The organism is Herpetosiphon sp. NSE202 (assembly GCF_042688385.1).
Taxonomy (GTDB): domain Bacteria; phylum Chloroflexota; class Chloroflexia; order Chloroflexales; family Herpetosiphonaceae; genus Herpetosiphon.
This window is the reverse complement of record NZ_JBHUPY010000005.1, coordinates 402473-460143: the sequence shown is the minus strand read 5'-3', so window position 1 is coordinate 460143 and position 57671 is coordinate 402473. Positions and strand designations below refer to the sequence as shown.

The following is a 57671-nucleotide window of genomic DNA, read 5'->3' as shown; positions in this document are numbered from 1 at the left end:
ATCTACATCATATTTCATCCTCTCGGCTATAGGAATATCGTTAAATCTATCAAATGTAATAAAATTATTATTATTATCAACACTATATCTCTTCATATCATCTGCAGAAACCAATATTGGCCTTTCATTATTTGATACAACGTCATCAATGATAAGAGTTTTATAGATACCATCAGATATACTTATCGTACTAATCGAGCCTAACTTTAGTGAAAATGTTTTTATATTTTTATATAGATCCAAAAGACCAGAACTTTGGCATAAGGTAAAAACAAAATAAGGCTCATTATACCATTCAGATTGTTTAATATTTTTTGAGTCTTTCCAAGTAAGCGTACTTAATAAATTTATAGGTCTACTAAATCCATAAACATTTATTAATGTATTACCAAAATTATTCTGTTTTTCTATTATACTAATTACGGGAATAATGTCAGGAGCAGCAGAAAAGACGTTTTTCCTTAGGATAGAAATATTGATTATATTAACGTTATCCAATAAGAATTTTCTAAAATACTGTTCTGATTTATTAACAGTCCATCCTTCTGGCGTAATTAAACCCATTTTACCTTTATATATACAAATATCCAATGAGAGAAACATAAATAGAGTATACACATTAATCTCGCCTTCGAGAATAGGTTTCTTTGTGTATTCAGAAATAGATGATATACCATATAAAATGCGTAAATAATTTTTAATACTAGTGTCAATTTTTGCACCCCACGGCGGATTACCAACCACTGCATCGAAGCCGCCGTTGGGATTGAGCTGAATATCTTGGCCGCCGGGCGTGCTGGACGCAAAGAAGATTTCGGGAAACTCCAACTCCCAATGGAAAAAGTGCTTGTTGCTGGCTGCTTCTAGCGCAGTGCGGCTAATTTGGCTGGCAGGAATCAAGCTATCATCAAGCGTTGCGCTGGCATCGTGGAGCCATGGCTTGATGCTAGGCATGCGCAAAAAGATATTGACCCAATCACTTTTGCTCTTTTTGGCGGGCTGATTGCCAAACCAGCGCGAGGTATACACATCGAGCATGCGCTTGAAGGGCGCGAGATGTTGGTCTGCATCGCGAAAGGCCACGGCGCTTTGCTGCGCTTGCTCAACGGTGTTATCGCTCAAAAAGCTCACTTGGCGCATCAAATCGGTGGCAAGGCTGAGGCCCGCAAATTCGTTGCCCGCCAACATATGGCTTTGGCTGCCGCCAACGTCGAGATATTCTTGCACCTCTTCAACCCGCGCCCCAATCAAGCTGTTGCCATGCTTCAAGTGGTGGTCGAGGAAGCTCAATGGCGCGCCGAGGGTAAAGGCATCGAGCCACAAACTGACCTTGGCCAACTCCACCGCCATCGAATTCAGGTCAACGCCGTAGATACAGCGTTTGAGCACCGCCCGTTTGAGCAAGGCCACCCGCGTCAAGCGTTCGCGGTCAATCGTCACCCCTTGGCGCTCCATATCGGCCACAATCTCGTTGCGGGTGCGGTCGATCATCGCCCAAACTGGGTTATCGCTCCACGCATTCAAAAAGTGAATCAAGCGATTGCTAATAAAATCGACGACTTCGACCAAAAAGTGGCCGCTGCCCATGGCTGGGTCGAGCACCCGCACATTCAAACAATCGTCGAGCAATTGCAGCATCAGGTTGTTCGGATCAGTCCAAAAAACATCGGCAGTTCCTGGGCGGTTGCTGGTTTTGGCGCGGGCAGCGACCAATTTAGCATAATCGCGATATTGTTTTTGGGCCTCGTGCAAGCGGGGAGCCAAGGCCTTGAATTTTTCATCAAGCACCGCGCCAACCGTCTGCTGCACAATATATTTCACAATATAATCGGGGGTGTAATAGCTGCCCGTGGCTTTGCGCTCTTTTTTATCATTGACCAAATAGGCCATGCCCTGCTCAAGCACGGCCAGCGGTTTGGCAACTTTGGCCGCTGGTTGATAGACCTCTTTGCCTTTTTCCTTCGTCACGGCCAAGCGTTCGCTGGCAATGTGCAACTTGAATTCCAACAAGCCTTCGTAGATGCTGCCAAGCTGGCGCACGCCCAACGATTTGAAATCAATCAGCACGAGGGCTTGGCTACGATCATCCAAATCGCGCGCCAAGCGATCCAAGCCCAAGGCCAAATAGCGGTCGGGCACTGCATAGGTTTGCAAAAACTGGCCGCTCAGGCTGCTTGGGCTGAACAAGCCGCCGTTGTAGGTTGGCATATTCAAATCTGGCGAGCCACGGTCAATCACCGCGCACAAAGCCAAAATCCGTTGATACAGCGCAGTTGAAGTATCGCTATAGCGTGCTTGCAGCTTGGTTTGGCGCTGGTCGAGCAAGGTTCCGCCAGCCTCTGCAAGCTCCTGTTTGATGGTATACAAGCTCTGTTCACGATAGCCGTTTTGCTCATTCAGCGGCAGCAAATCGAGGCTTTCCGCATACAACACAAACATCAACCGATACAACAAGGTCAAGGTGCCTTCAAAGACCGTGTTGAGTTGGCTTTCGCTCAGCGTGTTTTGGCCTTGGCGGCGCATATCGGCAATAAAGCCTTGGGCAAATTGCGGAAAAATCTCGGTAAAAACCCGATCTTTCAAGCGTTCGCCCAAGCCTTTGGCATATTCCGCCGATTGTTTGAGCATGCGATCCAAAAAGCCGCTGAAAGCCGCAGCGCGGAAAAACAACCACCAATATTTGAGTGCATCCAAGGCATCCTGCGCCCCAAACGCCTCTTCCAAATCTACCTCGTAGTAGTTGGTAGCCTTGTTGCTGGCGGTCGTTGAATATAAGCGCCAATATTTGCCATTGCTCACAATCACCCATGGCACCGTGCCAGCCTCAAGTGTTGAAACCACTTCGGCTCCAGGAATGATCGCTGGCGTAGCGGAATCGCGCTGGGTATCTTGATCATCTAAATTGCGGTTCCAAACATAGCCAAAAAATGCCGCAACTGGCGTAGAACTTTTGGGCAAATGCAGATCGTAGCGATAAGCTGGTGCATCGGCGACAGGCTGCGCCACAAAGCCCAATTCGCTCAAAATTGGTGTATAAAACTGCTTTTGAATGTTCGCAAGTGGCTGATTGGTTAATTGTTTGCGGGCGGTTTTGAGCAGGGGATTAATTTTGCGGCCAATTGGCAGCACATCATCGGCCCATTCGCGATTTAATTTGGGGTCGGTCAAACGCTGTTTCAAATAATAATCCGAGAACAAAGCCCGATTATTAAAATATTCCTCGCTCCATTCAGCCAGCACAAACGCCGAGCGCAGTTTATCCCACTGATAGAGCGCATCTGGCTCGCTCATAGTAAAGCGTTTAAGCACCCGCAGCTCAGCATCAGTCACACTCGTGCGCTTGATTGTTAGAGGCACAGGCCGCACAATCTGGCGAATCGGCGTGCCGCGTTGGGCAGTTTGGGCCAATTCGCGCAGCAACAACACAAACTCAAATGTCTCATAATCTTTGGTCAAAATAAACAAGGCCAATTCAGGCCGATCGCGAAACGCGCGGGCGATTGCATTGCGCAAGGCCGCAGTTAAGGAACGAACTTCGAGCAAATAGATTTTTATTTCTTGATCGTGCGGGTCGGTTGCCAACAGCTCCACATGGCGAATCTCATGGCGCAAATCGGGGCTACTCAAGCCGATTTGCGCATAATCGTCAATTGGCGTGCGCAGATCGATCGAATACTGCAAGCGGGCCAAAAAGCCAGCCAAGGCATCGGCATGTTGCAACTGGCGGATATCACCGCGCGTTAACTGAACGTCATTGGAGTCAAAAGCTTGGTTCATCGCACAATCTCCCGCAAACCAGAACATGGCATCATGTGTTAGCGCAGTGTAGCATAATTTCCGCTGCGATGATTGATCCACGAAGAACACGAAGGGCCACGAAGGACGAAACTGCGAAGACCTCGAAGAGCGCGAAGACCATTTCTTTAGCCACGAATGCCACGAATTGCACGAATGATGTTCCGATAGCCTATAGATGTACTGGTTCACTGCGTTAACCTTCGATTGTCCCCTCACCCCCTAACCCCCTCTCCCGCCTGCGAGGCGAGGGGGAACCGCTGAATCAGTGCTCCCCTCGCCCGCGTTCAGTGGGAGAGGGGCTGGGGGTGAGGGCATGAATCTCGTTGCCAACCCAATGAACCAGTACACATAGCCCATCGCCTAATCCTCTATGTTCTATGCTCTATATTCATTCTTTCGTTCTCTGCGCCTCTGCGTTAAACCTAACTCCTGAATCCTTCGTGCTCTTCGTGGATTAATCATCTATTTATTAATATTTTTTACAAATTAGCTAAAATCGGCTAGTATACAGCAAATACTTAATTAAACGAAAGGAGCGAAAACGTCGATCTGCTGGCCTCGCCGTGTTGTGCTCAACATCGTTGCTCAGGTAGAGGTACGACCGCCTCGTTGGAAGCGTACTGGATAACTGTGGGTTGCAACTCGTTGTTGAGGAGGCTTATGTGAAGCGTCTATGGCTACGAACATTGGTTGTCGGCTGTATCCTTGGTTTGGCAAGGCCGACGATTACTGCTGGGCAGACTCGTTTGAAGGAAAAAACTCCTGAAAATTTGGCGGCAGCAGCAGCGCCCGCCGTTGAAGGCCAATATCTGATTAAGTTCAACAATTCTCTCTCCAAAGCAGACCGCAAAACCACCCTCAAAAACCTCGGAGCTGATCAACTTCAACACCTCGATAGCCTTGATCTTGAGTTAATCGAATTTGCTGCGCTCAAAAACAATGCTTCGCCTGAACAAAGCGAGCGTGTTTTAGCCGAGCTGAAAAATAATCCAGCGGTTGAGTATGTCGAGCCAAACTATATCTATGCGCCACTGTACACGCCCAACGATCCAGGCGTTGCCCAACAATGGGCTTGGGGCGTTATCAAAGCTTACGATGGCTGGAATATTACCCAAGGCAATTCCAGCGTAATTATCGCAATCGTTGATACAGGCATTCAAATCAATCACCCTGATCTTGATGCCAAAATTGTGGCTGGCTACGATTTTGTCGATAACGACACCAATGCAACCGATGGCAATGGCCATGGCACGCACTTGGCTGGCACAGCCGCCGCCGAAACCAACAATAGCACTGGTGGCGCTGGCTTATGTCCAAATTGTCGCTTGATGCCAATTCGGGTATTCAATAATAATGGCAGTGGCACGCTTGCAGCCGTAGCCCAAGGCATCACCTATGCAGCCAACAATGGAGCCAAAGTTATCAACCTAGGGCTGGGTGGCAGCGCCTCAACCACCTTGAAAAATGCTGTTGATTATGCTTGGAACAAAGGCGCATTCCTCAGCTGCGCGGTTGGTGGCAGCAACAGTGGTACGCCAACCTATCCCGCTGGCTATGCCAACTGCTTCCCCGTGGCTGCCAGTGGCAAGACCGATATTAAAACTCCATCATCGGGCTATGGCACATGGGTCAAAGTTGCTGCGCCTGGAGTCAGCATCTATTCAACCTGGCTCAACGGCGGCTATAACACGATTAGCGGCACATCAACTGCAACCGCCCATGTTTCTGGCTTAGCAGGCCTGTTGGCCTCGCAAAACCGCACCAACGCCCAAATTCGCGATCGCATTTGCGCCACCGCCGACCCCATCGCAGGTACTGGCACTTATTGGTCGTGTGGGCGGATTAACGTCTATGCAGCAGTTCAATAATTGATCCCCTCACCCCCCAACCCCCTCTCCCACTGAACGCGGGCGAGGGGGAGCCGTCGTTTTGACGAAGAATCGGGGCAAAACAAAGCCCCTCGCCCACGTGGTGGGCGAGGGGAGCCGATCGTTTTCACCAAGGAATTGGGGGAGAACCACGCGGTAAAAGCCCCTCGTTCGCTACGTGGGAGAGGGGTTGGGGTGAGGGCATGCTCTGCTATTCCACCCTATTCCCGATAGCCCAGAGCCTTTATATATACTGGTTATTGTATTAACAACGGTTTGCCCCCTCACCTCCTCGCCTACGGGCGGGCGAGGGGGAACCACGAGAACAGCGCTCCCCTCGCCCGCGTGCAGTGGGAGAGGGGCTGGGGGTGAGGGCATGCTCTGCTTTCCCGATAGCCCAGAGCCTTTATGCTCTATGTTCTATGCTCTCTGCTCTTCATCCCTCATAATTCATCCTTTGGTTGCGCTTCATCCCTCATCGGTGCGCTTCGCCAAATCCAGCAAGCGTTGCAAGGCGGGCAAGGCTGCTGCCACAATGCTCAATTCAACCTCGCTCAAACCAGCGACATGGGCGGTCAGCTGTTTGTGGGCTTGGGTTTGGGCTTGGCGCACCGCCGCTAAGCCAGCATCAGTTAATTGCAAAAGTTGTTGCCGCCGATCTTGCGGATGCGGAATCCGCTCGATCCAACAGCGCTCAACTAAGGCTGGCAGCAGCTCGCTAATGGCCTGCGGGCTGACGTGCTGTTGGCGCGCCAAGCCACTCAACGACTGTGGGCCATGCTGAAGTTCGTTCAACATGCGTAATTGGGCGGCGCTCGTTGCGCCATCGAGTTGTCGTCGCACCTCAAGATCGACCAAGCGATGCAGTTGGGGCGCGAGAACAAATAAATCTTCGACCAGTCGATCAATATGATGCCGCTGCATAAGCCCCCTTTATTCTTCAAGTTACTTGATGATATTTATAAACTCAGGCTTGATTTATCGCACTAAATCTCAATTATTAAAAAATATTTTCAAGCTGATTGAACTTGACAACGATCATAAAGCTTCTTATTATACTCATAGATACTCATTCATCAAGCAGCACCCGTCTAGCAGGCAGCTTCGCACTGTGAAGCTAGCTCGTGTGCTTTATGGAGGTGTTAATGCCTAAATCTTCGTTGTCGCCACCGTTAGTATTGCTCGATCGGGTGCTACGCTGGTGTTTTATGATGAGCGCTGGCTTAACCATCCTGTTGCTTTTTGCTGAGCTTGCCCCGCGCTGGAGCCATGTTGGCATTGCAATTCAGCTTCTCAGCCTTGGTTTATTAATTGCCATCAAGCCACTCAAACGCCCAGGCCATCTTTTTCTCTATCCATTGCTGCTCGCGCTGGCAATTAGCATGTGCGAGCCAACCCTACCGCCCTACCAACTGCCGACGATCATTAGCCAAGCAGCGCCGTTCGCGGTTGTTACGCTGATTCTCGGTGATCTGATTCAGCGGCGGGTTGTGCCAATCTGGCGGCCAAAACGCTTGGTTGTGGCCAATGGCAACGTCGATCTGATCGAGGCTGCCTGTTTTTTCCAACTTGATCCAGTGCAACTCCGCCAAGAACTCGAACAACAAGGCTGCCCGCTACGCAATGCGAGCGATGGCGGCACACTCGTCAAATTAGCCCCAATTCTAACAGTTTTAGCAACTACAACACACTCAGGAGGTGCCGATGCCCCATGATATATCGTTGATCACCAATATCTCGGTTGCTTTGGTTGCAGCCTTCGCTGGCGGCTTGCTTGCCCGCCGGCTTGGCCTGCCAACAATCGTTGGCTACCTTTTGGCGGGTATGCTCATTGGGCCGTTCACGCCCGGCTTCAAAGGCGATGTTGGTGATATTAGCCAGCTTGCAGAAATTGGGGTTATCTTCCTCATGTTTGGGGTTGGTCTCCACTTTTCGCTCAAAGATTTATGGGCTGTGCGCAAAGTCGCAATTCCAGGTGCAGCCCTGCAAATGCTGTTGGCCACAGGCTTGGGCTTTGGGCTAACACGTTTGTGGGGCTGGTCAACAGCCGCTGGCTTGGTTATGGGCTTAGCGCTTTCAATCGCCAGTACGGTGGTGTTGCTGCGCGGCTTGATGGATGCAGGCGAGCTGAACACGCCCGCTGGCCAAACTGCCGTCGGCTGGTTGGTGCTCGAAGATTTAGCCACCGTGTTGATTTTGGTCTTGCTGCCCGCCTTCTTTGGCAGCAGTGGCGGTAATCCTTGGGCCGCTGGTGGGATGGCCTTGCTCAAAACCACGATCTTTGTCGTGTTGATTCTATTTGTCGGCGGGCGCTTCTTGCCTTGGTTGCTCACCTGGATTTCGCATTCGCGCTCACGCGAGTTGTTTATTTTGGCCTCGGTGGCAGTCGCGCTTGGGACAGCCTTTGCAGCCACCGCAGCCTTTGAAGTTTCGTTGGCGCTTGGAGCCTTCTTGGCTGGCGTGGTTTTGGGTGAATCCGACCTGAGCCACCAAATCGGCGATGAAGTGCTGCCCTTCCGCGAAATCTTTGCCGTAATCTTCTTTGTTTCGGTGGGGATGTTGGTCAATCCGCTGTATGTGTGGAACAATATTGGCCAAGTTATCGCCCTCACTGTCTTAATTGTTTTCGGCAAGGCCATCTTTACCCTCTTTTTGGGCATGATTTTGCCTTCGTCTGGCCGCACAATGATTGTGGTCGCCGCAGGGCTAAGCCAAATTGGTGAATTTTCGTTTATTGTCGGCCAAGCTGGGGTTGGCTTAGGTGTTTTGAGCCAAGATCAATATTCGCTGCTTTTGGCCGGAGCGATCTTCTCAATTATGCTCAATCCGGTGATGTTCTGGTCGATTCCGCATGTTGAAACATGGCTCAAGCGCTATCCACGGCTGTGGGCACGCTTCGAACGCCACGCCACAACCGAGCCAGAAGAAAAGAAATTACCAGAAACCGATCATGTGGTCGTGGTTGGCTATGGGCGAGTCGGCGAACACATTGGCACCGTGTTGCAGCGCTTGAAGATTCCTTTTGTGGTTGTCGAAGCAGACAATCATCGCGCCGACGATTTTATGACCAAAAATATTCCAACCCTGATTGGCGATGCTGCCAACTCGGAAGTGCTGACCCACGCCAAGCTCGATAAAGCCAAGGCCTTGGTTGTGACCTTGCCAAATGAAGCAGCGAGTGAATTAGTCGTTGCCGCTGCCCGCGATCTTGCGCCAAACTTGCCGATTGTGGCCCGCGCTGCAACCAATTCTGGGGTGGAACGTCTAGCCGAATTAGGTGCTCACGACGTGATTCACCCAGAACTAGAGGGTGGCTTAGAAATTATTCGCCATACGCTGTTGCGCTTGGGCTATGCAGCAACTCAAGTTCAGGGCTATACCGATGCAGTGCGCCGCGATCAATATCACACCAACATTGCGCCCACTGAACATCTGGTGCTTGAACAATTGATTCAGAGTGTACGTGGCTTTGAGATTGCATGGCGCAGTATTAACGCCAATAGCAGCTTGGTTGGCCAAAGTTTGGCAATGCTCAACTTTCGCGCTCAAACCGGAGCCTCGGTCATTGCCGTACTGCGCGATCAGCAATTGATTAGCAATCCAGAATCGCAATTGACCCTCGAACCAGGCGATACGTTGGGCGTGATTGGCGACGAAAGCCAAATTCAGGCCGTCGATGGCTTGATTAGCAACAGTCAAGCAGCAAATCCGCCGCCCACCAACCGCCTCGCTCCAAGCGGAGCCTAAATCAATGCCCCTCGACTGAACTCGGTCGAGGGGTATTTTTTGCCTCCATGCCCACAAACCAATCGTTAGACCGATGTTGGCAGCCAGCCACCGACCTACACTAGCCACTGTTTTTGTCGAAGGAGGTCTGGATGCAAGCCCCAACCACGCAATTGCCATGGCAACAAACCGACTGGTTTAGCACAATCAGCAGCTGGATTGAGCAACAGCTCAGCGCGCATGGCCGCCAACGTATCGCGCCAATCGAAGTCATCCACCAACGCCCATGGTCGGCCTTTGCTCAAATTAGCACCGACCAAGGCTTAGTCTATTTCAAAGCTCCGGCTCCAGCCTTTAGCTATGAGGCTGGCTTAACTCAAGCCCTAGCCACGTGGCAACCAGCCTGTAACGTGCCTGTTTTAGCCATCGAGCCAAGCCAAGGCTGGATTCTTTCTGCCGATGCTGGCACAACTTTACGTCAACTTGGTCAAAATACCAGCCAACTTGCTCACTGGGATGCACTGTTACCGCAATATAGCGAATTGCAAATTCAGCTTGCTGTGCGCGTACCAGCACTGCTCGATTTAGGCCTGCCTGATCGGCGTTTGGCCCATTTTCCCAAGCTCTTTGCTGAATTGCTGAATGATCATGCCAACTTGTTGATCGATCAAGAATTTGGCTTGAGCACTGCCGAACATCAACAATTGCACGCTTTGCAGGCCACTGTTCAAGAGCAATGTCAAGCCTTGGCTGGATTTGGCTTGCAGGAAACCCTGACTCACGAGGAAATTCACGAAAATAATGTGCTGTATGCAGCGCGCGGCTATACCTTTACCGATTGGAGCGATTGCAGCGTGAGCCATCCGTTCTTTTCGATGTTGGTGACGCTGCGCGCCGCCGCCCATTGGCTCAAACTCGACGAGCAAGGCCCCGAGTTGCAACGTCTGCGCGATGCCTATTTGGAGCCATGGACTCAATTTGCTCCGCGCCAGCAACTTGACCAAGCCTTGGATCTTGCCTATCGGCTTGGCATGATTAATCGAGCGCTTTCGTGGCGACAAGCGCTGAATGGCCTTGATCCAGCTCAAACCAAAGACTATCAAGATAACGTTTCAGGCTGGTTGCAAGATTATTTAGTGGCGCAAAACGCTTAATTCTTGGTTGCTGAAAGGCTTGTATGCGGCTCATTTTAATTCGCCATGCTGCATCGCAGCATAGCCAGCAAGGCATTATTGCAGAAATTCATGGGTGTACTGGTTTAACAGCAATGGGGGTTCAACAAGCTCAAACGCTTGCGAAACGACTCCAACAAACCCACGAGCTAGATCATTGCGCAGCCCTCTTAACCAGCCCTGTGCTGCGTGCCTGCCAAACAGCCGAGCTACTCAAACCGGTGCTTGGTGTGGCTGATCTGATCGAAGATAGTAATTTATGCGAACTGCTGGTCGGCGCAGCCGATGGAATGTCTAACAAAGCATATCGCGAACAGTATGGTGAGTTTGCTGGGCCGCTAGCGCCAAATCAAGCATTTGCTGCTGGTGGCGAAAGCTGGGCGGAATTTATGCAGCGAGTGCAGACAACGCTTGATCAGTTGGCTAAAACTTACGCCAATCAGACTATTGTAGCCGTTTCGCATGCAGGTTTCATCGTTGGATCGATGCTCAAATTGTTCGATATTCCACGTCCAGGCACTGGCACATGGATCGACCCAAGCAATACAGGGTTGACTGAATGGCAGTGTGTCCAAAACACATGGCGCTTGATTCGCTATAACGATGAATTTCATCTCAAGCATCAACACCTATTCTGAGGCTTATCCGATCCAGCTAGCGATTTATAAGAGAGATTATGGATAAACAAACGATTATCGCGCAAATTAGCCCTGAGATATATGCGCTCGAAGCTGAAGATGCGCGTTGGTATGGCTCGCAAACCAACAATCCGAATGGGCTGTTCTATAGTTCCGATACGTTGCATCAAATTGATAACTTAATTTGGGATACGACCAATGAGCTAACTGATAGCGAAAAGCTCTTGCTCATGTTTGCGATCTACGAAGATTTGTCAGGCTATGCGTTGCTTATGCTGAATTGGAGCCGTTATCAACATTTTGATCCGCCAACCCAAGCCCTTTTTTGGGCAGAGGTTCGGCACATTTTGGCCCAAGGCGATCCTGCTTGGGCTGGCCCGCTCGAATATCACCTAGCGCTTGATTGGTTTGAACTTTGTAGCAATTGTGATTCAATTTGGCATCGCTTAACGCATGAAGCCAATACTGCGCTTTTGACAAGCGTGATGCGAAGTTCAGCTACTGCTGCGTGGCATTTAAAAGCATCGCTGTACTATTGATTGCCGATGTGGGTTGGCATGAAGCTATTTATGCGAGTTTGCACGCTAGCTACTATACACTTTACGGCCAAATTGATAAACATGAAGCGCTAGGCTATCTTCAGCAATTGGTTGTAGCTGATCCAGATCAGGCGCTTGCCACGTTGATCAATACCTTCCAAGTAGGCGAGCGCTATACCAATGGCTTTGGGGTTGAAGCGATGCAGCGGGCTGCAAAGAAACCAAACTGAGCATTCGACAGCTTCAATCTTGACCTTTAACTCGATAGGTATATGTAATTTGATATTCAGCGCCGAGCTCTGCTTGCAACCGTTGGGCCAACGCCAAGCCTTGCTCAGCAAATTGCTGCTCTGCGGCGCGAGTCGCAAAGCCCGAACTCGCCGGATCATCATCAACATAAATCGCATCAAATGTATCCGACCAAGCCATCAAATCGGCAATGAGGTCTGGGCTGAGTGGCAATTCGCTAGGATCAATATCGCCAAACTGAATGCCATCATTCCACCAGACCGGATAACACCAATAATCAGCAGCTAAACGGAGCTTTTGCATGCTTAACCTCAGAATATGCGCGAGAAGTTTGAGCGCACGATTAATCTTGAACTAGCGGAGGAGCAATTTGCCATTCGACCGTCTGATACTGTATCAGCGTTTGGATAAATTCTTCAGTCTGTTTCGCAGGATCAAAAAAATTCAGCAGAAGTTCAAGCGTTGCAGAAGTATGATTATGGCTCCAGTTGCATTCCAAAATATCGCCATAACAATCAGCATTATCAGCAATAGCTTGGTTAATTCGTGCTATTTCTGAGGGAATTAATCCAACACCAGCCAAGATTAATCGCGTTTGGCGAAAATCATCAGCTGGAGAATCAGAATCATAATTCACTGCCAAAGCAAGGTTATATTCTAAATGAAAAATTAATTGCTGCTGTTCAGAATTATAGTCAATTGCTTCTAGCGTTCCGTCGTGCAATCTATAACTCGTTGGATCATAGTGCATATTAATTGCCTCGAAATTAAGCATAAATCTATCAAAACATACACTAAAGCTACTTAATTCAGCAAATTGAGCGGTTTTTTATTGGCAAACGTCGGCGATGCAATTGTTGTGCTTGTTGAATATAATATAGCTCTAAACCGAATGTCCCATGAAAAAAGATCAACAACTGCTTGATTGCGCGCAGCTCTCGATTAACCAATATAAAGCTGCTTGAACTCAACATGCAGGCATCGCAATAAGTGTGCTTCTAATAAAATTATTCGCTGATTAATCAATAAATCATAATGGTTTACTGGATTCAATAGGCGCTTGAAAATCGCAATTTCTGCTAAAATGGACGCTAGATCTGCTTTTTCAACAGCTAAGCCTGTTTGAAATACGCGCATCCATGCTAAATTGGCTTGGTTAATAATTTGCAGCCAACTCTGATTAAATACAGCTTTAGTGGCGATTGGCAAAAAGCTCGTTTTATCATTTAAATCGGTAAGCAGCAACCCAATCGACATCGACTTCCTCGTAAACATTGAACGATTAATAAAAAACAGCAGCAAGTCATGTTAACTTGCTGCTGTTTGGCCTATTTAGAAGCTTGTTTGTTCAACCTGACCATCAGCAAAGCTCATGGTCAGGTGCAGTGGTTGTTGAGGGCTGGTCACAAGCTCGATTGTGTTCCAAGCAGGCGTAGAGCGTTCACGCAGCTCGCGCAGGATGAAAAAGAGTTGATAATCGACCTCAAAGCCTTGCTCGTGACGCAGTTGGTTGGCCGAGCTAAATCGCCCATAGAGCAAGCCATGGTCGGCTGCGGGAATTTCGGCAACCACGCGGGCGCTAACCCACGGCTGAGGAATTCGCTGCTCAATTGTGCTACGCAAGGCTGCCAACAATTGCTCGCTAGTGGCATCGCTCAAATCATAGACAGCATCATTATGGTAATGAAACGCCTGATAGAACGGCAAGCCATCAACCTGATAGCGCGCAGCAAGGATGATTGGCCGCTGATCAGCGTTTGGTAGGTTAATCACTTGCAGATCGAGCGTTACTTCATGGCCAGCTTGGCGTTGTGCATCAAGCGATTGCTCGAATTGCTGCCAGGCTTGTTGATTGATTTCGGTAGGTTTAAACACGTTTTGCGGTTGCATAGACTGCTTGCTTCCTTGCTAATACCAACGTGACCAAACTGCGCGCGAAATCTGTTTTGTGCGGCGGAGTGGGCGCATTGCCACGGGCAAACGGCGACGTTGCAATTGCTGTTCTTGTTGAATGTAATAATCCTCTAAGCCCAATGGACCATGGAACAGATCTTCAATTGCTTGGTTACGCGGATCGGGATGCGGGCCTGCACTCCAACTATAGCCATGTTCTTGGCCATCAAGCCGCACTAAAACCAAATCGTTGACGCTGGCATTGGTTAATTCTTGGGTGCTTGTTTCAAGTGCAAGCACTGAATGTTGAATCATCGTTTGGCGAATTTCGGCAAAGGTTGCTGCATCAATTGGCTCATCATAGAGCACATAATGCTGCAATGGCTGTTGCCAATCGCGATTTTGCCAAACATCAATACAGACGAAGCGCCAATATTCTTGGTTGGGATATTCGGCAAAGAGCACAACTGCGGTTTTTTCTTCAAAGGTGGGTTCGCTATCAGCAAATGGATCAAACCACCAATGACGCAGATAAAAACAATTAACTGCTAAGCGCAATCGTTCTTGATATAAAATAGGAGCTTGCTCTAACATACATACCTCTTTCTACTCAGGATCAGCCCATTTATCACGCCAAGCCTGAGCTTGATCTTTGAACGACTGTTTTTGCTCTGGGGTGAGATTAAACCACTTATTCTCAGCTAGCCGATCAAAGGTGCCAGCATGGAGCAATTCATTGCCTTTTGTACCAGCAAATGGTGGATCATTGAATCCGGGAGTGCGTTGATCAAGGGCATGCTGAACTTCTTCATAGAACATGCCGCGATTAGGTCGCCGATCCATCAGGTGGATTGTATTGCTTTGTGGGTCAAAGTGGTTACCATAGCGTTGCGCTTGGCGCGACATTGGCACAACATCAGTGCCAGTTGCAGCTTTAAGTTTATCCTGAAGTTTTTTCATTTCACCGCGTGAAATATCATCAGGCACGATATTGCGGGCGAAGCCACCTTCTTGCCCCAGCCGCGAGGCATTTTTACCAAGGCGTTCGCCACCCTCTTGGGCGATTTCCTTGACCAAGCGCTCGCCGCCAGCCTCCATCACTTCTTTGCCTGCTTTAACGCCCCATTTGCCAATTTTGCCTGCGTCGCCGACAATCGGAATCATCGCAGCAGCCGAGATTGCAGCTTCTGCATAGCGACCTTCAGCCAGATAGATTAAAGCATTTGCACCATCGGCAATTTCGCCAAACCCAGGAATGAAGCCTAAAACATCAAGCCCACCATGGACCCATTCGCTGGCTTTGCCCCACGTTTTGCTCCACCAACTGCCTTCATCTTTCTTGGGTGGTGCAGCAGCGGCAGCAACCATTTTACCTTTAAACAGACCAGAAGCTTCTTCTTCTGCTTGCCGAAAAATCTTGCTAATCTCGCCAGTGAGGCTTTGAGCAACATTAAAGGCGTTTTCGAGCCGTTTTAAGGTTGGCACAACCTCGCCAGTATACTCACTGTCAAAGGCTTTAAAGGCCTTCCCTTCCCAGCCACCATTTGCCAAACGCTCGTGTTGTTGATTCAATTGTTGTTGTAAGCTTGAAACTCGGTCTCTCAACTGACCAAATTTGGTCGCAATTTGCTTCAGCTGCTCATACTCAGCTTGAACGATTGGTGCCGTCATCCTGCCTCCCAATAACCATAAAAAAGATCAACCTGCCATGCGAGTTACTGGGAGCAATGTACTAGTTTGATTGTAATCGTTGACATGTCACCCTTAAAAGTGCCTCGCTAGCATAGCATACATGCCCACTAGCTAGATTAATCGGAGCTTAATCTCCTGCTTTAAATTTTCAGGCTTTGCGGGCCACTATCGTAGCGCACACAAAACAACACGCGGATCAACTATTGATCCGCGTGTTGCAATGACCAGAAACTAATTAGCGGCCAGTTTTGGCTTTAACTTCAGCAGTCAAGGCTGGCAAGATTTCGTTAATATCGCCAACAATCCCGTAGGTTGCAACCTTGAAAATTGGAGCTTCGGGATCTTTGTTGATTGCCACGATGGTGTTTGATGAGCGCATGCCAGCGAGGTGCTGAATTGCGCCTGAAATCCCACAGGCAACATACAATTTTGGCGCAACGGTTTTGCCGGTTTGGCCAACTTGGCGCTCGTAGGCAATCCAGCCAGCATCGACGACTGCGCGTGAAGCACCGTGCGTACCACCCATCACCCGGGCTAATTCAGGGATGAGTTTTTCGTAGTTTTCAGGTGAGCCAAGGCCACGACCACCAGAAACAATCACGGTTGCATCGGCCAAGTTGACAGCGCCCGTGCGTTGCTCAACATTGCGCACTTTCGTCCGAATGGTAACCGCAGGCATCGCCACATTCACCACTTCGCCAGCGCCAGCGCCAGCAATTGGCTTGCCAACTTGGCGACGCACCGAAGCGATCGCTGGGCGCGCAGCGCCAAAGCTCAAGCTATTGATCACGTTTGCGCCGTGGGAAGGGCGAACAGCGGTCAATTGGCCTGCTTCAACGCTCACATTGGTTACATCAGGAGCTAAGCCTACGCCCAACTCAGCAGCCAATGCGCCAGTGAAATCGCGCATTTGCAACGACGAACCAGTCAAAAACAGTTCTGGTTGGTGGGCTTCGATTGCAGCTTTGGCAGCAGCAACGTAGCCATCGGTGGTATATTGCGCCAAATTGGCATCATCAACCACATAGGCTTTGCTTGCGCCAGCAGCAAACGCTTGCTCGACCAAGCTAGCCGTATTGTTGCCAAGCACTAAGCCTGCAACGCTTTGTCCAAGCGCATCGGCAATTTCTTTGCCCTTGCCCAACAATTCTTTGGAAATTGCGCTCACTTCGCCATTTTTATGTTCGATTAAGACCCAAACGCCACTAGCCATGAAAACACCTCATTGTGAAGGATGAAGGATGAAGGATAAGGGATGAATAGGTTCCTTCAAACCCAACATCAATAGATAATGACTATGTTTTGGATGAATGCTGAGGGGAATTTATTCATAATTCATCCCTCATAATTCATCCTTTCAGGTTACAGGATTTGATTTTCAACTAATTTTTGGACCAAGCTGCTCACTTGAGTTTGGACGTTGCCACTGATCATCTCGCCTGATGGGCGGGCTGGTGGTGGCACGCGATCAGCAACTTGCACATTGCCAGCAACATCGCTGCCGCCAAGGCCAAGGTCGCCTAAACTCCAGGTTGGGATTGGTTGCTTGCTGACTTTGCGAATCTTCAACAATGATGGGTAGCGAGGCTCGTTCAGATCTTTAACCGCCGTCACGACGACTGGCAACGAGGCTTCCACAGTTTCGAGGGTGTCTTCCAAAGCACGATCCACCACAATGCTGGTTTCGCTCAATTCGTGCACTTTGAAAACATAGGTCAGTTGTGGCCAACCAAGGAAGCGGGCCAAAGCTGGGCCAAATTGGCCGGTTTCGTCGTCGGTGCTTTGCTTGCCACAGAAGACAATATTGACATTATCGAGTTTCTTGATCGCAGCGGCGACAACTTTAGCAGCACTTTGCGAATCAACATGCTCCAAAGCTGGGTCGTTGATCAAAACTGCTTCGTTTGCACCCATTGCCAAGGCTTTTTTGAGTGAATCAGTGGCATCGTCGCTGCCAAGGCTGATGACCGTTACTTGGCCATCGTTCTTTTCGGCCCACTGCAAGGCTTCTTCAATCGCATATTCATCAAACAAATTGATAATTGGATTGATTCCGTCGCTGTTAATCTGCTTATCGGCAGTGATTTTCACACTATTTTGTTCAGGAACTTGCTTAACACAAACTACTGCGTGCATTCAAGAAACCTCCGTTGGTTTGCTGAGTGGCTCTTTTGCCACAAGCATACGCTGTGGCTTTGGCCATAGTATACCATAGACTGACGGAGCATGACGCACTGCGTTTAACTCGCGCCCGATGATTATTTTGTACAATTGGCGTGCATTTGGCTGGCGTATACTCATACTAGGCCATAATCTACTCAAGTATTGCATAAGCCATAAAGCGTTCTTGAGTTGGCATTGGCGCACAAATGAGGAGTTTCTGGATGGATTTAAATAGCTTTGAATCGGTACGTAAGCTGCGCAAAACTGCGTTTAAATATTGCTGTGGGATTGCATTTCTTTTAATGTTTCATCTCATAGTTTATGTTTTAATTTTTGATTACGTTTTAGAATACAGAACAGTATTTTTAGCAGTTATTTATTTTTATATGTGGTATACACATAAAGAAAAGTATTTCATAAAAGGAATAATTTTAGGTTTTTCCGGATTTTTATTCATTATATCGGCACCTGATAATGGATATGAGTTGAATAGAGTTATTTCAGATTTTAATATAATATTTTTACTTCCATTAATAACTACTGGACTAATTAGTGGATCTTCTGCAATGATAATTAATGGATCCGTCCAAACATTATGCATATTTATATTATTCATTATCTATCAGACTTCAATATCTTATGAGAATGTTTATAATCTTTTGTTTTTAGCAATTGCAGTTTTTTTATTATGGCTACTTGTGCGAGCACTTGAAAATGCGTTGCGCCAATCATTACACCTGCAAGCCAATTTGCAAGATTTGGTTGATGAACGCACAGCCCAATTAGCGGTCAGCGTGCACGAAGCCAAATCAGCTCAACACGTTGCGGAGCAAGCCAACCTGCGCAAATCACAGTTTCTGGCCACAATGAGCCACGAATTGCGCACGCCGCTGAATGCAATTATCAATATGACCGAGTTTATCGATTGGTTTGGCCCACTCAACAGCCAACAAAAAAGCTATCAAGATCAGGTTCGGGGCGCTGGTGAACATTTGTTACACCTGATTAACGATATTCTCGATCTCTCGAAAATCGAGGCTGGACGGGTTGAATTGCACTTTGGACAGGTCGATTGTGCAGCGATTGCCCAAGAAGTGCTGGAAACCGTGCGGCCCTTGGCTGAAGCCAAAGGCTTGCAGGTCGATTATCGTCAAGCTGATCAGCTTGATTTGGCCTGGGCTGATAGTAAAGCAATTAAGCAAATTGTGCTCAATCTTTTGTCGAATGCAATTAAATTTACCGAAACTGGTCGCATTAGCGTAGCGCTTGAGAGTACATCAGACACAGTTATGGTGTTAATTCACGATACAGGCATTGGCATCGCGCTCGAACATCAGCAATTTATTTGGGAATCGTTTCGCCAAATTCAAAGCGCCGACGATCGCGAATATGAAGGCACTGGCTTGGGCATGAGCATCACCAAACAGCTCGTCGATTTACACGGTGGCGATATTACGGTCGAAAGCGAGGTTGATCGTGGCACCCAATTTCGTGTTTGCTTGCCAACCAAAGCCGCCTGGCAGCAACGCCACAGTACATATACCCAAGTTGCGAGCAAGCAGACGATGGTGGTCGTTGATGACAACCCAAATACGGTTGAAGAATTTGGCACCCAGTTAGCGGCCAGCGCTTGGAGCATCATTGGTTGCTTGGATAGCCGTGAAGCCCTAGCAAGCTACCGCCGTGAACAACCAACGTTGGTTGTGCTTGATGCAACCTTGGCCTTTGTTAGCGCCCATAGCTTAATCGACGAGATTTTGGCGATTAATCCTGATCAGGCAATTGTGATCGTCGCGCCAAACAACGAGTATAGCCTTGGCTTGGAAAGCTGGCCGCATATCAGTCGGCCATGGCCGCAAGCGTTGGAGCCAGTGTTGCAACAAACCGTGGCAACCGCCCAGCAGCAGCGCCAACTAGCAACAATCGCCTAATCAGGAGCAACCGATCACATTAGGAGGAATAATGCATCCATCGACGACCCAAATTTCTGCCGGAGTGATTGAAGATAACCCGCAAAACCTAGAAATCGCGCGGGTCTGTTTGATTCATCAACTGCATGCCCAGTATCAAGGCGGTTGGAACTCAGGCAGTAGTTTCTTTGCCTGGCATAGCGCGCATTCCGATATCGACTTAGATATTTTATTAGTGGATATTCACATGCCCAAGGAGAGCGGAATTAAACTCTATCAAACAGTGCGCGAAGCCTTGCCACACACCAAAATTATTGCTTGGACAGCAGATGTAGTGCCGCAACGGGTTGTGGTCTATCAACAAATTGGCTTTGATGGTATGATCGGCAAACCGATTAATACCAAATATTTTCCGTTACAGATCCAGCGCATTTTGGCTGGCGAAGCTGTCTGGGAGATTTGATTGTTATGTTGGCCAATGCCGAGCCGATTTTGCTGTTTGCCGAAGATGCCCAGACCGATGCCACGATTGTGCAGGTGATTGCGCAACGCTGTGGCTGGCAGGTTGTTTGGCTCAAAAGTCTGTTTGCAATGTGGCAATATTGTGTCAGTATGTTAGATCGTGAGCAACCAGCGCTTAATTGCATGATTATGCTCGATATGAAAATGCCCGACCCAGCCTATCGCCATTTGGAAGGCTCGGTTTTGGCTACTTGGCTGAGCCATGCCATGCACGAACAACGCTTGCAAACAGTGCCAATTTTTGGTATGACCACCGATAAAACTGTGCATCGCGAGTGGGAAGCGCGGATTGCAGGCTGCTACCAACTTTTTGAAAAACCCTTGCGGCCTGAACATTTTCAGCAGTTGCAGCAGTATTTGGGTAAGCCCAGCCCGCCAGCAATCGATGGCGTTGATCAAATTGCGGTTGAAATTATTCGTAAGCAACATTTAGATATTATGCACACCGTGATTGCGGCCTATCAAAACCAGGCAATTCCGGCCAGCGCTGCGGCGTGGTCGCCCGATGAGCTACGGGTTTTATTGAGTTTTCTGACCAATTCAATTTACTGCCCACGCCATTTGCAACAGCAACGTGAACAGATTCTTGAGCGCGCTGGGGGCTTGATTCAGCTTCAACGCTCGATGCGCAATTTTTTGAGCAACCCACAACTTTCAACCTTTGAGCTGAAAATTCTTAATCGGATATTGCAAGGCGTTTCGCAAGAGCGCATCGCCGCCCAAGAAGCGCTTGGACGACGCAAGCTTGAAAGTACAATTGAACAGATTCTGGTGGCGTTTGGGCTATTTATCAGCAATTAATCACCCGAAATGTACAATTTACATCCATTTGGGCGCTTTATACTAACAATTGAGCGATGAATAGGGGTTCTTTCAGCAGAGATTAGAAAGAACTAACTCCACAGATGTGGAAACATATGGCGTAGCAATCCTAAGGTTTAGGCGCGCTACGCCGTTGCTTTTTAACGATTGTTTGGCGGAAAATGGCGATCAAGCCAATCTAAATTGCCATGCGGGTATAACTCATCATCTTCGCTATTAATGATGTGGTGATGAGAGCGAAATTTGGCTTCGGCAGCTCGTGCTTGAATCGCCAATGGTGGTTTTTGCCCATAAGGATACGCTCCCAACTCGCGTAGCGCGGGCAAGCTTGCTAACCAACTAAGATGGTTTGGCTCTTGGAGACGCAAACGCAGCGTATGCAACTTGGTTAATTGCAAAAGACTATGTGGAACATGCTCAAGCCGCGTATTGTGAATTGACAAATCTTGGAGTTCGCGCAATTGACCAATTCTCTCGTCAAGCAACGTCCAATCTGGCGCTTGCAAATCAAGCCCTTGCAATTGCTCAAGCTGCCAAAACCACGCCGGAATAAGGTCGTTAGAAAAGTCACCATCGAGCCATAAATAACTAAGACTCTTGAGCCATTCAGGCGTAGTGGGCATTGCCAGTAAATGAGCATCATCGCAGCGCAACCAGTCTAAATTTCGACACTTTTCTAAATTCCCAACCTGCTTAACGTTTGCCATTTGCAGATCAAGGCTTTTGAGGCTTGAGAAGGCTTGATCAGTTAACGTTAGCGCCTCTAAGCGAGATTCCGATAAACTGATAGATTCGCATGGGCCATTGACCACCAACTCAGCAGCGACAAAATAATTTTCGCTCAGGTTGAGCCAGCGTAATTGTGGGTTAGCTTGAATCGCTGGAGGAATAGACGTTAAGTTGCAATGTTGCAGCGAAACTGCCGCAAGATTGGGAGGCAAATATAACTCACGCCCAGCACAATCGCTGTAAAACAAATTCAAATCTCGAAGGCTACTCAATTCTGCAAACCATGGCGGAATATTTAAGTTCTTATGTTGGGACAGATCCAGCAATTCCAAAGGATGCTGCAACAATTCAATCGGGAGTGTTGTAAGTTCGCTCTGACAAAGATTCAAACCCCGCAAGCGCGTCGTAGGCAACAGGATAAAATCGTGAATTGGGTTTTTAGACAGGTTAAGCTGTTCGATTGCAGTATCGGCAATCAGACGGGGAATGTACTGAAAATGATTACTCCTTAGCGAAAGCTGTTTGAGTTTCGGCATGCGGCCAACGACTGCTGGCAATTCAGTCAGTTGGTTAGAGCTTAAATCAAGAAATTCGATTGAACTTTGGTCAAAATTTGCTGGCAGTTGAATGTTTGGGCAACCGCCAAGTGATAATTGAACAAGTGGCAATTCAATCAGCCTATCGGGCAATTGACGCAAATCATTGTACATAAGAGTCAGAATGTTGAGCGGTAGCTGGCGCAATGCGCTGGGAACTTCGGTTAATTCACACTCAAACAAATCAAGTATGCGTAAACTATGACATTGACCTAGTAGCTCCAGCAGTTCAGGGCTTGAGCCTAAAGGACACAAACTCAGCGATAAGCCTGTCCATTGTTCATCACGGGCCGTCGCCAAAACCAACGGCCAATCTTCACTACGGTAAACACGTTCACTCATAATCCTTCCCTCATTTAAGCTATGCGCCCCGCAATGTGTTTAATTACGGGGCGCAGTGCGATTTTTTAGTTTAGGCTTGCAAGGCTTGCAACTGGGCATAGGCTCCGTGTTGCTCAACCAAACTTTGATGATTGCCGACCTCGATAATTTGGCCATGCTCAATCACCACAATGCGGTCAGCATTGCGCACCGTCGAAAGTCGGTGGGCAACCACAAAGGTTGTGCGACCTTGCATCAAGCGTTCTAAAGCTTCTTGAATCAAGCCTTCCGAGATGCTATCGAGCGCCGAAGTGGCTTCATCCAAAATCAGCACCCGTGGGTTGCGAATGAGCGCGCGAGCAATGGCCAAGCGCTGGCGTTGCCCACCAGAAAGCCGTGTGCCGCGCTCGCCGATAATCGTATCGAGGCCATCGGGCATGTCGAGCACAAATTCCAAGGCATTGGCATCGCGCAAAGCTTGCTCAATTGTCGCTTCGCTAACATTGTTCAAGCCATAGCAAATATTATCGCGCACCGAGCCATCGAACAGCAGAGTTTCTTGCGAAACCACCGAGATATGGCGGCGATAGCTGCGCAAATCAATGCGTTGCAAATCATGACCATCAAGCAAAATTGTGCCAGCAGTTGGCTGCAAAAAGCCAATCACTAAGTTAAGCAAGGTCGATTTGCCCGAGCCAGATGGGCCGACGAAGGCGATGGTCTCGCCTGGCTGCACCTCAAGCGTCAGATCATACAACGATGAGCGCTGGGTATCGGGATAGCTGAAGTGTACATGTTGAAATTGAAAGCGCCCTGGAACCTGATCAAGCCGTTGTTTGCCCTCGTTATCCTCAATATCTTCGTTATCGAGAATTTCGCCGACCGAATGCACCGATTCTAAGCCTTTGGTAATTTGCGGCGCAAGATTGGCCAACTCCATCACGGCCCCAGTTAAAATTGAGAAATAACTGGTCATCAGCACCACATCGCCAATCGCCAAGGGCAAAAATTGGGTGTAGCAAGCCCAAGCCGCCACGACCAAACATAGGCCATTAAAGAGATTAAAACTGACCCACGAAGCTGCGCCAAACAGCGAATTAACTGCATCAAGCCGTAAGCCAGCATTTTGAAACTGCACCAAGCGGCGGTCAAGCTTGAGCATTTCTTCTTCTTCAGCGGCATGGGCACGGGTGATGGGAATCAGCTGGATCATTTCGCTTAGGCGCGCTGCCAAGCGTTCAACTTGATGCCGAAAGGCGCTATTGCTCGATTGAATTGGATTGCGCGTCGTTCGCAACACAATTGCCGTCAAGGGCACAGTTGCCACAAAAAACACTAAGAACCATGGCGAGCGAAAGGCCACCACAATAATCGCTGCCAGCAAATTTAATAGCGCAGCAGGGAAACTTTGAAAAACATTACGGGTTAATTGCTCGATAATTTCCACATCGCGTAGCACTTTGGCTTGCAAAACCCCGCTGCTGCGTTGATTGTAAAAACCAATCGACATTAATTGCAGTTGCTGAGCCAACATCGAACGCAATTTGCTTTCCATGCGCCGAATTGCCAAACTCAACAAGCGAATATAGACATATTGGGTTGGAATATTTTGCAGCAAGACGATTAACAATAAGAAGCCATCGAACCATAAACGGCCCAAGCCAATTTGACCTTGGCTCGAAATAATATTAATAATGTCGGCGGTAATTAATGGCATAATCCAAACCGGACTATGCTTGACAATATAGATTAGGCTGGCTAGCGCCAATTTGCCCCAATCTTCGCGATATAAATTGAATAAAAGCCGCAATGGATGCTGGCTGGTTGCTTTGGCTGCGACTGGTGAACGGCGGGCGGCAATTGATTGATTGGTCATCGGCATAGCGATACCCTACGCTGGTAAAAAGATGATCGGCGCGACGCTGCGTAGCCCTAGTCTACCGCATATGTAAAAATTCGCATAGCCCAATTAACTGAGATTACAGCCTAATTTATGACCCCAGTTCCACCATTTGATTGATGGTGCAGCACTTGCAGCCCGCTATACTGAGCGCAAACAAATTCGCCTAGGATTGAGTAGGAGAAGCATATGCTGCGCAAGCTTAAGCAATGGTGGTTTTTGCGGCGGATTGAACAGAGCGCCAGGGCTACCATCAATAATCATCGGGGCTTCAGCGCCAAAGGCTGGGACGTAACCCCAACCCTAGCCTTCGAACCTCGCCAGCAAATCGCTGATGCAGTGCAAACATGGCTGCATGCAGAGCTGCCCTACACCTCCACACCGTATGGCATTGCTGATTATAAAGTCACCCTTGGCTATGCCCATATGGATGGAGCCAAGCGCACCTACCTTGGCCAAGAACCCTTACCAAGATTTGAGCGCAAAGCAGCGATTGAAGCCATCGAAGCGATTCATGCGCATATTATGACCGCCGATTGGACAACAATGCCAACGCTTAATACCCTCGAAGTCTATTTACTCAGCTATGGCGATGTGCTAAAACCCTTCTTTGATGCTGAAGCCAAGCGCTAAAGAGTTTGATGGAAATTTGTACTGAGGCTATGCAAATGCATCCAATGGTCAATTATCTTCAGCGCTTGAAGCGCAAAACCATCGCCTTACGAACAGGCGAGGCTGGATTAATAGTCCTAGAATGGATAAAATTTGGCTTCCACGAAGCAGCTGCAGCTATCATTATTGATAGCAATGCCTTAACAGTCTATAAAAACGACCTTGAACTTAGGCAACTTCCATTTTCAGTACCACAACTCTATGAGGCATTGTATAAAGCACTTGATGATTTATTGTTCCATGAACCACAGCTCGCAGAATGGGTCATCCGTGAGCAAACACAAACTACAATTATCTATCATTTACGTGGAGTGAATGATGCAGATTAGCTTAATTAGCGATTATTTAATCGATCTACTACAAAAATTACCCTCGCTTGATAATCTCGTGTTTGTCCATCTCAACTTTATAACGGCGGTTCGTGAGAGACATGACATTGTGCGCCTGCCAATAGGCATTCAGGTTTCACCGTATATCATCCTCACCTTGGAGCAGCCAATTGAAAGCTACTTGATCATTAGAAGTACAACGCAAACAATCGTCATTTTGCCAGTTCAACCAAGCTGCTACCTGATTGTGTATGCGAACGAGCAGCTTCGTTTAGGGATGTTAATTGGCGATCTTCTACAGAGCACCAGCGAACTGGAAGCACTCATCCAACTCAAAGCTGAATCTCCGTAGCTGGGCTTTACAGCGAATATGCAGCCAGCGCAGAGATTGGTTAACGTTGAACATTTAATCGCCTAGTGCCATGCTCAATAGCTTAATGTGCATGGCAGATTTGTTTAAGTAGCTAATTTTTAATGCTTTATTTACCAATCTTCCTTAAAGTAATCAATAAAAGATTAAAAAGCGCTTGTAGTATGCAGCTATGCGGTTTTTTTAGGCCAAAAGTTGACAGTATTTCAAGTTATTGTTATGATGGCTCGCATACCGCAATTCTACCCATACTCTATTCCCCTACGCGGTTATCCCAACTCGATCGTAACATATAAACCATTGGCAAACGGATGGCACTCCCATCGATTGTTTTTGCTTTCCCAAAGGCATTATGTGGTTGTTACTATCGAAAAATTCACCCTGATCGTGATTTAGGAATCTTCTTGCTCCCCTTCCGCATGTTCCTAAACCGACCAGTAAACTCTTGGCAAATCTTGCTCAATCACACAACCCTTAATCAATAACTTGGCTGGATGTTCGGATAGGTATCTGATTAAACGATCTGAATTGACATTAATTCGGATGTATTTAATTAGGTTATTACCACACGTTTCAAGGTTTTATTCAAGCCTTGGTCAACGCTTTTTAGCGCTATTCGTCGCAATACCCAATCTGCATGCTCGTTGAGCAGGCAGCATCGTTAAGCTTGGCCAAAATTGAGCATATCACTCAATTAATTCAACTGCTGCGCCAAGCCCAGCTTTGCTATACCCAAAAATATTGATTGCCCTAGAAAATTCATGTGACGCTACACGTAGCAAGGAGTTCGCAATGATCTTAATCATTACCAAGCTTTTAACCGATACAACGGTGGTTAGTGTCCGTGAGCTTTTGGAGGCGCAGGGTCAAGAAGTTGTGGTATTAAGCCAAGAAGTTATGGAGCAAAACGCCTCATTCCGCATCAATCGGGCAGCAGATGGTACAGCGCAAGCAATTTTACGCTTAGCTGAGCGTGAAATTAATTTTGCAACTGATGTGAGTGCTGCATGGATTTGGCGTAGCTGGCGACCAGAACCCTTGCTTGAACGCTATCAGCAATTAGCTAAACAACATGACGAATGGAATTTCTTTTCTGGCGAATGGGGCGCGTTATATAAAGGAATTGTCTTAGCAATCAAATGTCATAATATTTTCTGCATCAATCCGCCACCATTTCACGATGCCTTTGAAGAAAAATGTGCGCAGTTATGGGTTGCTGCTGATGTAGGTTTTAATATCCCCGATACGCTTTTTACCGCGCACTTGCCCTATGCCCAAGATTTCTACGAGCAACACGCCGATTCAATTATTTATAAGCCGTTTCGGCCATTTTTCAAGATGATTCCTGCAAAAGATGAAGAACCAAGCAAAATTGCCAAGTTATTGACTAATCGAGTTTCGAAGCAACACTTTAGCAATGCACGTAATGCAGTTCCCACGCCTGGTATTTTCCAACCTTATGTCGATAAAGCCTTTGAACTGCGAATTGTAGTAGTTGGCCGCGAAATTTTTGCCTGCTCTATCCACTCGCAAAGTAGCGAACGAGCGCGCGAAGATTGGCGACGCTACGATATTCCCAACACGCCGCATCAAGTATATGCCTTGCCTGATGATTTAGCCGCCAAAGTGCGCAACTATATGGATCGCTTGCAGCTGGTATTTGGCAGCATCGACATGATTGTCACGCCCGAAGGCGAGCATATTTTCCTCGAAATCAATCCCAACGGCCAATTCGATTGGATTGCCCGTCTCACCGGCATGCCAATTTATGAACATTTTGCAGCAATGTTGCAAGCTGCCAGCATCGATTATCCGATTCCTTTGGCTCAGGAGGCTGTTAATGCTCAATAAGACGTTAATTTATCGCCGCTTACCATGGATTCGCGCCTCGGAAGGGCGAGATTGCGGCCCCTCGGTCTTTGCATCGGTAGCGCATTTCTACAAACACCGCATTACCTTGGAGCAAGCACGCAATTTGGTTGGCGCTGATCGCAATGGCACAAGTTTGGCTGGTTTGCGCGATGGCGGGCGCGCAATCGGGCTTGAATCGCGGCCAGCCCAAGCCATTTATAGCGCCCTGCAACATGTGCAACTGCCAGCGATCGCCCACCTCAAAGGTGGCGAAGGCCATTATGTGGTGATTTACAAATGGTCGCCAAACTCGGTAGTTGTACTTGATCCCAGCCGAGGTTTGCGCACGCTCAGCAAAACCGAATTTGAAGCCATGTGGAGTGGCTATTTGGTTGAATTCAAGCCAACCGCAGCCCTCAAACCACGCGAACTTGAAGTTAAGCCGCTCAAAACCTTGCTGCAACTTGCACGCCAACATAAGCTTATTTTGGGCATTGTGCTGTTTTTTGCCCTGCTCGCAACCTCGTTAGGCTGGATAACCTCGTTTTTTATGCAAATCTTGATTGACTCGATTTTGCCTAATCGCGATCAAGCGTTGCTTTTTGCCTTAGGCGTAGGCTTAATTTTAGTCAGTGTTTTTCAATCGGCGCTCCAATTTGGCCGTTTATGGCTCAGTGCACGGGTTGGTCAACGGGTGCATCAAAGTTATTCAGCCAAGTATATTGATCGCTTGTTGCGCTTACCAATGAAAGTTTTTGATGTGCGTTGTATTCCTGGCTTGGTTTTACGCGTAACGCAGGCCGATGGAATCCAATTGGCACTCTCCGAAGGTTTAATCACGATTTTAGCTGATACAGCGATGTTTGTAACTGCATTAGGCATTATTGCCTTCTATAACCCAATTGCTGCATTAATCGCTGCTGCGGCATTGCCATTAGTCTGGTTTGTACTCTTCTCGCTGAATGATCGGGTTTATAACGTTCAACTATCATCGATTATTCACATGGAAGAATTTACTTCACATATGGTTGATGTATTTGATTGTGTAAGAACGATCAAAGTTTTTGGTGCTGAAGAACAATATAAAGCTTTACTTAACGAGAAATTAGCTAATTTTACTAAATCACGGATGGATAGTCGAATTAATATCGCATTGCCCAGTGCATGGAGTGTTTTAGCAACCTCGTTAATTACAGCCTCGATTTTATGGTATGGAAGTAGCCAAGTTTTCGCAGGCAGCATGACACCAGGCGAGTTGGTGGTGTTATTTGGAATGGTTGCCTTCTATTTACAACCAATTCAACGCTTGCCTGCAACAATTCTGAATATGCGCACAGCATTATTGGGAATTGAGCGTATGGATGAAATTATGACCTTGCCTGATGAAGAATCACGGGCGAATGATGTTGTTGCTTTACCAGAAATCAAAGGTGAGATTAAATTTAACGATGTGCATTTTGCTTATCTGCGCAACAAAATGGTGCTGAAGAAACTTAATTTTGAAATCAAACCTGGTGAAACCGTAGCAATTGTGGGCGAAACTGGCTCAGGTAAAACATCATTGGCAAATTTGATCGCAGGATTTTATTTGCCAAGCCATGGTGATGTATTAATTGATGGAATTAGTACGCGCCAAATCAAGCCTGATGAATTACGTAACGCAATTAGTGCTGTTTTTCAAAATACGCGCTTGATGCAGCAATCAATTCGCGAAAACATTACATTAATGCGTGATACTGATCTAGAATTAATTCGCAATGCAGCAAAAATTGCCCAAGCAGATGAATTTATTGCAGGCCAGATGTATGGCTACGAATCGCAAGTAGCGCGCGGCGGTGATAATTTCTCCTCAGGCCAAGGCCAGCGCATTACGCTTGCGCGGGCATTGCTCAAAAACGCACCAATTTTGATTCTCGACGAGGCCACGAGCAACTTAGATAGCGCGACCGAACAAGGCTTTTTGCAAGCGCTCGAAGAAAATCGTGCTGGCCGCACAACCGTGGTTATTGCCCATCGGCTCAGTACGATTTTACGCGCCGACCGCATTTTGGTGATGGATGCTGGCGAAATTATCGAATCGGGCAGCCATGAGCAATTATTGGCCCAAGCTGGCCACTACTACAATTTGATTAAGGGTCAGCTTACGAAGCCACTCAGCGAGCCAATCGAGCAGATAGCTGCAACCAATTTGAATCAACGAACAGCTTAAAATTCAATTCCCTGCTGTTTTGCAATCAAGGCAGCAGGGAATTCGCCCTTAGATTTAGAAACCATCGTTAAGAAAGGTAGGTGCTGCGTCGAGCGTTCTATCAATCTATAAAGCTGATAGAATAATCATATCCGAGTATTTTTACGCTAACATATCACAGATAATCACCAATAAATAGCAAAAATCATTTAATATTGCTATCTTTGGATATATTTATTTAATATTCAATCAAATTTTCTATTTACAAAAATCATTATAAAATTACAAATATATCTATATTAATCTTGACATTAATCGGATTATTTCTATAATCATGATCATTGCTGGAACGAACAAAAATTCCATTAATCTTAACTAATTGAAGAGGAACGATCATGCAAGAACAAACAATGCTGGCAGCCAAAAGCGAAGAAGTAATTATTTTCGGCTTGACCTACCTCGAAGAAGAAGCTGCTGAAATTCAAGATGTAGTCGGCTGTTTGATGCCAATTGGCAGCGATGGCTACACCGTCACAGGCTGTGACGATAGTGATGGCGGTAATCCAGGCGAACTAATTCCCTAAGCAATCCAAGGCTGGTCTGTGGAAATTTCGCATATTAAGGAGTCGCATTCAATGGAATTCGAAACCACTAAAATCGAAGAACTGCCGGTTATTTTCGGCCTGACCTACCTCGAAGAAGAAGCTGCTGAAATTAACGATATTGTTGGCTGTATTGTGCCAATCGATGGCTATTCGGGCACAAGCTGCGATGATGTTGACGCAATTCCCTAGGCCAAGCTTTTCGGCAGCAACAAACCCCATTTGTGTGTAAAGGAGTGCAATTCATGGAATTTGAAACCACCCACACTGACGAAACGACCATGATCTTCGGCCTGACCTACCTCGAAGAAGAAGCCGCCGAAATTAACGATATTGTTGGCTGTTTGGCCCCAATTAATGGTTACTCGGGCACTGGCTGCGATGATAGCGACGTTCCTCCAGGAACCCAAATTCCCTAAACCTCCAGAACATTAATTTCTTCCAGCAAGCAAACGAGCCGTGGATCTGCCATGGCTCATTTGGTTTAAGCAGCAAGCATGGGCTGTTAAGCAAGAATAAAATTGGTTATAATAGCAAACTACGCTGATTAAGTGCCAAGCAATCGCATAAAGGAATAGGCTCATGGATTTGCTCGCAGCTGAAGTGCCAAGCCTGATTTGGCGACTAATCGAACTCCGCGACCTACTTTTAGCGCAACAGCACAGCTTTGAGAGCATCTGTCAAACATTAGCCAACCCATATCCTGCTGGGCAATCTGGTCAACGAGCATTTCGGCGCGACTTACATAGCTTGCGTGCCTTCGGTTATCAGATTGAGGTGGAGAATAAGCCAAAACGCTGGAAGATTAGCACGAATCAGTATGTGTTGGCTGATGACGACCTTGAAGCCCTGATGGCAATTCGCGATCTTTTTGGGTTTGGCCATCCCATAACACCGCAAGTTAAGCAATTTATCGCCCGTTTGACCAGCAATTTATCGCAGGCCCAACAAACGACTTGGAAGCGGCGGCCAGCCCTGCGCGTCGCGTTTAATCCAGCGATTGATTATACGCCCTATGCGGAATGGATTCGTTTTTTTGAAAAAGCAATTCGCCTGCGCCAACAAGTGAGTTTTTATTACCGATCGCTGAGCAGTGATCAGCCCCAACTGCACCCACGGATCGACCCCTACGAGCTAGAATATCGCGATCGGCATTATTATCTGCTGGCCTATTGCTATCGCTATGGCATGACTTTAACCTTTCGGCTTGATCGTATGATTTTTGATTTGACGAAGAACTCGCCAGAATTATTGCCAGATATGCAACAACTGCGGCGCGAACGGCGCAAAATTCATTTTACCTATCGTTTGCCTGCTGCGTTTGCCAGTGGTGGGGTAAGCGAGCGATTTATGATTGAAGCGATTCGTTATATCGATGATGAAATCGAGATTGATGCCAGCGAATTTAGCGAATTTCAGATTATTCGCATTTTATTGGGCTATGGCGAACATGCCCGCTTGATCAAAGGGCCTGAATCGCTATTTGAACAACTGCGCAGCGTGATTGCAGCGATGTATGCGCATTATCATCCAAGCTCAGCACAAGAAACGAGCGAATAAGTGGCAAAAAGCTCTCGTGCCACCTGCGGATGCTGTTTAAGCACAGGCTCGATTAAACCAAGCAGCTGGACAAATTCAGTTATGGTCGTTGCTTGAATCCATTGCGATTGGATGAATTCACAATAAACTTCAAGTGGATAGTGGTGAGCAATCGCAACCAAGGCTTGCACTCGAAAATAGGTTTGTTTAATCGCTACAGCTTTGGCTAAAGCTTGGTTCGGTATGGCTTGGTGATTAAAAATATAGGTTTGCAGTAAGCCCTGTTGATTAAGATCGCTTATTTGCTCGCTCAAATCCCAAGCCAGTTCATACCAGCCATGGTTGCAAGCAGTAAGCGCCAATGAATCAATGGAATTCAATGCATGGTCAGTTGTGGAAAGTAATTCCACAGCGCGATTAATCATGCTTTTTGCGTGTTTAGGTTCAGGCGTTGATGCAGCAATGCAGGCATAATAACCAATTTGATGGTCTGGATTACGGCTTTCAGCAACCAACGCGAGTGCGTCGGCAAGCAACCCTTGTTCGGTTAAAAACTGAATAATCATCAAGATTAGAAAGTACCGATCGTAGCTCGCTACCTCGGTTAAAAGCTGTTTTGCTTCTGCAAAATGCCCATGGTGCAGTAATATCTGCGCCTTAGCCATCACGATCTCAAATTCATCCCAATCTGATTGGATTGTTGCAAGTTTGGCCAAGCCCGCTTCCAAGTCGAGCAGGCCAAATTCAATGCTCAAGGCAATCTGTTGCGCTATGCGTTGTTCGGAATGAGGAACCATGGCCAGGCGTTGTTCAATTGTTGTAAGCAGCGCTTGAAAATTAAACGCTGGATCAGAGCGCAGGCTGGTCGCAATCAGCAAATCATTTGTACACTGTTCAAGTGGCGTGCGTGAATGGTGTGTAATAAGCAATGCCAGCGCTGGCTGCTGCACTTGGGTCAAAACCCTCACTAACTGGTAAATAATCTCACTACGACTGTCATTGCACAAATTTTTGCTTAATTCAAGCGCCAGATCAAGCTGATCGTGCTCAGAATAATAGTGAATCAGGCACTGCCACGGGGGTCGATTATTCAAACGTACTGCGAGCCGCATTGCATCGTTTAAACGCCCTGCATCAAGATAGGCTTGGGTCAACAAACCACTCAGTTGCTCATTGACAGTCAACTCAATTTCACCTAAAGCAAACAAGGTTGTTTCAGCCAGCTCAAGCTGCTGGCGCATAATCAAGCAGCGGCAGACCTGCAAAATGAGTTTTTCATAATCATCACTATCATCAACGTGTTTGGCAACTTCAAGCGTTTCCGCAATAAGTGCTAAAAACTGCGATTCAGACACTAAGCGACTGGAACGAGCAAGATCAAACAACGACCACGCTTGTAAGATTGGGTAGTCGAGCCTCGCAACATGGGCATACGCTTCGGCGAATAAAGCATCAAATTGCGCAAGCTCCAGCCGCGAATCATTAATAAAGATCGTAACTAACCCGCGAATCTGCTGCCATGGACTATCGATGCTGCGAGCCAATACCAAAGCTTGCTCAGAATCACCGCAAATCACATAGGCTTTAATCACGTCCTCAATTGGGTGGGAATAGACCCACGGTTGTGGGATGGTTATTGCAATTGCCGCCGCCTCGGCTAGCTCTTGATGCGCAAGATAGGCATTAATCAAGTGTGATTTGATCGATTCATGATCGTTTAACTGAGGATATTGAGCTAACCATATTAAGGCTTCACTCAAACGCTGGGCTTCGAGCAAGCCCGTAATCACCCAAATGCTATTTGGCATTTGAGCTTCGTTGGCACGCCACACAACGAGTTGCTGAACGGAATTGCCCCCAGCCAGCCATGCCTTGCTGATCACATTCCAACCATAGGGGGATCGATATGCTTGTTCCAGCAACTCAGCCAATTGGCGGGCCTGCTCAAAATCTGCATATGTCACATAATAGTTAATCAAATTACGAACTGATTGCTGGGTCGAATGGTTTGGTGGCAGTTGTAATAGCAATGAGTGCACACGCTCAATTACCCCTCGATAGAGATCGCGATCAAGCTTTAGGCAAATGATTTGGTTTAAGCAATCAGTTTGATGCTGGAGCTTGCCAGCTGATTCAAATGCATCAAGGGTTTGGTTGAGCCAGATTAAACATTGTTGCGGCAAACTTGCGTGGATCACACCAATCGCGGTAATACGTGTGCCCAACGCATCAATGCTTGCAATGATGTGTCCGAGTTGTACAGTCAAGCTTGCCTGTTGATCAGGAGTGAGTTTGGGCCAAATGAGGCTATAGATTCGTATCCGCTGCACGAGATCGCTCAGATAGTCGATCTGTTCGAGCAGCCAGCTTATTGGCTTGGTAGCGATCAACGCGTGCCAAATCGACGACGGCCATGCATCAACAATCGCTGTTGGTTGCAGCAAACCAAGCTGATCGCGCCATGTTTTAACCAATGATTCAATTAATTGCTTGTGTTCAGCCATCCGCTCAAACTCTCTCTGCTAGATGAATACGCTCAATTGTAATCGATCCAAGTCTGGTAACGTATAGGCTAACGAATGTTCGCTAGCATCAACAAGTTTCAGTATCCTCTCTGCGGATCGATTAATTGAAATTATCAACAATGCGCTTGCTTAGCGAAGCCCGCCAACGTTTCAGTATCCTCTCTGCGGATCGATTAATTGAAATATGTCGTGCGATCGCTGACCGGCGGCGCAATTGGCGCGTTTCAGTATCCTCTCTGCGGATCGATTAATTGAAATGTTAGTGGTGCGTCGTCAATCAAGCGTTCAATCAGGTTTCAGTATCCTCTCTGCGGATCGATTAATTGAAATCCCTGTCAGATTCTATTGGCCCAAGTCCGACTGTTTCAGTATCCTCTCTGCGGATCGATTAATTGAAATCCGAAGAATTAGTTTTAATCGCTCCGGCCACTGAAGGTTTCAGTATCCTCTCTGCGGATCGATTAATTGAAATTGTTGGAGTAAAGGACTTCGTATGTATACTGAAGTTTCAGTATCCTCTCTGCGGATCGATTAATTGAAATACCCAATGCACCAGCACGACTACCACTTATCGCCGGTTTCAGTATCCTCTCTGCGGATCGATTAATTGAAATTGCGGGCTAGGCGTAATTGTTGGCGTTCCCGTTGGTTTCAGTATCCTCTCTGCGGATCGATTAATTGAAATAACCACAGGCTATCGAAATCGCCTCGCTCCAACTGGAGTTTCAGTATCCTCTATGCGGATCGATTAATTGAAATGATAATTCGCGTCGTGTTTTGCTTAATCTCGCTGCTGGTTTCAGTATCCTCTATGCGGATCGATTAATTGAAATCTTTTTGCTGCTGGGCTTCGAGCTGCGAGATTTGTTTCAGTATCCTCTATGCGGATCGATTAATTGAAATCCTGTAGCAATATCGGCAAGCATCCACGCATCGCACGTTTCAGTATCCTCTATGCGGATCGATTAATTGAAATTTTCGAGCGTGATGGGCACTTTGGTATTATCGGGAAGTTTCAGTATCCTCTCTGCGGATCGATTAATTGAAATTTCACTCTACGGGCTTCCCCAGTCAATCTTAGACAAGTTTCAGTATCCTCTCTGCGGATCGATTAATTGAAATAGAACGAATGCGAACCTCAATATCAGATCCAATTATGTTTCAGTATCCTCTATGCGGATCGATTAATTGAAATCCTCGGTTGTGAGTGCACAATCTGATGTCAAGAGCATGTTTCAGTATCCTCTATGCGGATCGATTAATTGAAATCGATGCAAATTCCTTCTTCGGTTCGCTCAATTACAACGGTTTCAGTATCCTCTCTGCGGATCGATTAATTGAAATGATTGATTCGTTCACCACGCCAATGATGCGATTGATTGTTTCAGTATCCTCTATGCGGATCGATTAATTGAAATCACGGCATACATCACTTCTACCACATCGTCGGTATGTTTCAGTATCCTCTATGCGGATCGATTAATTGAAATCTCGCCCTCGAAACCCCACATGCGCACGGGCATTTGTTTCAGTATCCTCTATGCGGATCGATTAATTGAAATTGTAGTAGGCCTCGCGGGTCAAGCTGCGGAAGGTAGTTTCAGTATCCTCTATGCGGATCGATTAATTGAAATTGCAACTGCCGCGCAAGCTGCCCTATCACGTTGCGTTGTTTCAGTATCCTCTATGCGGATCGATTAATTGAAATGCTCACGCTGTCGAGCAGCGCACCACAATCGGGGCACGTTTCAGTATCCTCTATGCGGATCGATTAATTGAAATCCCAGGCTGAGGCCGATGCACTCAAACGCAAACAGTTTCAGTATCCTCTATGCGGATCGATTAATTGAAATACAGTTTGAAGTTGATGTTGAATCTACCCCTGAATGTTTCAGTATCCTCTATGCGGATCGATTAATTGAAATGCTGTTGAATCAACGCAGCCGATAACGATATTGGCAGTTTCAGTATCCTCTACGCGGATCGATTAATTGAAATACCAACTGGCTAGCAACCTTTCTGGCCGCCGAGCGTTTCAGTATCCTCTATGCGGATCGATTAATTGAAATGAGAGGTCGTATATCGTCAGTAGACGGTTATACATGTTTCAGTATCCTCTACGCGGATCGATTAATTGAAATAAAAAGAACTGGAGGCTTCCGCCGAGAAAATGAAGTTTCAGTATCCTCTACGCGGATCGATTAATTGAAATTGGCGCGCTGTCATATAGTTGATGACATGGTGACGTGTTTCAGTATCCTCTACGCGGATCGATTAATTGAAATTCGCGTTCGCCACAGACGAAGCTGAAGCTAATGCCTGTTTCAGTATCCTCTACGCGGATCGATTAATTGAAATACCCATTTAGCAAATAACCATTGACCGTGTGCAGGTTTCAGTATCCTCTACGCGGATCGATTAATTGAAATCCAGGATCGACAACTTCATAGCCAACTGGAGTTACTGTTTCAGTATCCTCTACGCGGATCGATTAATTGAAATTGCCACGGCAGGGCTTGCTGTGGACGACCAATGTTTCAGTATCCTCTACGCGGATCGATTAATTGAAATATAATCCACGCTCGGCTTTCACGGCGTTGGCCAGTCGTTTCAGTATCCTCTACGCGGATCGATTAATTGAAATACCTGGCTCGCTTACCCGACCAACGGCGGCAACCGTGTTTCAGTATCCTCTACGCGGATCGATTAATTGAAATTGCGGGCTTGAAATCGTTGTTCCTTCGTAAGATCGTTTCAGTATCCTCTACGCGGATCGATTAATTGAAATAATCGACACAAGACCCAACCAAATTCGCAGCTTCCGGTTTCAGTATCCTCTACGCGGATCGATTAATTGAAATGGTCAATCACCGTGCGCTCCACCTTTTTGTTGTACGTTTCAGTATCCTCTACGCGGATCGATTAATTGAAATGATGTTGCGGTTGCCGCTGGTGTAGACCGTGTTAAGTGTTTCAGTATCCTCTACGCGGATCGATTAATTGAAATATTTGGACACCATTGACACCATTTCTGGTACTTTCAGTTTCAGTATCCTCTACGCGGATCGATTAATTGAAATAGCCACGCTTGAGATCGAATTGCGTTGGTTCGATGTTTCAGTATCCTCTACGCGGATCGATTAATTGAAATGTAACCCTGTATGAGTATATTGAGTTCGATTTCTGGTTTCAGTATCCTCTACGCGGATCGATTAATTGAAATTGCCAAACTTCTCTAACCCGTGCCGAATACGGGCGAGTTTCAGTATCCTCTACGCGGATCGATTAATTGAAATCTATAGAGTACGTCCAAGCATGACATAGTGTCAAGTTTCAGTATCCTCTACGCGGATCGATTAATTGAAATAACCGCGCTAACCGCGATGCTCCGTCAAGTGAAGCGCGTTTCAGTATCCTCTACGCGGATCGATTAATTGAAATTCGCTCAGCAGTTCATGCCGCTCCTGCTCATTGTCGGAGTTTCAGTATCCTCTACGCGGATCGATTAATTGAAATTGGGATGCCAGCATATTGGCCTTGAGTCTGCCCTTCGTTTCAGTATCCTCTACGCGGATCGATTAATTGAAATCTTCTCGCTCGGATTGAATGTCGTGCGATCGCTCACGTTTCAGTATCCTCTACGCGGATCGATTAATTGAAATAGAAAACCGCTAAGTATGCCGAGTTGTATCAAGATGTTTCAGTATCCTCTACGCGGATCGATTAATTGAAATCAGCGGCATCGGCGGCGGCGGTCGCCATGTCTCTTTGTTTCAGTATCCTCTACGCGGATCGATTAATTGAAATCCGCTAACGGAGATTGGTTGGCCAACAAATGGCTGCGTTTCAGTATCCTCTACGCGGATCGATTAATTGAAATGGCTGAGCAGTGGTATGAACTTGATGGTATTTCAGAGTTTCAGTATCCTCTACGCGGATCGATTAATTGAAATGCCAACGCTGGTGCGCGTGGTTTCACCCTCAACAGCGTTTCAGTATCCTCTACGCGGATCGATTAATTGAAATGTGCCAATAAAATCCAAGTCATCTCCGAGCCACTGTTTCAGTATCCTCTACGCGGATCGATTAATTGAAATTGAGTAAATATCTCAATAATGCCGAACGTCCAGCGTTTCAGTATCCTCTACGCGGATCGATTAATTGAAATTGGCGTGCGCCAGCACTCCAATAATCACTAGCCATGTTTCAGTATCCTCTACGCGGATCGATTAATTGAAATATGCCACTCCGCATACAATCAATGTCCGACTGGGATGTTTCAGTATCCTCTACGCGGATCGATTAATTGAAATCTTAGACCTCCAATGTCAGTTGCTCGGGATGGGAAGTTTCAGTATCCTCTACGCGGATCGATTAATTGAAATCTAAAAATAGTAATAGGCAAAAGCTGGGGGAGAGGGGGTTTCAGTATCCTCTACGCGGATCGATTAATTGAAATTTGCGCGCAAAGACCTGAACGCCAAACGCAGCGCATGTTTCAGTATCCTCTACGCGGATCGATTAATTGAAATTCAATCTTGATTTTTGACTTGCCAACGTCCAAAGGTGTTTCAGTATCCTCTACGCGGATCGATTAATTGAAATCGGCTGTGATCGCAATAATTGGCTTTGACCCACCATCGTTTCAGTATCCTCTACGCGGATCGATTAATTGAAATAAAAACAGTTAAACCCTGCACCACTTCTTGGAGAAGTTTCAGTATCCTCTACGCGGATCGATTAATTGAAATCGCGTCCGGCGGGGATTGCTCGGCCAATCACAACTTGTTTCAGTATCCTCTACGCGGATCGATTAATTGAAATACCGCCACTAGCCTGGTATTAACAGCCACGGTGTTAGTTTCAGTATCCTCTACGCGGATCGATTAATTGAAATCTAACCCCTGCATAAACCTCATGATAACAACGCACTAGTTTCAGTATCCTCTACGCGGATCGATTAATTGAAATCCCGCAAGTATGAGTACCTGGTGCATGAGGCGACATGTTTCAGTATCCTCTACGCGGATCGATTAATTGAAATGCAATTGTTTTTGATAGTCACGATCAGCGCGCCGCAACGTTTCAGTATCCTCTACGCGGATCGATTAATTGAAATAAGCAGTGGCTCGCAGCTCAAAAAGCGAATCTTGCAGTTTCAGTATCCTCTACGCGGATCGATTAATTGAAATTCAATTATTCCAGTCGAAACGATCCAAACGGAATGTTTCAGTATCCTCTACGCGGATCGATTAATTGAAATTTTTTGGCTTTCACCAGATTCACGACAAGTCGAATAGTTTCAGTATCCTCTACGCGGATCGATTAATTGAAATAGTTATAGTGCCTCAAAGCACTTTTATCGATTCGAGGTTTCAGTATCCTCTACGCGGATCGATTAATTGAAATAGTCGCATCGCACGACCTACACATTGCCCTTTGAGTTTCAGTATCCTCTACGCGGATCGATTAATTGAAATTCGGTTCGTCCCGTTGCCCATGATAAATTCAACTTGTTTCAGTATCCTCTACGCGGATCGATTAATTGAAATCGGGTTCGAGGCCCAACACCACCACGCGCAAATCAGTTTCAGTATCCTCTACGCGGATCGATTAATTGAAATCGTGAAGTGGTGCGGATTCGCATCCTTCGGGAAGAAGTTTCAGTATCCTCTACGCGGATCGATTAATTGAAATTTGTGATATGAATTCTGATTTTATTTAGTTTAGGGTTTCAGTATCCTCTACGCGGATCGATTAATTGAAATCGCCCATTTGTTAAGCGCTTGCGCCTAGGTAAATCCTGCAGATGCTGCATTCTACGCCGCAGCGGCAGCTGTAGCGTCTCGGTTGAAGCTTCATGCTCACGATATCATACTCGATTCTACGGCTGTTTCGCAACTCGAATTTTGGGCGAAAAATGGGGGGAGTTGCGAAACAAAGCTAGGGCTTTGCAATCAGCTATATCAACATCCCAAACCGATCAATCCTCCCGCATTAGCCAAGAATCAGCCCTCAATTAATCGAGTTGCGAATTCGGCGCTGCGCTGGCCAAAAAAAACTAAAGCACATCGTTGCAGAAGCGGCGAAATTCACAATTTACGCAAATTGCTTGTTGCTTGGGCGCTGCTGGCATCGTTTCATGGGCAATCAGCTGATGGATTTGCTCAATGCTCCGCTCAACATCATTCAGCAGCCGTTGGCCCAACGGAATTTCAACTGCCTTACGTAATGGCAAGAGGTAGCTAAATCCACGCCGAATCGGCTTTTGCAATTGTTCGGTCAGCAGCAACGCATAGGCAGCTAATTGAGCTTTGACATGGCTGCCAGGCATGCGTTCCGAGAGTTTGTATTCAACTGGAATACATTCATTTTCTGTAATGATGATTAGATCGAGCATTCCAACCAATCGATAGCGTGCTGATCGTAGCAAGATATCGAACTGACGCTCGCCACTCGTCAAACCATAAGTCCTTAACGAGCGCCGTTCTTCGCGGCCAATTTCTTCGCGATGACGCTCGATCCCAAGCGCCATTTTGCCAGTTATTGGCCGAACTCGCGGCAAACAATAGCGATAAAACACCACTCTCGGGCAGATTCGATACTGTTTAATGTCGGTAACTTCGAGAAAATAGCCTGCTTCATCCGTCATCATCATTGCTCCTTTCGCCCCAACCATCGTCGTCGTCGGCAACTGGTGCGACTGGTTTGGGCTTGCCTGATGAACTGCGGCGCTCAACCCAATCTTTGGCACAAATTGGAATCAGTTCAATCGAATGTTCTTGATTGCAGACTAATTTGCTAATTTTGAGCCATAATTCTTCGCTCAGCGTGCGTGGAATATCGCCCATAAAAGCGCTATATTGAATCCGTTGCAGGGCATAATCAAGGCATAAATCGGCGACTTTTGTGCGAATCCGATCATCCACAATATCGTAGATTAGTAAGGTTCGCATGGGCTACCACGCTGCAATAAAAGGCGTGTAGGTTTCGCGATCGCCACGCACAAAGGTTGCCAGATGGCGAGCCTGCGATTGCATAATCACCCGTAAGCTGACCCGTTTTGCCTCATAGGGTTCGCTGGCTTCGAGGCGTTTAAATAAGCGCTCGCGAATCATCTCACGGGTATGTTCGCTTAATCGGCCAGTTTCATCTTGCTCAATCGTCATTTTCCGATTCACCAAGCCCAAAATGGTACGATCAACCACGGTTTGGCGAAATTCTTCAATTAAATCGAGCACTAATGAGGGTTTGCCTGGCCGATCGGTGTGCATAAAACCGCCATATGGATCAAGACCCGCCAAAACCAAGCAGCGTTCAATTTGGCTATACAAAATGCCATAGCCATAATTCAAGGCACTATTCAGCGGATCGCGTGCGCCTTGGGTTTCGCGCCCAGGCCAATCGAGATCACACAACAATAATTCGCGCACTCCCAGCCAATAGCGGGCAGCACCACGGCCCTCGATACTCAAGAGCGTCGGTCGAATGTGCTCAAGCTGCTCAGGGAGCACGCGCTCGGCCTCAATAATATGGTCACGCATTTCAGCAATAATTGGCTGAACCCGTTCAAAACAAGCGGGATCAGCAGTTTTACGATATTTGGCCATCATGCGCAGCAAATTATGTTGATTTTCTAATTTGCCACAGACGAAGGCCCGAGCCAGCCACGCTCCCCGCGCATTTTCAAAAGCTTGGAGTTGGGCACGGCGGGTTTGGACTGTGCCAGTTAATCCGGCGCTGTAGAGTGAGGCATAGGCAGTGCCAGTGCTGCTCAAAAAATGAATCGGAATCCCGTGCTCTGCACAAGCCCGCACAGCATCGGATGAAATACCAACTCCATACGATTCAATAATTACTTGATCGAGAATCAGCAATGGAACTTCGGCCAAGCGTTCTTTTTCGCGCATAACACGCAAGCGGCCTTGATGTTTTTGAATAAATGTGCCCCGTTCATGGACAATTAATTCCATCGTATGCTCCAAGATTGGTTATGAAATTCGATAAACGCCATTGCCTTTGGTGGTATCTTTGCCAACTTGAATGACGCTGCCCCAGACCAACAGCGGCAAGAGCAACGCCAGATCGCCGCTATACTCAGCACTACCAACGAGACCGCCAATCGGGGTTTTACGGCGCTGACGTGCTGAATAACTATCAAGATCGACCCAGTGTGTATCGTTTTGGACGAGCTTAATCGCAGCTGCTGCGCCGAGAAAGGCCTGCCGTTGTTCGTAGGAAAATGGTTCGCTGCCATGCTCGCGCGCGAGGCCATCGTGGCGCTCGGTCAGGCGTTGAACAATTGGCCGTAACTGGGGCACTTTGAGCAGAATTTTTTGCTCGATAATGCGCAGTGGAGTCATAAAATGCAGCCTGATGGTCGCGTTTGAAAGCGTTTGCGCAATTTGTTCAGCATCGGCCCAAGTCATTGGCAAGTTGGGCGTTTGAATCCGTTGGCTTCCAGCAGCTTGAATCAGCTGGGTCTGATCGTGCAGCAATTGCACAGCGTCAACCTGCTCGACGACAAACCGCCCGCGTTCCCAATCGTTGGCGGCAACCCGTTTGCCAAGCCCATTCTGGCCCATCATATGTAAAGCCATCGCCACATAGGGAAAAAGCTTGGTTGATTGGCCAATCAAGGTCAGGCCCCAAGCAAATTGTTCATCGGGGGCGAACGAACCAGCATGATGCAGCGGTGGCCGAATCGCAAATGGCCGCGGAATGTCATTGCCACGTGGCGAATCATCGCGATGGGGAGCCATTAAACTGCTCACCGGACAAGCCTGCAATAACGGACATTCAGCACAAGTTTTGGCTGCATGATTGGTACAAAAGCGCTCCCAGAGCGCATTAAAAAACGCACCGCGCAACGCCGCCCCAGTATGCACATGCAACTGAAGCGGCGCAATCGCCTTAGCTTGAACGCGAATATGATGCACGCTAAAGGTCATATCAACTCCAATCATCATCAAGTGGAGCTTGTTCAAATGACAAGCCACTTTCACTGCTATAGGGTAAATTAATAATCCAACGTGGGTATTTTAATGCAGCATCTTCTAAAGCTAGAATCAGCTTATTTTGTTTGAATTGGGCATATTTTTGTTTACTAATCCCAACAAAATAACGACTTGATTCAACGTAGTCGTGCTTATTCAACAAATCAAGGTATTTTGCAACAAGTGATTGGGGAATAACATCAACATTATCAAAAAGCTGATCAAATTCATCTTCAGTCGTTTCATCACTCTCAAATGGGCGTAAATTATCGGCAATTGATTGGGCATTATTATAGGTTTTTTGATATTCAGCCTGCCATTGCTCGGCTATAATCGCATCTGCATAAATATTATCAAGCCATTGATCAATCAGCGATTCATCGATAACTGAACCATTATGTTTTTCTAACTCGTCAAGTGTAACTTGAATGATCCGGCCCTGATGATTCGGATCTTTATTTCGACCATATACGCCTTGGCCATCACGTGGTTCGCGAAACACATGCACTGGAACAATACCTTTTGTACGTGACCGATTTACTCGCCCAAAGCGTTGTAAAAGAGCCTCAAGTGGCGCTGGATCGCTATACAACGTATCAAGATCAATATTTAAGCTGACTTCGATCACTTGAGTAGCAATCAAAATAAATGGTTCGGGCTGGGCTAAGACTAATTGACAGCGCTGCATAATTAGTTGTTCGAGTGCACTACGATCTTTTATGGTAAATCGACTATGAATTAGTAAAAGATCTGCTTTGGCGATTCCAGCTTCATTCAAGAGCGCTAAAATTGTTTGAGCACGTCGAACTGTATTAGCACAGACCAAGACTTGATTACCAGCTTTGAAATCGTGAATAATCTGCTCAATACTGCTTGCTGAGGTCAGTTCGCCATCAAGCAATTGCAAACGATGACGAGCAAAGGCTCGAAATAAATCTTCTGATGCTTGAATGATTTGGGGTTGACCCAAGGTGGTTGCTAGCTTCTCGCGAATGATTTTAGGGAATGTCGCTGACATCACAAAAAAAGTTGCCGCAAAATGCTTGGATAAATAATTAATTAAACAAATAATCAAGGCAAGGCGTTGTGGCTCGTAGGCATGAATTTCATCGAAAATAAACCGCGCTTGGGCATAGTCGCTCAATATTGCCTCAAAGCCCTTAATTTGAAATAAAGCTTTAAGCATTTGATAGGGACTGAATACTTTTAGTGGCCGCGCGTGTAAACTATTAATATTCCGTTCCCAGCGTTCTCGCTCGGCAGCTGTGCGTGAATCAAGCCCATTTTCACTCTCTAGCAAGCGTAGATATAAAACCTGCAAAGCTCGACCGTGTTGAAGACCTACCGCTTGTTCGCCAAAGCCTTTATCTGGCTGACGTAAACGGTCAAACATTGCATTCATGCTCGCTTGGAAAGGCAAGGCATAGAAAATACGCGGAATTGCTTGCTGGCCCTCGCCCAACGCCCAATACAATGCAGCTTCGGTCTTGCCGCTCCCCGTTGGCGCAATCAGCAAACATGATGCTCCATGGGCTTGGGCGCTGTGGTGCTGATGGCTATAAACTTGTTGGTCGGTGCGCAGAATCCGTTTGGCCAAGGCTTGCCAGCTTTCTTGCAATGGCGCGGGAATGCTTGCCAAATGCGCTGATGCCATATGATCTGCGGTTGTCGTCAAGCCGCGCAGCAAAATCAGCAGCGGAACCGGCGCATGTTCAGGCTGATCATCGAAAACTTGTTTTAATCGATAATATTGGCGTAACCAATAGCGAATGCGGCTACATGCATCAGTTTGAACCTGCTGAATTGCCTGCTCTGAGTTTGGAAATTGCAAAGGCCGAACCCCAAACGCCTCCAGCCCCAACACACTAATCCAGTGGTTGGCATATTCGCTCAGCCAGCGCCACATCAACGGCACATTGGCACGATCAAATGTCGACCAAGCATCAGCAAGCACACTATCAATTAGATATTTTTCTTGAATAATGCCACGATCGCGATGATGCGAGGCGATAGCTGCCGCCAACCATGCTTGTTCATGTTTCGGAAAATTAGCGGCGATCCAATCTAAAAATGCCAATGAGATCACTTCATGGCGATGCCCATTCCACGAAACACCCTGCAATTGTTGTTGAAAGCCACCAGTGGCTTTGCCAAAATCATGCAGAAAGCAGCCCCAATACAGCAGATGCCAAAGATCTGCTGTATTGGCAACAACGGTTAAATCTGGCCGATTTTTTGCCAATTCGGCAACTTTTTTCACCACCAGCCAGGTATGACGGGCCAGCGTTTCGGGAATATTATGCTCGCTACGATCAGCACTTTTGGCCAAAATGGACGTGAGAAAGTCTGGCTCCACAAAACCATCACTCATGGATTTTAGTCTCCTAGAAATGAATGGAAAATCAACCCACGCGCAAAGCCGTTGGCGGTAACTTCCTCGGGATCAGCCAGATACGCATCGTGCTCAAAGTGGAGAAAGTTGGCATGGTTTGAATAAATCCGCCGATTCAATGTGACATAGCGCTCCCAAATTGGCTGGCGATCATTGTAATAATCCAACATGCGAGGCATTAATGTGACAAGGCCACTTGGAATGCGAGTTGCCATCTCAAATGGCAAGAGTGTATGTTCCAGATAGATTTGATCGCGCGCTTCTAGGCTGATTGTTGTTACGCTGCGATAGCTAAATAAATCTTGGGAACGGCCTAAAACGACGGCGTAGTGGGGTCTTTTAAACGCAGGCAACAGATCAACGCGGTTGAGATACAAGGTTAGGCGTGGTTGAAACAGAATTTTACGCTGAAAGGGATTAACATTGCCTTCAAGCACTTTCGGGTAGTTGGTTTGGGGTAATTTGCCCGATGAAGCCGAAAGCACATGAATATGCTCTAAATCTTCAGCCTCGCCAGCATAGGTAAAATGATAGGCAAATTGAATTCCGCTGGGATCAATCCAATCACCAACTGCCGAGCAAATATGGCCATAAATTGTTGCGGGCGGCGGCATGGTAAAGCTTGGTTGCACGCTTAATGCGAAGTGGGGGTAGCGGAAGGACGTAACTACGCCCTCCGCCACAATTTTCAAAACATCCATCAATCTGCTCCTATTCCATCCAGTGATGGTTTTCGGCGACCAAAATGCTTTCGGCAAAATTTAAGAAGGCCTCGCGAGGATGACTTAATTGAATAGGCGCAGCCGAGTTGGCAAGATAGCTTTCAAAGGCTTGGCGTTCTTGATCGTTGTAGCCGCGCACCCAACCCACATACACCGGCGAAAGCAGTTCATCGGCAAATACGCGCAAGGCTTCATCAAGCGCAGCCGTATTGATCGTTGGCTTGCCACGATCGGTTGTGGTCACAACATGATTGAAAATATGATTACCGCCCTTGGTAACCGCAAAAATCGTCAAGACTGGCGCAACATCGGTGTAGTGCAAGGTTTGCTTGGCCCCACCTTCGAGATGTGCCATGCCTTCAAACAGCGTTTTAACCCGCTGTTGGCGCACTTCTAAAGGCAAACGATAGGCTTTGGCTTGCTCAAGGTGCTCAAGTTGTTGCTGTTTGGCCAGCCCTTCGCGCACCGAGTCGAGGTTGCGGAAACCAGTTTTGTTGCGGTAGGAAAAAGTGCCAGCAGCCCGCAAATCAAGCGACCATAAGCCCTTCAAGGTTGCACGATAAAATTGATGGACATGGGGAACTGGATCACCTTCGTGGCGCGACATCGTACCAAAATCTTTCACAATTTTGACTGATTTCATTGCTACCAACGTTCCAACCCGAAATGGTGAAACCCTAGTGATCGTGTCGGTTGTTTCAGTCGCTTGATTTAAGTCACGCTTAGGTTTTGCTGATTCTTTTTTGGATGGCGCACGCATGTAGCCAAACAAATCGTCATCCCACCATTTCATAGGGTTGGCATCAGTATAGGCAATTTTATCTTCACGATATATTGGAGAAGCAACCCAAACAGGAAAACGATCCTCCAAAGTCGTACGCAGCCAATAGCGGAAAGCTTGGGCAGAAACGTAGGGGTAATCGCCATCACCATAAACCTGAATATGTTTGACTCCAACGGTATTAGCATCACGTTCTTTTTCAATACCACCAAGATTATTTAATGCTGATGCTGAGGCATCGATCAAGAGTAATCCCGTAACAAAGGCCATTGTACAATCCTCCTAAATTAGTATAAATCGTGATTAATTTCGACTATTAATGTTTTGGTTCAGGTCGTTCAGGCAGTGCATCTGGATTCTGTCCCAACCAATCCTTTAATTGTTCGATTATGCGAATTAGTACCAGATCGCGTGATAAGCGCCAATCATGGTGTTTATCACTGTATTGGCGTTCAAACACATCTACATATTCATCAATCGTAAATAATGGCTCTTTAGTTACGCGCACATAATCTTCATTAGATTTAATCAATCCTTGACGAAAATTAGTATAATCAGATTCACCAGCAAATGTCCGAAAAAAGCGTTTACCGTTTTCAGCACGAATATAATTGGCCAATTTATCACCAAATTGCTTAATTCGTGCGATCCGTAGATCATCCATCAGGAAAACCTCCCTTAGAAAAAGTTCAACCACCGGAAAATCGATCAAATGATAGGTATCATGCAAGTAATAGCGTGATTGAATATCATCATCAATCCTAGTCAAATATGGCATTTTAAGAAAATATCTACGTATAAAGTATTTGGCATTGTTAGGTAGATCAAACATATCTTCATAAAAATAATTACGGCGTGGCACAAAATCATTATTTGATTTTTTACCAGTGCTTTGCTCCCACGAGCTATGGACTAATTGATTCCATTGATTGGGGAAAAGGCCTTTAGCTTCGAGCATAAAATGAATAATTTCATGTGGTAGCTCATAAATTGCTAGGCTTGGTGTTTTACCATTGTTCAGGTTATAGGCTACAATACTGGTAATTTGGTCATTATCAACGTAATTTTCGCGTTCGGCTTGAATTTTAAGTAGTGTCTCAATTAATAAGGTTTTTGGCGAGCGCACTTCGCCTGGAATCCGATCATCGCCGGCAATTCGCGCTTGCTCGATTTTGCGTTTGTTATGCTGATAAAAGGTTTTAACAAAACTTAAGGTTAGGCGTGGGTTGGCCGAGTGTACTACCAGAATGCCATTGCCGGCTTTGGCGCTCCCCAGTGGGAAGGCTTGTAAGGCCAATAAGGCGATGCCCGAAACTGGCAACCCAGCATTACCATTGGGAAAAAAGTTGATCGTATCATCACCTTGCAATAAGGGAATTTGCGCCCGTGCAGCTCGGCCAACAGTTAATGTATTTGATAAAACCTCTGCAACCGCTGGCTCGCCAGTAAAAACACAACGGTGCTCGCTGGTGCTTGGTTGTTGCCATTGGCGCAAGTGAGCATCGGCCAATTTTTTGCGGGTTGCGCGGCGAGTTGCCCGCTGTTTGTCAGTCAATTGCGGCTTATCGGGGTTGTAAGCATCTTGGATAAACCAGGCATTGCTGGTAAATGCAACGGTGAGAAACGAGCGCAAAGGATTTACCACAAACTCAGCCTCAAGATAGGCTGCCACGGTTTCAAGATCATCGGCAGTAACCGCCGTGATGCTATTTTTATTGACGTGGGCGGCAATCGTGGCAAAACCAACATCTACCAGCGGATGCCCAGTTTCCTTAAGCATGGTTAAACCTCCTTTTGAACTTTCAATCCATATTGGTTAGCAAATCCATAGATGAAGGGAATTTGCGATTCCTGAAGAATCCACCAATATTGTTCCCCAATCCAATGACTAGTAGCTAATGGAAAAGCTTGACGAAAGAGTTTTAACAATTGAGCAAATTGTTCTTTCTGACTAATCTTTTCAAAGCGTAGACCAATCCGACCTTGTTCCAAATCCTTCAAAACGGCTAATGGTTGTGGCTTCATATGCCCTCCATAATAGAATTATGGAAAGTATATATCTGCTCGATAAAAAAGTCAAGCCCTATTGTATTATTATTTATAAGTTGCTTGTTGAATTTGAAAATTTTCCCTATAATTTCCCCTATCGACGCAATGAGCGTACTGAAACTATTGCATTATTATTTACAACAACCATCGATCCGTTGAGGATACTTTTCTGAGTGCTACTCGTCCGTATACAACTCCAAGGCTGCTTGTAATTCGTCGACCATCTCCTGGCGAAATGCCAGCGGCCATTCAACTGCAACATCGCGGCCCCAACCTCGCACCCATGGCCGCATTTCCAAGGTGCTCCCAACCCGCACCCCATAGCGACAACCACCATTGGGCAAATCTTCAATAACTTGGCTGGGATGCCAAATTGTTTCTTTGACCCGATGGGCAACGGCTGGTGAAAAAAGCAAGCGTACATCAACCGGATCTTCGCCTTCAGCAGGCCAGATAATGCCCCAAGCATTGCCAAGCCGCTCTTGTGGATCAAATGACGCGGGAATTTCAAACGTATCGAATACCCGTAAATTAGCTGTAGCAATCCGTTCGAGCTTGAAAGTACGAATCGCATTCGACTTACTATCATGGCCAATCACATAGGTTGAGTAGCCAATTCCCGATACTTCTAAATAGTAAGGTGAGATAGTCCGCTGCTCCCAATTGCTATATTTGGATTTAGCCGAAAGATAGGTTACCTCGACTCTGCATTGGTCGGCCCACGCTCGTGCAAAGGTTTCAAAAATTTTCGTAAACCCAGCATCTGCTGGCCGCTGGCGGACAACATTCGCAGCCTGTTGAATATGTAAGCCAATGTTGCGATGATTATTGGCTAAAGCACTGCCAAGTTTATCTAAGGCCGAAACAACATAGGGATTATGTTTATCGCTTTGTTTAGAAAGTAGCCTTGCAGCTAGATAAAATGCTAATGCTTCGCGTAAATTAATTGGTAAGCGATGAATATAGCGATCGCGATCCAAATACCAGCGCGAGCCAGCCTGATAAATTGGCTCACCTTCTTGTTCCATAAACTTCAAATCTTTGTAAATCTGCGTTCGATGGATAACAAAGTGTTCAGCAATCTCAATAACCTTTGCACCTTGGTTGCCACATTCATAGAGGTAGCGGGCAATTCCATATAAGCGGGCAGCTCTTGCTCGTAGGCGATCATCGCTCATGAGGATAACCTCACACTAGGTAGCTTTTGTATACCAAATATAGCATAGTGGAGTGCAAAATATTGCAAAATCTAATCCCAGTAATCTAATGTAGCGATTCTTAATCGGTTGTTAAATTCATCAAACTTCACTTTTTTCTCAATCTCTGGCAAATCGCGGAGGATGGTAGAGTTGGGCACATCAAGTAATTTGGCAAGTTCAGCTGGAGTTACGCCATGAGGATAGGCTTGACGTACCAGTTCAACAATTTTAGCGTGACGTTCTTGTTTTGCCTTTTTGTTGCCAAACATCAGCGGCTCCTATGCTAATTGAATTATTTAGGCATAGGTTAAGCTGCGGTTGTAGTAACTAACGCTACAATTTTTGAGCAAAATGTTGCTAAAATGCTCATGATTTTAAATTAATTGGGGCTGAGCATGCGAGGAATCCATACACTTGGCCGCTGAATTTCGCACCTTGGCCTAAAACACGCGTGCTCCACTAAATCATTTAGCGGAGCACTGAGGCAATTGTCGTTGGTTGGAGCTGGCTTACATTGCCAACAAGGCGGTAGTGCGGGTGCGCAAGGCAATTCCCATCAAAAAGAAGCCGAGCAAGCCATAGATTAATGCTTCAAAGCGATTATCGCGGCCCCGTGTGAAGGCAAAGGTGGCCGGAATCGAAATAACCGCGACTACTGCATACAAAATATGAAACAGATCACGCTGCGGGCGCGCGCCACCAATGTAGAGCAAAATGCCGACAATTGCCTCAACAATCACCAGGCCTTCGCCAATCACCAACGCGCCCCAAAAATCGCCAGTTATCGAGCGCCCAGTAAAAAAGATAAAACAACCCCAAATGCCAATAATGATCATAAAGAGCATAAAGGCAATTTGCAGCCGATCGTGTAAGAGATATAAGATGTTCATTGAAAGTCCTTTTCTAGGGGTCAGGTGTAATAGTTCATCAGGTTAACCACGTTTTGATCCCCTCACCCCCTAGCCCCCTCTCCCGCCCGCGAGGCGAGGGGGAACCACGAGACCTATGCTCCCCTCGCCCGCGTTCAGTGGGAGAGGGGCTGGGGGTGAGGGCATGCACCTAGTTGTCAATCCAATGGACCATTACAGTCAGGGCTAGGGATGAGGGATCAGGAGTAGAGCGAGAAAGCCACATTACTTGACAATCTTACCTGACCTCTGACCCCTAATCTCTGCCCCTTTGTTCCTATCCTGCCAATTTCTGGCGCAAGGCAGCAATTTCGCGCTCAATATCGGCCACGTAATTATCGAGCCAGCCAGGAGCCGACGCGCCCAATTGATTTTGGCGCATGCGCAAGCGGCGCAATTCGCGTTCGTTTTGGCGCAATTGCTCACTCAGCGACGGTGCATATGGCTCGGGAATTGGTTCGGCCAAGGCTGAATCGGGCACTTCATCCAAATATTGCACCACTAATTCGCTGACCAAATCGCTAACTTCCATCGCACGCGCCCGACACAGCCGCTCCAAGCGCTCACGTTGTTCAGCAGGCAAGATAACTCGACAGGGCAAAGTAAAGAAACCGTCGCTCATGATTCCTCCGTTGCGGCTGGCCGCCACACACTGATAAGGAGCAAGCTCCACCAGAGATATATCATATCACCGCCGAGCATAGTTTGGTCAAGCATGCCATGAATAATTAAATCGGCGAGCATGGCCAACGCAACGTAACGCAAGGCTAGGTTGCTACGCAACCAGCGCCAGATTTGCCAAGCAAGCATGGCCAAAACCACCAGTAAGCCCAGCAAACCCAGTTGCAACCAGACATCAAGCACCAGATTATGCGGATGGGCCAAGGTCAAAAATCGAATTTGCGGAATGCCATAGTGGCTTGGCTCAAGGTGGGCAAATTGATCTAAGCCAAAGCCCAGCAGTGGTTGATCCTGCACGGCGCGCCAGGCTGAAGCCCAAATTTCTTGGCGAGCTGAACCAGTGCCTTCGCCTAGCCGCAGCACCCGCGCCAATAAGCTTGGCTGAATCAAGCCAAAGCCAACTAAGCCGATAGCCGCCACGCCACCAGCCCCAAGCAGCAAACGCCAACGCCGTTGTAATATCAAAACCAACGAAACAGCGCCGATCACGCCCAGCCATGCGCCGCGGGTAAAGGTCAACAATACACCGCAGCTCAGTGGAATACTCAACAGCCAGGCAGCTTGGCGCTGTTGCAGCGATTCAGCGCTCAAGGCCAAGGCCAAACTGCCAGCCAAGCCAGCGCCCAAATACACACCGAGTGCGGTCGAGCTTGGCAACAAGCCGATTAGGCGTGGCACGCCTGTGGTCGCCCAAACGCCTTCGCCCAAAGCAAAGCGCACCAAGCCATCGCCTGCAATCCAAGCCGCCATTATGATATAGCTCCAGAGCATGCTTTGGGGCTTGACGCGCTGAGTCGCCAATAAAGCCAACGTGAGCAAAGCCCACAATGCTGGCTCGACGATGGTGCGGCGTAATTCGCGTAAGGCGGTGGCACGTTCTACCAAACCACTTGAGCTAAAACTAAGCCCAGCAGCCAGTAGCAAGCCCAGCCCTACTACAAAAATTGGCCAGTGCCAGCGCGCTTTGAGCCAGCTTAATTGCGGGCGCTGGGCTTGAAACCAGCGCCAAACCACATGCAAACTAAGCCCTGCGCAGCTAATGCCAAACAAGGTTTCGTTGAGCGGAAAACTGAGGCCGCCAACCAAGCGCGCGCGATAATAGAGCGGAATCGCCAGCAACGGCAAACATGCAGCCAAACTTGGGCGCAGCATAATCAGGCCAACTAATGCTAATAACCCAAGCAGAGCCAACGGCCACGGCAAACCAAACCATGCAGCAAAGGCCAAACCAGCGGCTAAAAACAGCCAATCGGCGACCAACACATGACGCAAAACCCACCACAACAAGCCCGCCAATCCCAACGCCAAGCTAGTGGCCAAGACCCAACGCCACCATGGACGCTGTGTTGTTTGGCTGGCGCTGGTTTGTTGCAAGGTTTGCGCATATTGGTCGAGCACTTGGCGATAGGTTTGGTCGAGTTCGCGTAATTGGCGCTGGCTATAACTAGCCCGCCCAACTTCAATCGCCGCTGCGGTGGCTTGATCGAGTGTGCCTGTGCTAATTGTAATCGCGCGGGTTTGAAAATATGCGCTGCTTGGAGCCAGCCAATCGCCACGGGTGCCAAGCGGCGGCGGATACAATTTAAGTTGCTCGACGATTGGCCATGTGGCAGAACGCAATTGCTCGGCCAAGGCCCCCAAATCGCGAGTTTGGCCCATCAAGGCTGCATCGTAGGCCTGCAAGGCTTGGCGCTCTTGTTCAGCAGCCAACGAAGCTTGAGCCAACAAATTCACATCATCGGCTAAGGCTTGACGGGCTTGAGCTTGTTGGTCGGGGCTAAGTTGGGCTAATTGCACGCCACGGCGCTCGAAATCACCGCGCTCGCCATCAAGCACTGCTGCCGCCGCAACCACAATTTGGCGTTGTTCTGCCTGCTGATTGAGCGTCGTCAAGCTCGATTGTACCAAGGCAGCCGGCGCATTGGCATTCGATAAGGCTGGCATTGGCAAAAGCAACGTCCAGAAACAAAGGCCAACGACGAGCAAAGCCAGCACCCGATCAAACTGGCGCATGTGAGCCATAGACAACTATCTTTCCAAATTTCTATACCACATTATGGCGCTGCTATCCCACTCCAAGCAAGCAGCGCGCCAATTAAGGTGGGAGCAAACATCCTGCGGGTTAATCCTGCTTGCAGGGGTTATCGCCAGCTCCGAAATAGGCTAGGATCAGCAACGGTTCATATATGCTGAACCCTAGACATCAAACGACGCTTTGGATTGTTGCACCAAGACGCTTGCAACATCAGGTGGCTGCCAATCGGCAGGTTTTAGCTGTTTGCCATCGGCACGGCGCGGGCCTGTAGTTTTGGCTAAATTTGCCCGATGCACTTCGGCAAATACCGGATTAAGCTCGATGCCATAGGCAAGGCATAGGCCATAGGTAACATACAGTAAATCAGCGGCTTCTTGAGCAATAGCCACGAGATCGCCAGCGGCAAGCGCTGCCTGGAGCTCGGTATATTCTTCCTGAAGTAATGTTTGGCGCAACGCTTGCACAGCGATAGGAGGAAGTTGAGGGCTATCTGGCAACTCCATTCCAATCGCCTCGTGAAATGCGCGCACCGCAGCGCTATGATCTGGCATCGTCAACCTCGAACCAATGAACCGCGCTTATCCTACCCGTGATCAGCGAATGCTGCAACTGATGGCCCCGTTTTTGCCATCGTATTCGCATGACAGTCCTAGTTCGGAGCCTTTTCGCATGACAATGTACTCACGCCAGATTGATGCGCAGACCCGTACTGCGCAATTCTCCTTAGATCCACGTGGGATCTTATGGATCATCTCGCTCCCTGCAGCCCAAGAAACGCCTGCTGACGCGACTGAAAATGTAGCAGTCATGCAACGGCTCTTGGCCAATCGGCCAAACAGTGCGGTTATTCTCGATATGCGGGCCTTAGAAGCGATCGATCGCGAAGCCCGCCATATTTATACCAACAGCGATGCTAAGTTTCCTTCGCGGGGCTTGGCAATCGTGGTCGAATCGGCCACCAGCCGAATTACCGGCAATTTGTATATGACAATTAGCCGAGGAAGTGGCCGCCCAACCAGAATGTTTCAAACTCCCGCCGATGCTGAAATTTGGGCGGTGAATCAACTTAACTAATTAAAAAGTGTTAGGCAAGGGGATGCGGGCATGCTCGCATCCCCTTTTGTGGTTAAGATCACCCATGCTGCAAGCTGCAAAACTTGCATAAACTGAAAATTTGGTGCACGATCAGCCCATCCTACTGTTTTTTCAGGCGATTAATTGCCCAAGCAAGAGGCGTTATGCGTATAACCCGTGAACTCGAAAATCAGTATCATAAGCTAGATTCATCGTTATGGTTTCGACCAACGCTGATCGCACTTGGTTCAGCGATTTTGGCCTTTGCGACAGTCGAATTTGATCGCGTTTTCGATATTGATCGGGTGTTTTTTTTGCGGGCAGGAATCGACGATGCACGGGCGATTCTTTCATCGGTCACAAGTTCGATGCTGACCGTAACAACGGTTACGTTTTCGATCATTATGGTGGCCTTGGTATTGGCATCGCAGCAATTTTCGCCACGGATTATTCGTAATGTGATGCGCGATACGCCTTCGCAGTATGTTTTAGGCACATTTATTGGTACATTTATCTATAGTTTGCTGGTGTTAGGCCAGATTAACGATCAAGCAGCGTTAATTTTTGTGCCGATTCTCTCACTTGCCACGAGCATTCTGCTCACGCTTTTGAGTATTGTGGCCTTTATCTACTTTGTACATCACATTGCCGAGACAATTCAAGCCAGCGTGTTAATTGCCCGCGCAGCTGAACGCACAATTGATGTTTTAGATCGACGCTTCCCAGAAACCTTGGGCCATGCAATGGAGCACATCCCAGCGCCGCCAACCCCCAGCACACCCTCAACCACGATTCACAATCCCAAAGGTGGCTATATTCAGGCGATCGATCCAGTGCCATTGTTGGCGTTAGCCCAGCGTTTCGATGTTGTCGTTTATATGGATCGCGCGGTCGGCGATTTTGTGCCAACTGGGAATCCATTATTACACATGTTTCCTCAACGGCAGCTTGATCGCGATGCGATCGCTGAATTTCAAGATGTGTTTGAGTTTGGCTTAGAGCGCACGTTGTTTGATGATGTCTTGTTTGGCATTCGCCAGCTGGTTGATATTGCGCTTAAAGCGATTTCGCCTGCGGTGAATGACCCAAGCACGGCCATTAATGCGATCGATTTATTGAGCGATGTGCTCGCCCAAGCCATTCGTCGCCCTGAGCAATCGCCATGTCGCTATGATGAATTTGATCAGCTACGGGTGGTTGCAAATACGATTACTTTTCGTCAGATGTTGGGCACTGCTATCAACCAAATTCGGCAATATGCCAAAAGCGAAATTGCAGTAACTGCACGCTTGTTGGTTTTGTTGAATGAAGTTGCGTTAGCAAGCGATGACCAAGAGCGCCGTGCAATGCTCTGGGAGCAAGCATGCATCATCACGCGGGGAGCCGATCAAGGAATTAGTGATCCCTATGATCGGGCCTATATTAACGAGCATTTGCTAACCCTTGCCAACACTTTAGCAATTTCAGCTGAGCAACGAATTATGCTGACAGTTGGCTAATTGCGGGATCGAAGCGCTCGACCGTGTAGCAATTGCGGCCTGCGGCCTTGGAGCGATACAAGGCTTGATCGGCGGTTTGGGTCAGCCGTTCAGCCTCATTAATTGTCTCAGTCCAAGCAATGCCAAGGCTAATCGTAACATTGACGGCGGTTTGTTTGAGCACATAGGGCGTGTTGGCAATCGCGGTGCGCAAGCGCTCGGCAATCACGATTGCCTCTTGGATTGAGGTATGCGGCAAAAAGACCAAAAATTCTTCGCCACCGTAGCGCCCAAATACATCGCTATGGCGCAACACCAAGCGCGCTCGTTGGGCAATACCGCGCAACACTTCATCGCCGCTATCATGGCCGTAGGTGTCGTTAATTGTTTTGAAGAAATCAATATCAAACATAATACAGGCCCAGCCTTGATGCTCTGCTGGTTGATGTTGGAGTGCTTGCTCAATTTGCTCGTACAACCCACGCCGATTGAGAATCTCGGTTAGCGAATCAGTTTTGGCCCATTCGGTAAGTTGTAGGTTAATTTGTTGAATATCGGCTAATTGCTGGTGTAAGTCATCGTTTTGTAAATGATAGAGTGCAGCTTGATTGCGTGCTTCATCTAAACGATACATTGTTTGCAGCACTTGCATACGACGCACCGATTGCTCGTTAAAAACCGTATCTTTTAATTCATAATACTGTTTATAGTGTTTTAATGAGGCTTTAAAATCGCCCAAAGC

The 57671-nt window shown here is 47.3% G+C and carries 50 protein-coding genes and 1 CRISPR repeat array (2 of these 51 running past the window's edge); of the genes, 21 read left to right on the top strand and 29 right to left on the bottom strand.

Features of this window, described 5'->3' with window-relative positions; all coding sequences use genetic code 11:
- Positions 1-3777 carry part of the coding region annotated (locus ACFMKP_RS07945; RefSeq protein WP_382290680.1) for an Eco57I restriction-modification methylase domain-containing protein on the bottom strand (this coding region is incomplete at its 3' end). Its footprint begins 463 nt before the window's first position, so 3777 of the 4240 annotated nt are shown.
- A 683-nt stretch (positions 3778-4460) separates the two neighbouring features.
- On the opposite strand from ACFMKP_RS07945, the gene ACFMKP_RS07940 reads away from it, so the two are divergent.
- Entirely contained in the window at positions 4461-5666 is a 1206-nt protein-coding gene (locus ACFMKP_RS07940; RefSeq protein ID WP_382290678.1) for a S8 family peptidase, read from the top strand.
- Between the two features lie 468 nt (positions 5667-6134).
- On the opposite strand, the gene ACFMKP_RS07935 is transcribed toward ACFMKP_RS07940, so the two are convergent.
- On the bottom strand, positions 6135-6590 hold the full coding sequence (locus ACFMKP_RS07935) for a MarR family winged helix-turn-helix transcriptional regulator (RefSeq protein ID WP_382290675.1): 456 nt from the start codon (positions 6588-6590) through the stop codon (positions 6135-6137).
- A 221-nt stretch (positions 6591-6811) separates the two neighbouring features.
- Here ACFMKP_RS07935 and ACFMKP_RS07930 point away from each other — a divergent pair, with 221 nt between their 5' ends.
- From ACFMKP_RS07930 to ACFMKP_RS07905, 6 genes are all read left to right on the top strand, one after another.
- Positions 6812-7381: a hypothetical protein gene (locus tag ACFMKP_RS07930; protein WP_204756508.1), complete on the top strand. Its 570-nt coding sequence runs from the start codon at positions 6812-6814 to the stop codon at positions 7379-7381.
- Positions 7371-9413: a cation:proton antiporter gene (locus tag ACFMKP_RS07925; protein WP_382290672.1), complete on the top strand. Its 2043-nt coding sequence runs from the start codon at positions 7371-7373 to the stop codon at positions 9411-9413. The genes ACFMKP_RS07930 and ACFMKP_RS07925 overlap by 11 nt, the downstream gene beginning before the upstream one ends.
- Positions 9414-9544: 131 nt before the next feature.
- Complete coding sequence (locus ACFMKP_RS07920; protein ID WP_382290669.1) at positions 9545-10546, top strand: hypothetical protein; 1002 nt, start codon at positions 9545-9547, stop codon at positions 10544-10546.
- Between the two features lie 23 nt (positions 10547-10569).
- Positions 10570-11202 (top strand): histidine phosphatase family protein, encoded by a 633-nt coding sequence (locus ACFMKP_RS07915; protein WP_382290666.1) that lies wholly within the window; start codon positions 10570-10572, stop codon positions 11200-11202.
- A 38-nt stretch (positions 11203-11240) separates the two neighbouring features.
- Entirely contained in the window at positions 11241-11741 is a 501-nt protein-coding gene (locus ACFMKP_RS07910) for a hypothetical protein (protein ID WP_382290664.1), read from the top strand.
- 8 nt (positions 11742-11749) lie between these two features.
- Complete coding sequence (locus ACFMKP_RS07905) at positions 11750-11971, top strand: hypothetical protein (RefSeq protein WP_382290662.1); 222 nt, start codon at positions 11750-11752, stop codon at positions 11969-11971.
- 13 nt (positions 11972-11984) lie between these two features.
- Here ACFMKP_RS07905 and ACFMKP_RS07900 read toward each other — a convergent pair whose 3' ends face one another.
- The 8 genes from ACFMKP_RS07900 to ACFMKP_RS07865 form a co-directional block, all read right to left on the bottom strand.
- Entirely contained in the window at positions 11985-12293 is a 309-nt protein-coding gene (locus tag ACFMKP_RS07900) for a hypothetical protein (RefSeq protein WP_382290660.1), read from the bottom strand.
- A 40-nt stretch (positions 12294-12333) separates the two neighbouring features.
- Positions 12334-12741, bottom strand: a complete 408-nt coding sequence (locus ACFMKP_RS07895; RefSeq protein WP_382290658.1) for a hypothetical protein — start codon at positions 12739-12741, stop codon at positions 12334-12336.
- A gap of 191 nt (positions 12742-12932) precedes the next feature.
- Positions 12933-13247 (bottom strand): hypothetical protein, encoded by a 315-nt coding sequence (locus tag ACFMKP_RS07890; RefSeq protein WP_382290656.1) that lies wholly within the window; start codon positions 13245-13247, stop codon positions 12933-12935.
- A 75-nt stretch (positions 13248-13322) separates the two neighbouring features.
- Complete coding sequence (locus ACFMKP_RS07885; RefSeq protein ID WP_382290653.1) at positions 13323-13880, bottom strand: hypothetical protein; 558 nt, start codon at positions 13878-13880, stop codon at positions 13323-13325.
- An 18-nt stretch (positions 13881-13898) separates the two neighbouring features.
- The gene (locus tag ACFMKP_RS07880) at positions 13899-14477 is read right to left on the bottom strand and encodes a hypothetical protein (RefSeq protein WP_382290651.1); all 579 of its coding nucleotides are present in this window, start codon (positions 14475-14477) and stop codon (positions 13899-13901) included.
- A 12-nt stretch (positions 14478-14489) separates the two neighbouring features.
- On the bottom strand, positions 14490-15554 hold the full coding sequence (locus tag ACFMKP_RS07875) for a WXG100 family type VII secretion target (protein ID WP_382290649.1): 1065 nt from the start codon (positions 15552-15554) through the stop codon (positions 14490-14492).
- Between the two features lie 256 nt (positions 15555-15810).
- Positions 15811-16788 carry an electron transfer flavoprotein subunit alpha/FixB family protein gene (locus tag ACFMKP_RS07870; protein WP_382290646.1) on the bottom strand — a complete coding sequence of 326 codons (978 nt, stop codon included), beginning with the start codon at positions 16786-16788 and terminating at the stop codon, positions 15811-15813.
- Positions 16789-16937: 149 nt separating this feature from the next.
- Positions 16938-17711, bottom strand: coding sequence for an electron transfer flavoprotein subunit beta/FixA family protein (locus ACFMKP_RS07865; RefSeq protein ID WP_204756520.1), 774 nt, complete (start codon positions 17709-17711; stop codon positions 16938-16940).
- 725 nt (positions 17712-18436) lie between these two features.
- Between ACFMKP_RS07865 and ACFMKP_RS07860 the strand changes: the two genes are divergently transcribed.
- From ACFMKP_RS07860 to ACFMKP_RS07850, 3 genes are read left to right on the top strand one after another with little or no spacing between them, the layout of a single operon-like run.
- Positions 18437-19669 (top strand): hybrid sensor histidine kinase/response regulator, encoded by a 1233-nt coding sequence (locus ACFMKP_RS07860; RefSeq protein ID WP_382290643.1) that lies wholly within the window; start codon positions 18437-18439, stop codon positions 19667-19669.
- A gap of 31 nt (positions 19670-19700) precedes the next feature.
- Positions 19701-20111, top strand: a complete 411-nt coding sequence (locus ACFMKP_RS07855) for a response regulator (RefSeq protein ID WP_382290640.1) — start codon at positions 19701-19703, stop codon at positions 20109-20111.
- 5 nt (positions 20112-20116) lie between these two features.
- Positions 20117-20971 (top strand): hypothetical protein, encoded by an 855-nt coding sequence (locus ACFMKP_RS07850; protein ID WP_382290637.1) that lies wholly within the window; start codon positions 20117-20119, stop codon positions 20969-20971.
- Between the two features lie 161 nt (positions 20972-21132).
- Here the strand turns inward: ACFMKP_RS07850 and ACFMKP_RS07845 are convergent, their stop codons facing one another.
- A complete protein-coding gene (locus tag ACFMKP_RS07845; RefSeq protein WP_382290635.1) occupies positions 21133-22659 on the bottom strand; it encodes a leucine-rich repeat domain-containing protein in 1527 nt (508 codons plus the stop codon).
- A gap of 70 nt (positions 22660-22729) precedes the next feature.
- Positions 22730-24520 carry an ABC transporter ATP-binding protein gene (locus tag ACFMKP_RS07840; protein WP_382290633.1) on the bottom strand — a complete coding sequence of 597 codons (1791 nt, stop codon included), beginning with the start codon at positions 24518-24520 and terminating at the stop codon, positions 22730-22732.
- 207 nt (positions 24521-24727) lie between these two features.
- Between ACFMKP_RS07840 and ACFMKP_RS07835 the strand changes: the two genes are divergently transcribed.
- From ACFMKP_RS07835 to ACFMKP_RS07795, 9 genes are all read left to right on the top strand, one after another.
- Positions 24728-25171 (top strand): hypothetical protein, encoded by a 444-nt coding sequence (locus tag ACFMKP_RS07835; protein ID WP_382290631.1) that lies wholly within the window; start codon positions 24728-24730, stop codon positions 25169-25171.
- A gap of 8 nt (positions 25172-25179) precedes the next feature.
- Positions 25180-25539: a hypothetical protein gene (locus ACFMKP_RS07830; protein WP_382290628.1), complete on the top strand. Its 360-nt coding sequence runs from the start codon at positions 25180-25182 to the stop codon at positions 25537-25539.
- Complete coding sequence (locus ACFMKP_RS07825; protein ID WP_382290625.1) at positions 25526-25891, top strand: hypothetical protein; 366 nt, start codon at positions 25526-25528, stop codon at positions 25889-25891. The genes ACFMKP_RS07830 and ACFMKP_RS07825 overlap by 14 nt, the downstream gene beginning before the upstream one ends.
- An 810-nt stretch (positions 25892-26701) precedes the next feature.
- Positions 26702-27760, top strand: coding sequence for a hypothetical protein (locus ACFMKP_RS07820; RefSeq protein ID WP_382290624.1), 1059 nt, complete (start codon positions 26702-26704; stop codon positions 27758-27760).
- Positions 27750-29969: a peptidase domain-containing ABC transporter gene (locus ACFMKP_RS07815; RefSeq protein WP_382290621.1), complete on the top strand. Its 2220-nt coding sequence runs from the start codon at positions 27750-27752 to the stop codon at positions 29967-29969. Before ACFMKP_RS07820 ends, ACFMKP_RS07815 begins: the two co-directional genes overlap by 11 nt.
- 374 nt (positions 29970-30343) lie before the next feature.
- Complete coding sequence (locus ACFMKP_RS07810) at positions 30344-30532, top strand: herpeto-tandem family RiPP (protein ID WP_382290619.1); 189 nt, start codon at positions 30344-30346, stop codon at positions 30530-30532.
- Positions 30533-30583: 51 nt separating this feature from the next.
- Positions 30584-30742, top strand: coding sequence for a herpeto-tandem family RiPP (locus ACFMKP_RS07805; protein ID WP_382290617.1), 159 nt, complete (start codon positions 30584-30586; stop codon positions 30740-30742).
- A gap of 53 nt (positions 30743-30795) precedes the next feature.
- A complete protein-coding gene (locus ACFMKP_RS07800) occupies positions 30796-30969 on the top strand; it encodes a herpeto-tandem family RiPP (RefSeq protein WP_382290615.1) in 174 nt (57 codons plus the stop codon).
- 163 nt (positions 30970-31132) lie between these two features.
- On the top strand, positions 31133-32110 hold the full coding sequence (locus ACFMKP_RS07795; RefSeq protein WP_382290612.1) for a helix-turn-helix transcriptional regulator: 978 nt from the start codon (positions 31133-31135) through the stop codon (positions 32108-32110).
- On the opposite strand, the gene ACFMKP_RS07790 is transcribed toward ACFMKP_RS07795, so the two are convergent.
- The 16 genes from ACFMKP_RS07790 to ACFMKP_RS07715 all read right to left on the bottom strand — a co-directional run bounded on the left by ACFMKP_RS07790 (position 32077) and on the right by ACFMKP_RS07715 (position 54928).
- Positions 32077-34593, bottom strand: coding sequence for a hypothetical protein (locus ACFMKP_RS07790; RefSeq protein ID WP_382290610.1), 2517 nt, complete (start codon positions 34591-34593; stop codon positions 32077-32079). The two genes, ACFMKP_RS07795 and ACFMKP_RS07790, sit on opposite strands and share 34 nt — an antisense overlap.
- 95 nt (positions 34594-34688) lie before the next feature.
- A CRISPR array of direct repeats spans positions 34689-40382; the repeat unit is 20 nt; unit sequence GCGGATCGATTAATTGAAAT.
- 293 nt (positions 40383-40675) lie between these two features.
- On the bottom strand, positions 40676-41266 hold the full coding sequence (gene cas4, locus ACFMKP_RS07785; RefSeq protein ID WP_382290608.1) for a CRISPR-associated protein Cas4: 591 nt from the start codon (positions 41264-41266) through the stop codon (positions 40676-40678).
- Positions 41256-41570 (bottom strand): CRISPR-associated endonuclease Cas2, encoded by a 315-nt coding sequence (cas2, locus tag ACFMKP_RS07780; RefSeq protein ID WP_382290606.1) that lies wholly within the window; start codon positions 41568-41570, stop codon positions 41256-41258. Before cas2 ends, cas4 begins: the two co-directional genes overlap by 11 nt.
- Before the next feature lie 3 nt (positions 41571-41573).
- Positions 41574-42587: a CRISPR-associated endonuclease Cas1 gene (gene cas1, locus ACFMKP_RS07775; RefSeq protein ID WP_382290604.1), complete on the bottom strand. Its 1014-nt coding sequence runs from the start codon at positions 42585-42587 to the stop codon at positions 41574-41576.
- An 18-nt stretch (positions 42588-42605) separates the two neighbouring features.
- Positions 42606-43565 carry a CRISPR system precrRNA processing endoribonuclease RAMP protein Cas6 gene (gene cas6 / locus ACFMKP_RS07770; RefSeq protein WP_382290602.1) on the bottom strand — a complete coding sequence of 320 codons (960 nt, stop codon included), beginning with the start codon at positions 43563-43565 and terminating at the stop codon, positions 42606-42608.
- 1 nt (position 43566) lies between these two features.
- Entirely contained in the window at positions 43567-45981 is a 2415-nt protein-coding gene (cas3, locus tag ACFMKP_RS07765; RefSeq protein ID WP_382290600.1) for a CRISPR-associated helicase Cas3', read from the bottom strand.
- A gap of 5 nt (positions 45982-45986) precedes the next feature.
- Positions 45987-46703 carry a CRISPR-associated protein Cas5 gene (gene cas5, locus ACFMKP_RS07760; RefSeq protein WP_382290598.1) on the bottom strand — a complete coding sequence of 239 codons (717 nt, stop codon included), beginning with the start codon at positions 46701-46703 and terminating at the stop codon, positions 45987-45989.
- A gap of 10 nt (positions 46704-46713) precedes the next feature.
- On the bottom strand, positions 46714-47775 hold the full coding sequence (gene cas7i, locus ACFMKP_RS07755) for a type I-B CRISPR-associated protein Cas7/Cst2/DevR (RefSeq protein WP_382290596.1): 1062 nt from the start codon (positions 47773-47775) through the stop codon (positions 46714-46716).
- 46 nt (positions 47776-47821) lie between these two features.
- Positions 47822-49285, bottom strand: coding sequence for a type I-B CRISPR-associated protein Cas8b1/Cst1 (gene cas8a1 / locus ACFMKP_RS07750; RefSeq protein ID WP_382290594.1), 1464 nt, complete (start codon positions 49283-49285; stop codon positions 47822-47824).
- A 2-nt stretch (positions 49286-49287) separates the two neighbouring features.
- Complete coding sequence (locus ACFMKP_RS07745; protein WP_382290591.1) at positions 49288-49530, bottom strand: hypothetical protein; 243 nt, start codon at positions 49528-49530, stop codon at positions 49288-49290.
- A gap of 200 nt (positions 49531-49730) precedes the next feature.
- Positions 49731-50732, bottom strand: a complete 1002-nt coding sequence (locus ACFMKP_RS07740; RefSeq protein ID WP_382290589.1) for a helix-turn-helix transcriptional regulator — start codon at positions 50730-50732, stop codon at positions 49731-49733.
- A 71-nt stretch (positions 50733-50803) separates the two neighbouring features.
- Positions 50804-51022: an HTH domain-containing protein gene (locus ACFMKP_RS07735; RefSeq protein ID WP_382290586.1), complete on the bottom strand. Its 219-nt coding sequence runs from the start codon at positions 51020-51022 to the stop codon at positions 50804-50806.
- A 240-nt stretch (positions 51023-51262) separates the two neighbouring features.
- A complete protein-coding gene (locus tag ACFMKP_RS07730) occupies positions 51263-51643 on the bottom strand; it encodes a hypothetical protein (RefSeq protein ID WP_382290584.1) in 381 nt (126 codons plus the stop codon).
- 295 nt (positions 51644-51938) lie between these two features.
- Positions 51939-52283, bottom strand: coding sequence for a hypothetical protein (locus ACFMKP_RS07725; RefSeq protein ID WP_204757553.1), 345 nt, complete (start codon positions 52281-52283; stop codon positions 51939-51941).
- The gene (locus ACFMKP_RS07720) at positions 52280-54364 is read right to left on the bottom strand and encodes an O-antigen ligase family protein (protein WP_382290580.1); all 2085 of its coding nucleotides are present in this window, start codon (positions 54362-54364) and stop codon (positions 52280-52282) included. The genes ACFMKP_RS07725 and ACFMKP_RS07720 overlap by 4 nt, the downstream gene beginning before the upstream one ends.
- Before the next feature lie 174 nt (positions 54365-54538).
- The gene (locus ACFMKP_RS07715) at positions 54539-54928 is read right to left on the bottom strand and encodes a hypothetical protein (RefSeq protein WP_382290578.1); all 390 of its coding nucleotides are present in this window, start codon (positions 54926-54928) and stop codon (positions 54539-54541) included.
- 118 nt (positions 54929-55046) lie between these two features.
- Here ACFMKP_RS07715 and ACFMKP_RS07710 point away from each other — a divergent pair, with 118 nt between their 5' ends.
- Positions 55047-55451 (top strand): hypothetical protein, encoded by a 405-nt coding sequence (locus tag ACFMKP_RS07710; protein ID WP_054532648.1) that lies wholly within the window; start codon positions 55047-55049, stop codon positions 55449-55451.
- A 164-nt stretch (positions 55452-55615) separates the two neighbouring features.
- The gene (locus ACFMKP_RS07705; RefSeq protein WP_382290574.1) at positions 55616-56950 is read left to right on the top strand and encodes a DUF2254 domain-containing protein; all 1335 of its coding nucleotides are present in this window, start codon (positions 55616-55618) and stop codon (positions 56948-56950) included.
- Here the strand turns inward: ACFMKP_RS07705 and ACFMKP_RS07700 are convergent.
- On the bottom strand, positions 56931-57671 hold the 3' portion of the coding sequence (locus tag ACFMKP_RS07700) for a diguanylate cyclase (protein ID WP_382290572.1). The gene runs 1062 nt beyond the window's last position; the window shows 741 of its 1803 coding nt (coding positions 1063-1803); its start codon lies beyond the right edge, outside the window — the gene reads right to left on this strand; it ends in the stop codon at positions 56931-56933. The genes ACFMKP_RS07705 and ACFMKP_RS07700 overlap by 20 nt on opposite strands.

Bases quoted from the DNA above. Each gene is read 5' to 3' on its own strand.
- cas3 (WP_382290600.1), bottom strand. From the start codon at position 45,981: ATGAGTGATGGTTTTGTGGAGCCAGACTTTCTCACGTCCATTTTGGCC.
- ACFMKP_RS07890 (WP_382290656.1), bottom strand. From the start codon at position 13,247: ATGTCGATTGGGTTGCTGCTTACCGATTTAAATGATAAAACGAGCTTT.
- cas5 (WP_382290598.1), bottom strand. From the start codon at position 46,703: ATGGATGTTTTGAAAATTGTGGCGGAGGGCGTAGTTACGTCCTTCCGC.
- ACFMKP_RS07850 (WP_382290637.1), top strand. From the start codon at position 20,117: ATGTTGGCCAATGCCGAGCCGATTTTGCTGTTTGCCGAAGATGCCCAG.
- ACFMKP_RS07810 (WP_382290619.1), top strand. From the start codon at position 30,344: ATGCAAGAACAAACAATGCTGGCAGCCAAAAGCGAAGAAGTAATTATT.
- ACFMKP_RS07820 (WP_382290624.1), top strand. From the start codon at position 26,702: ATGATCTTAATCATTACCAAGCTTTTAACCGATACAACGGTGGTTAGT.
- ACFMKP_RS07710 (WP_054532648.1), top strand. From the start codon at position 55,047: ATGACAATGTACTCACGCCAGATTGATGCGCAGACCCGTACTGCGCAA.
- ACFMKP_RS07730 (WP_382290584.1), bottom strand. From the start codon at position 51,643: ATGAACATCTTATATCTCTTACACGATCGGCTGCAAATTGCCTTTATG.
- ACFMKP_RS07840 (WP_382290633.1), bottom strand. From the start codon at position 24,520: ATGCCGATGACCAATCAATCAATTGCCGCCCGCCGTTCACCAGTCGCA.
- ACFMKP_RS07740 (WP_382290589.1), bottom strand. From the start codon at position 50,732: ATGAGCGATGATCGCCTACGAGCAAGAGCTGCCCGCTTATATGGAATT.
- ACFMKP_RS07935 (WP_382290675.1), bottom strand. From the start codon at position 6,590: ATGCAGCGGCATCATATTGATCGACTGGTCGAAGATTTATTTGTTCTC.
- cas2 (WP_382290606.1), bottom strand. From the start codon at position 41,570: ATGCGAACCTTACTAATCTACGATATTGTGGATGATCGGATTCGCACA.
- ACFMKP_RS07895 (WP_382290658.1), bottom strand. From the start codon at position 12,741: ATGCACTATGATCCAACGAGTTATAGATTGCACGACGGAACGCTAGAA.
- ACFMKP_RS07815 (WP_382290621.1), top strand. From the start codon at position 27,750: ATGCTCAATAAGACGTTAATTTATCGCCGCTTACCATGGATTCGCGCC.
- ACFMKP_RS07745 (WP_382290591.1), bottom strand. From the start codon at position 49,530: ATGAAGCCACAACCATTAGCCGTTTTGAAGGATTTGGAACAAGGTCGG.
- ACFMKP_RS07855 (WP_382290640.1), top strand. From the start codon at position 19,701: ATGCATCCATCGACGACCCAAATTTCTGCCGGAGTGATTGAAGATAAC.
- ACFMKP_RS07910 (WP_382290664.1), top strand. From the start codon at position 11,241: ATGGATAAACAAACGATTATCGCGCAAATTAGCCCTGAGATATATGCG.
- ACFMKP_RS07900 (WP_382290660.1), bottom strand. From the start codon at position 12,293: ATGCAAAAGCTCCGTTTAGCTGCTGATTATTGGTGTTATCCGGTCTGG.
- ACFMKP_RS07720 (WP_382290580.1), bottom strand. From the start codon at position 54,364: ATGGCTCACATGCGCCAGTTTGATCGGGTGCTGGCTTTGCTCGTCGTT.
- ACFMKP_RS07915 (WP_382290666.1), top strand. From the start codon at position 10,570: ATGCGGCTCATTTTAATTCGCCATGCTGCATCGCAGCATAGCCAGCAA.
- ACFMKP_RS07885 (WP_382290653.1), bottom strand. From the start codon at position 13,880: ATGCAACCGCAAAACGTGTTTAAACCTACCGAAATCAATCAACAAGCC.
- ACFMKP_RS07845 (WP_382290635.1), bottom strand. From the start codon at position 22,659: ATGAGTGAACGTGTTTACCGTAGTGAAGATTGGCCGTTGGTTTTGGCG.
- ACFMKP_RS07795 (WP_382290612.1), top strand. From the start codon at position 31,133: ATGGATTTGCTCGCAGCTGAAGTGCCAAGCCTGATTTGGCGACTAATC.
- ACFMKP_RS07880 (WP_382290651.1), bottom strand. From the start codon at position 14,477: ATGTTAGAGCAAGCTCCTATTTTATATCAAGAACGATTGCGCTTAGCA.
- ACFMKP_RS07920 (WP_382290669.1), top strand. From the start codon at position 9,545: ATGCAAGCCCCAACCACGCAATTGCCATGGCAACAAACCGACTGGTTT.
- ACFMKP_RS07735 (WP_382290586.1), bottom strand. From the start codon at position 51,022: ATGTTTGGCAACAAAAAGGCAAAACAAGAACGTCACGCTAAAATTGTT.
- ACFMKP_RS07715 (WP_382290578.1), bottom strand. From the start codon at position 54,928: ATGCCAGATCATAGCGCTGCGGTGCGCGCATTTCACGAGGCGATTGGA.
- ACFMKP_RS07825 (WP_382290625.1), top strand. From the start codon at position 25,526: ATGATGCAGATTAGCTTAATTAGCGATTATTTAATCGATCTACTACAA.
- cas7i (WP_382290596.1), bottom strand. From the start codon at position 47,775: ATGGCCTTTGTTACGGGATTACTCTTGATCGATGCCTCAGCATCAGCA.
- cas8a1 (WP_382290594.1), bottom strand. From the start codon at position 49,285: ATGCTTAAGGAAACTGGGCATCCGCTGGTAGATGTTGGTTTTGCCACG.
- ACFMKP_RS07835 (WP_382290631.1), top strand. From the start codon at position 24,728: ATGCTGCGCAAGCTTAAGCAATGGTGGTTTTTGCGGCGGATTGAACAG.
- cas4 (WP_382290608.1), bottom strand. From the start codon at position 41,266: ATGACGGATGAAGCAGGCTATTTTCTCGAAGTTACCGACATTAAACAG.
- ACFMKP_RS07865 (WP_204756520.1), bottom strand. From the start codon at position 17,711: ATGCACGCAGTAGTTTGTGTTAAGCAAGTTCCTGAACAAAATAGTGTG.
- ACFMKP_RS07830 (WP_382290628.1), top strand. From the start codon at position 25,180: ATGGAAATTTGTACTGAGGCTATGCAAATGCATCCAATGGTCAATTAT.
- ACFMKP_RS07705 (WP_382290574.1), top strand. From the start codon at position 55,616: ATGCGTATAACCCGTGAACTCGAAAATCAGTATCATAAGCTAGATTCA.
- cas1 (WP_382290604.1), bottom strand. From the start codon at position 42,587: ATGGAATTAATTGTCCATGAACGGGGCACATTTATTCAAAAACATCAA.
- ACFMKP_RS07805 (WP_382290617.1), top strand. From the start codon at position 30,584: ATGGAATTCGAAACCACTAAAATCGAAGAACTGCCGGTTATTTTCGGC.
- ACFMKP_RS07870 (WP_382290646.1), bottom strand. From the start codon at position 16,788: ATGGCTAGTGGCGTTTGGGTCTTAATCGAACATAAAAATGGCGAAGTG.
- ACFMKP_RS07875 (WP_382290649.1), bottom strand. From the start codon at position 15,554: ATGACGGCACCAATCGTTCAAGCTGAGTATGAGCAGCTGAAGCAAATT.
- ACFMKP_RS07790 (WP_382290610.1), bottom strand. From the start codon at position 34,593: ATGGCTGAACACAAGCAATTAATTGAATCATTGGTTAAAACATGGCGC.
- ACFMKP_RS07930 (WP_204756508.1), top strand. From the start codon at position 6,812: ATGCCTAAATCTTCGTTGTCGCCACCGTTAGTATTGCTCGATCGGGTG.
- ACFMKP_RS07725 (WP_204757553.1), bottom strand. From the start codon at position 52,283: ATGAGCGACGGTTTCTTTACTTTGCCCTGTCGAGTTATCTTGCCTGCT.
- cas6 (WP_382290602.1), bottom strand. From the start codon at position 43,565: ATGACCTTTAGCGTGCATCATATTCGCGTTCAAGCTAAGGCGATTGCG.
- ACFMKP_RS07800 (WP_382290615.1), top strand. From the start codon at position 30,796: ATGGAATTTGAAACCACCCACACTGACGAAACGACCATGATCTTCGGC.
- ACFMKP_RS07925 (WP_382290672.1), top strand. From the start codon at position 7,371: ATGCCCCATGATATATCGTTGATCACCAATATCTCGGTTGCTTTGGTT.